Annotated in this window: 42 protein-coding genes (1 of these 42 cut by a window edge); 14 read left to right on the plus strand and 28 right to left on the minus strand. The window is 47.3% G+C overall.

Annotated features, from left to right (window positions below; genetic code table 11):
* The 3 genes from VB118_06415 to VB118_06425 all read left to right on the plus strand — a co-directional run.
* Window positions 1-2,339: the 3' portion of a DNA translocase FtsK gene (locus VB118_06415; protein MEA4832231.1), read on the plus strand. 268 nt of this gene lie to the left of the window's left edge; the window shows 2,339 of its 2,607 coding nt (coding positions 269-2,607); the start codon falls outside the window, past its left edge; the stop codon is at window positions 2,337-2,339.
* Window positions 2,299-4,752: an ATP-dependent RecD-like DNA helicase gene (locus tag VB118_06420; protein MEA4832232.1), complete on the plus strand. Its 2,454-nt coding sequence runs from the start codon at window positions 2,299-2,301 to the stop codon at window positions 4,750-4,752. The genes VB118_06415 and VB118_06420 overlap by 41 nt, the downstream gene beginning before the upstream one ends.
* 443 nt (window positions 4,753-5,195) lie before the next feature.
* Complete coding sequence (locus tag VB118_06425; protein ID MEA4832233.1) at window positions 5,196-7,547, plus strand: family 78 glycoside hydrolase catalytic domain; 2,352 nt, start codon at window positions 5,196-5,198, stop codon at window positions 7,545-7,547.
* 102 nt (window positions 7,548-7,649) lie between these two features.
* Here the strand turns inward: VB118_06425 and VB118_06430 are convergent, their stop codons facing one another.
* The 10 genes from VB118_06430 to VB118_06475 form a co-directional block, all read right to left on the minus strand.
* The gene (locus VB118_06430) at window positions 7,650-11,615 is read right to left on the minus strand and encodes a heparinase II/III family protein (protein ID MEA4832234.1); all 3,966 of its coding nucleotides are present in this window, start codon (window positions 11,613-11,615) and stop codon (window positions 7,650-7,652) included.
* 30 nt (window positions 11,616-11,645) lie between these two features.
* Window positions 11,646-12,917 carry a glutamate-5-semialdehyde dehydrogenase gene (locus VB118_06435; GenBank protein MEA4832235.1) on the minus strand — a complete coding sequence of 424 codons (1,272 nt, stop codon included), beginning with the start codon at window positions 12,915-12,917 and terminating at the stop codon, window positions 11,646-11,648.
* A 44-nt stretch (window positions 12,918-12,961) separates the two neighbouring features.
* A complete protein-coding gene (locus VB118_06440; protein MEA4832236.1) occupies window positions 12,962-13,789 on the minus strand; it encodes a hypothetical protein in 828 nt (275 codons plus the stop codon).
* A 30-nt stretch (window positions 13,790-13,819) separates the two neighbouring features.
* Window positions 13,820-14,407, minus strand: coding sequence for a hypothetical protein (locus tag VB118_06445; protein MEA4832237.1), 588 nt, complete (start codon window positions 14,405-14,407; stop codon window positions 13,820-13,822).
* A 164-nt stretch (window positions 14,408-14,571) separates the two neighbouring features.
* Window positions 14,572-15,849: a serine--tRNA ligase gene (gene serS / locus VB118_06450; protein MEA4832238.1), complete on the minus strand. Its 1,278-nt coding sequence runs from the start codon at window positions 15,847-15,849 to the stop codon at window positions 14,572-14,574.
* A gap of 42 nt (window positions 15,850-15,891) precedes the next feature.
* Window positions 15,892-16,788: a ParB/RepB/Spo0J family partition protein gene (locus VB118_06455; GenBank protein MEA4832239.1), complete on the minus strand. Its 897-nt coding sequence runs from the start codon at window positions 16,786-16,788 to the stop codon at window positions 15,892-15,894.
* Window positions 16,789-16,845: 57 nt separating this feature from the next.
* Complete coding sequence (locus VB118_06460) at window positions 16,846-17,628, minus strand: ParA family protein (protein MEA4832240.1); 783 nt, start codon at window positions 17,626-17,628, stop codon at window positions 16,846-16,848.
* A gap of 245 nt (window positions 17,629-17,873) precedes the next feature.
* Window positions 17,874-18,788, minus strand: coding sequence for a ParB/RepB/Spo0J family partition protein (locus tag VB118_06465; GenBank protein MEA4832241.1), 915 nt, complete (start codon window positions 18,786-18,788; stop codon window positions 17,874-17,876).
* A 388-nt stretch (window positions 18,789-19,176) separates the two neighbouring features.
* Window positions 19,177-19,773, minus strand: coding sequence for a hypothetical protein (locus tag VB118_06470; protein ID MEA4832242.1), 597 nt, complete (start codon window positions 19,771-19,773; stop codon window positions 19,177-19,179).
* Window positions 19,774-19,862: 89 nt separating this feature from the next.
* Entirely contained in the window at window positions 19,863-21,500 is a 1,638-nt protein-coding gene (locus VB118_06475) for an NAD(P)H-hydrate dehydratase (protein MEA4832243.1), read from the minus strand.
* A gap of 206 nt (window positions 21,501-21,706) precedes the next feature.
* Here VB118_06475 and dapF point away from each other — a divergent pair, with 206 nt between their 5' ends.
* From dapF to VB118_06490, 3 genes are all read left to right on the plus strand, one after another.
* Window positions 21,707-22,594, plus strand: a complete 888-nt coding sequence (dapF, locus tag VB118_06480) for a diaminopimelate epimerase (protein MEA4832244.1) — start codon at window positions 21,707-21,709, stop codon at window positions 22,592-22,594.
* Window positions 22,595-22,618: 24 nt separating this feature from the next.
* Window positions 22,619-23,803 carry an alanine racemase gene (alr, locus tag VB118_06485; protein MEA4832245.1) on the plus strand — a complete coding sequence of 395 codons (1,185 nt, stop codon included), beginning with the start codon at window positions 22,619-22,621 and terminating at the stop codon, window positions 23,801-23,803.
* 112 nt (window positions 23,804-23,915) lie between these two features.
* Complete coding sequence (locus VB118_06490; protein ID MEA4832246.1) at window positions 23,916-24,563, plus strand: acetyltransferase; 648 nt, start codon at window positions 23,916-23,918, stop codon at window positions 24,561-24,563.
* Window positions 24,564-24,724: 161 nt separating this feature from the next.
* Here the strand turns inward: VB118_06490 and VB118_06495 are convergent, their stop codons facing one another.
* The 15 genes from VB118_06495 to VB118_06565 form a co-directional block, all read right to left on the minus strand.
* Entirely contained in the window at window positions 24,725-26,008 is a 1,284-nt protein-coding gene (locus VB118_06495) for a metallophosphoesterase (GenBank protein ID MEA4832247.1), read from the minus strand.
* A gap of 68 nt (window positions 26,009-26,076) precedes the next feature.
* Window positions 26,077-26,832 (minus strand): polysaccharide deacetylase family protein, encoded by a 756-nt coding sequence (locus VB118_06500; GenBank protein MEA4832248.1) that lies wholly within the window; start codon window positions 26,830-26,832, stop codon window positions 26,077-26,079.
* Window positions 26,833-26,982: 150 nt separating this feature from the next.
* A complete protein-coding gene (locus VB118_06505; GenBank protein ID MEA4832249.1) occupies window positions 26,983-28,122 on the minus strand; it encodes a M56 family metallopeptidase in 1,140 nt (379 codons plus the stop codon).
* Between the two features lie 33 nt (window positions 28,123-28,155).
* Window positions 28,156-28,602, minus strand: a complete 447-nt coding sequence (locus VB118_06510) for a BlaI/MecI/CopY family transcriptional regulator (GenBank protein MEA4832250.1) — start codon at window positions 28,600-28,602, stop codon at window positions 28,156-28,158.
* Window positions 28,603-28,702: 100 nt separating this feature from the next.
* Window positions 28,703-29,077 carry a hypothetical protein gene (locus tag VB118_06515; protein MEA4832251.1) on the minus strand — a complete coding sequence of 125 codons (375 nt, stop codon included), beginning with the start codon at window positions 29,075-29,077 and terminating at the stop codon, window positions 28,703-28,705.
* Between the two features lie 41 nt (window positions 29,078-29,118).
* Entirely contained in the window at window positions 29,119-31,515 is a 2,397-nt protein-coding gene (locus tag VB118_06520) for a YfhO family protein (GenBank protein MEA4832252.1), read from the minus strand.
* A 2-nt stretch (window positions 31,516-31,517) separates the two neighbouring features.
* Entirely contained in the window at window positions 31,518-32,282 is a 765-nt protein-coding gene (locus tag VB118_06525; protein MEA4832253.1) for a TIM barrel protein, read from the minus strand.
* Window positions 32,283-32,323: 41 nt separating this feature from the next.
* Window positions 32,324-32,959 (minus strand): DUF4093 domain-containing protein, encoded by a 636-nt coding sequence (locus VB118_06530; protein ID MEA4832254.1) that lies wholly within the window; start codon window positions 32,957-32,959, stop codon window positions 32,324-32,326.
* Window positions 32,960-32,961: 2 nt separating this feature from the next.
* Window positions 32,962-34,026, minus strand: a complete 1,065-nt coding sequence (locus VB118_06535) for a hypothetical protein (GenBank protein MEA4832255.1) — start codon at window positions 34,024-34,026, stop codon at window positions 32,962-32,964.
* The gene (locus tag VB118_06540) at window positions 34,026-34,364 is read right to left on the minus strand and encodes a histidine triad nucleotide-binding protein (GenBank protein MEA4832256.1); all 339 of its coding nucleotides are present in this window, start codon (window positions 34,362-34,364) and stop codon (window positions 34,026-34,028) included. The genes VB118_06535 and VB118_06540 overlap by 1 nt, the downstream gene beginning before the upstream one ends.
* 385 nt (window positions 34,365-34,749) lie before the next feature.
* On the minus strand, window positions 34,750-37,377 hold the full coding sequence (alaS, locus tag VB118_06545; protein ID MEA4832257.1) for an alanine--tRNA ligase: 2,628 nt from the start codon (window positions 37,375-37,377) through the stop codon (window positions 34,750-34,752).
* A 68-nt stretch (window positions 37,378-37,445) separates the two neighbouring features.
* Window positions 37,446-38,072, minus strand: a complete 627-nt coding sequence (locus tag VB118_06550; GenBank protein MEA4832258.1) for an SOS response-associated peptidase family protein — start codon at window positions 38,070-38,072, stop codon at window positions 37,446-37,448.
* 1 nt (window position 38,073) lies between these two features.
* Window positions 38,074-42,093: a heparinase II/III family protein gene (locus tag VB118_06555; protein MEA4832259.1), complete on the minus strand. Its 4,020-nt coding sequence runs from the start codon at window positions 42,091-42,093 to the stop codon at window positions 38,074-38,076.
* A gap of 58 nt (window positions 42,094-42,151) precedes the next feature.
* Window positions 42,152-43,591: a hypothetical protein gene (locus VB118_06560; GenBank protein ID MEA4832260.1), complete on the minus strand. Its 1,440-nt coding sequence runs from the start codon at window positions 43,589-43,591 to the stop codon at window positions 42,152-42,154.
* A 4-nt stretch (window positions 43,592-43,595) separates the two neighbouring features.
* Window positions 43,596-44,999, minus strand: coding sequence for a hypothetical protein (locus tag VB118_06565; protein MEA4832261.1), 1,404 nt, complete (start codon window positions 44,997-44,999; stop codon window positions 43,596-43,598).
* A 179-nt stretch (window positions 45,000-45,178) separates the two neighbouring features.
* Here VB118_06565 and VB118_06570 point away from each other — a divergent pair, with 179 nt between their 5' ends.
* From VB118_06570 to VB118_06600, 7 genes are all read left to right on the plus strand, one after another.
* Complete coding sequence (locus tag VB118_06570) at window positions 45,179-46,024, plus strand: hypothetical protein (GenBank protein MEA4832262.1); 846 nt, start codon at window positions 45,179-45,181, stop codon at window positions 46,022-46,024.
* A gap of 91 nt (window positions 46,025-46,115) precedes the next feature.
* On the plus strand, window positions 46,116-46,958 hold the full coding sequence (locus VB118_06575) for an Mrp/NBP35 family ATP-binding protein (protein MEA4832263.1): 843 nt from the start codon (window positions 46,116-46,118) through the stop codon (window positions 46,956-46,958).
* Between the two features lie 126 nt (window positions 46,959-47,084).
* Entirely contained in the window at window positions 47,085-48,113 is a 1,029-nt protein-coding gene (locus VB118_06580; GenBank protein ID MEA4832264.1) for an NAD-dependent epimerase/dehydratase family protein, read from the plus strand.
* Between the two features lie 2 nt (window positions 48,114-48,115).
* Entirely contained in the window at window positions 48,116-49,174 is a 1,059-nt protein-coding gene (locus VB118_06585; GenBank protein ID MEA4832265.1) for a dihydrodipicolinate synthase family protein, read from the plus strand.
* A 428-nt stretch (window positions 49,175-49,602) separates the two neighbouring features.
* Window positions 49,603-51,003 (plus strand): UDP-N-acetylmuramoyl-L-alanine--D-glutamate ligase, encoded by a 1,401-nt coding sequence (murD, locus tag VB118_06590; protein MEA4832266.1) that lies wholly within the window; start codon window positions 49,603-49,605, stop codon window positions 51,001-51,003.
* A gap of 24 nt (window positions 51,004-51,027) precedes the next feature.
* Entirely contained in the window at window positions 51,028-52,638 is a 1,611-nt protein-coding gene (gene lnt / locus VB118_06595; protein ID MEA4832267.1) for an apolipoprotein N-acyltransferase, read from the plus strand.
* Window positions 52,613-53,425, plus strand: a complete 813-nt coding sequence (locus VB118_06600; protein MEA4832268.1) for an alpha/beta hydrolase — start codon at window positions 52,613-52,615, stop codon at window positions 53,423-53,425. The genes lnt and VB118_06600 overlap by 26 nt, the downstream gene beginning before the upstream one ends.
* 112 nt (window positions 53,426-53,537) lie before the next feature.
* Here the strand turns inward: VB118_06600 and VB118_06605 are convergent, their stop codons facing one another.
* On the minus strand, window positions 53,538-54,479 hold the full coding sequence (locus tag VB118_06605) for an AEC family transporter (GenBank protein ID MEA4832269.1): 942 nt from the start codon (window positions 54,477-54,479) through the stop codon (window positions 53,538-53,540).
* Window positions 54,480-54,859: 380 nt separating this feature from the next.
* Here VB118_06605 and VB118_06610 point away from each other — a divergent pair, with 380 nt between their 5' ends.
* Window positions 54,860-55,717, plus strand: a complete 858-nt coding sequence (locus tag VB118_06610; protein MEA4832270.1) for a hypothetical protein — start codon at window positions 54,860-54,862, stop codon at window positions 55,715-55,717.
* 146 nt (window positions 55,718-55,863) lie between these two features.
* Here the strand turns inward: VB118_06610 and VB118_06615 are convergent, their stop codons facing one another.
* The gene (locus VB118_06615) at window positions 55,864-56,409 is read right to left on the minus strand and encodes a DUF4332 domain-containing protein (GenBank protein ID MEA4832271.1); all 546 of its coding nucleotides are present in this window, start codon (window positions 56,407-56,409) and stop codon (window positions 55,864-55,866) included.
* A 130-nt stretch (window positions 56,410-56,539) separates the two neighbouring features.
* The coding region (locus VB118_06620) for a hypothetical protein (protein ID MEA4832272.1) at window positions 56,540-57,480 on the minus strand (941 nt) is incomplete at its 5' end.

The following is a 57,480-nucleotide window of genomic DNA, read 5'->3' on the forward strand; positions in this document are numbered from 1 at the left end:
TGCTATTAGTCAACCACGCGGTATTCTTTAAAAAAGATGTTGAAAACGGATCATACAGATATAAATGGCTGTTCTCTCTTATCTGCATTATTTTTGCCGATGTGGTATTCGCGCTTTTTTCCAATCAAAGCGGAGGACTTTCCGTCAAGGAGCTTTATGAAAGCGGCGTCGCACTGACCGGCGGCGGCTTTGTAGGCGGAGCGCTGCATAATCTGCTTGTTCCAGCCTTCGGAAAGGTGCTGACCGGTATGTTCGCGGTCGTCGCGCTGTTGTTGTTCGGCAGCTTTTTGTTCGGAATGACGCCGGCGGAAATGTTCCGCGCCGTTTTTCCGAAAAGAGAAAAAAATTGTGACGACGATATTGTTTTAGAAACGCCGGAAACGGCCGCGGCCCGTATAAAGGAAAAACAGGAATACGCCGCCCAACAGGCGGAGAAGAGCGCATCAAGCCGGAAGCGCAAGGAATATGAAGTAAATGTAGAGGTCGCCGATCCCGCCGCAAAACCGGAAGATAAAATTGAAGACGAGAAGATCACGGAAATCAACATAAAGGAAGTGCCGCAGGACGACGGCGACGATATCAGGAATTTAAATCCAAAGAAAGCTGTCGGAAAGCTCGCCCTGAAGCCGGAAAAGTCCGCGCTGAATTCAAAGGCGGTTCCTGAACCTGAAAAGACGATAACCCAGGAATTAAAAGACATATTTTATGAAAACGAGGATACGGCGGTTGCGGAGCGCTTTTCCGCCATTCCCGCGGCTGAATCCGCAGAGGCGGCAGAGGCAACGCTGATTATAGAAAAGTCTGATCTTGCGCAAAAAGTCGAGCCGCCGCAGGCATTGGCGGAGGATACATATCGCTTTCCGCCGATATCTCTGCTTCAGAAGGGTCCGGAAAAACAGCAGAGCGATTTCGACGAGCAGAACGAGACGGCAAAAAAGCTTGTCGATGCTCTTCAGAGTTTTGGGGTTATGACAAAGATAAGGGATATATCAAAAGGACCGACTGTAACCCGATACGAGCTTCAGCCGGATGTTGGTGTGCGTGTAAAATCAATCGAAAACCTTTCAAACGATATTGCCCGCGCGCTTGCGGCGAAGGGCATACGCATCGAGGCGCCAATCCCCGGAAAAGAAACCGTTGGCATTGAAATACCGAACAAAGCCGTTGCCATGGTATATGTGAGAGAGCTTATTGAAACAGAGCAGTTCAAAAAGAACAAGAATAAGGTATATACCTGCCTCGGAGAAGATGTGGCGGGCGCGCCTGTATTCTGTGATCTGTCAAAAATGCCGCATCTTCTGATAGCGGGCGCCACCGGTATGGGAAAATCGGTCTGTATCAACAGCATTATTGTCAGCATACTTTATAAATCCCGTCCCGATGAAGTAAAATTTATTATGATCGATCCAAAAAAGGTCGAGCTTAGCGTATACAACGGAATTCCGCATTTGCTGGTACCTGTTGTCAGCGATCCGAAAAAAGCGGCGGGTGCGCTCTGTTGGGCGGTAAACGAGATGGAGCGCCGCTTTACGCTTTTAGAAGGCGCCCGTGCGCGGAATATAACATATTACAACGAATCAGCAAATAACGATCCCGAAAGGGAAAAGCTGCCGCTCGTCATAATTATAATCGACGAGCTGGCCGATCTCATGATGACCGCACGCGAGGATGTCGAAACAAGCATTAATCGTCTTGCACAAAAGGCGCGGGCGGCCGGAATGCATCTTGTGATCGGAACTCAGCGTCCGTCCACTGATGTCATCACGGGTCTTATAAAAGCAAATATTCCTTCGAGAATAGCGTTCACGGTCGCTTCTATTGTCGACTCGCGCGTTATCCTCGACATGGCGGGAGCAGACAAGCTGTTAGGACGAGGCGATATGCTTTATGCCCCGGTAGGAGATATGAAAAAGATCAGGGTTCAGGGCGCATACGTTTCCGAGGAAGAGGTCGAATCGATAACAGAATTTTTAAAGAGCAATGTCGCCTCGGAATATTCAGAGGATATTATGGAATCGATTGAACGCGAAGCCGCACGCTGCGGAGAGAAGAAACGCGGCGCGGTTTCTGAGGAAGGAGAGGGCATCGCGATAGACGACGAAACAGATCTGTTGCTCTGGCCAGCAATAAAATGCGCTGTGGAAACCGGAGGGATCGCAACCTCGCTTTTACAGCGTAAATTTTCCGTAGGTTACGGACGCGCCGCGAAAATCATAGATATGATGGAAAAAATGGGCGTTATCGGAGGCCCGAACGGCAGCAAGCCACGCGAATTGAGAATAACCTCAGAGCAGTATCTTGAAATGCGCCAGCAGCGCGACGATCAATATAAGTCCTGAGGATGCGGCAAAGAAACGAAGCGAAGAAACGCGGCGAAGAAACGCGGCTTCTTTGAAAAGAAGCCTGGCAAGAAACTCAATTACAAAAATAAAACATAAAGGTTTCACAATGCAAAAAGAAAAAGCGGACCCCGCTTTTGATCCGGAGGGAAAAGAAAAGCTAAGCGGCGAAGTCGAGGAAATCATATATCAGAACGAAGAAAACGGATATACTGTTTGTGTGATTTCGTCTCCTGACGGCAATCATGAAACGCTTGTAGGCACAATGCCCATGCTTTCCGTAGGCGAAGAAATCGCCGCATATGGTGTTTGGACTACTCACCGCGAATACGGCGAGCAGTTCAAGGTCGAATATTTCGAAAAAAAGCTACCGGGTGACGCGGAATCCATCAAGCGTTATCTATCTTCACATGCCGTGCGAGGCGTCGGTCCGAAGCTCGCTGGGAAAATCGTGGATCGCTTTAAAGAAGCGACATTCGAGGTCATTGAAAATTCGCCCGAGCTCTTGTGTGACATTAAAGGAATATCGCCGAAGAGATCGCGTGAAATAAGCGATTCCTTCAGAATGCAGTTTGGCATGCGAAACATAATGATGTTTTTCGGCCGTTATTTCGGAGTAAGCACCTCGGTAAGAATTTATAAACGATGGGGCAGCGCGGCAATAGACCTCGTAAGATCAAATCCGTACATTCTGTGCGATGAAATTTACGGAATAGGCTTTGAGCGAGCGGACAGTATGGCCATATCACTCGGCCACAAGGCCGATTCGGAATTCAGGTTATGCGCGGGCATAAAATACCTGCTGAATTACAACGCCCAGTCAAACGGACACTGTTATCTTCCGAGGTATAAGCTCGCGGAGGCGGCCGCCAAAATGCTTGACATTCCTGAAAAGACGGTTTTCGGAGCTATCGACAATTTGATGGGCACAGGAGAACTTGTATACCGCGAATTCACGGAACAGGACGGTAAAAGGACAGACGCAATATATTTGCAGTCCACATATATGTGCGAAAAATATATCGCAAAAAAGCTGTGCGCGTTAAACCGCGTCAGCATGATAGGCGCGGTGGACGGCGTGCAGGCTCAGATAGAGCGGAGCGAGGCCGACTCAGGCATTAAATTTGCCGCCATGCAGAAAAAAGCCGTTACCAATGCGCTCGAGAGCCCGGTAACAGTAATCACAGGCGGTCCCGGAACCGGAAAAACGACGATAATCAAGTGCATACTCGGGATTTTTTCGCGTCTCGGAATAAAGGCGGCTTTATGCGCGCCGACCGGGCGCGCGGCAAAACGCATGTCAGAAGCGACGATGTGCGAAGCAAAAACAATTCACCGTCTTCTTGAAACGGAATTCTCCGAAAACGATGAATTGAACTTTTCAAAAAACGAAAATAATCTCCTGGAATTTGACGCGCTGATAGCTGACGAGATGTCAATGGTGGATGTATTCCTGTTTTCCTCGCTTTTAAAGGCGATTAAACCGGGTGCGAGGCTTATCCTCATCGGAGACGCAGATCAGCTGCCGAGTGTCGGAGCAGGGGATGTATTGAACGATATTATAAAAAGCAAGGTTTTTACGGTTTGCCGTCTTGACGAGATTTTCAGACAGGACAGTAATAGCCATATCGCAATCAACGCGCAGAGAATAAATCGCGGAGAATATCCGGCCGCGAGCGGAAAGGATGGAAATTTCTTTATCATCCGCCGCCGTTTACCCTCGGAGATCGTCTCAGAGCTGCGCGAGCTTGTAAAGTTCAGGCTTCCAAAAGCATACGGAGACCAGATTTCCGGTAAAATTCAGGTTATAACGCCTACCCGCAAGGGAGAGCTCGGAACCTCAGCTCTCAATGTTATGCTGCAGGAGGAGCTGAATCCTCCGTCTTCGGGAAAATGCGAGCACAAATATCGCGACACAGTTTTTCGCGAGGGCGACAAGGTGATGCAGATCAGGAATAATTACGACTTGAACTGGGAATCGGACGAGAGAACAGGGACAGGAACAGGAACAGGAAAAGTCAGCGGCTCCGGTGTTTTCAACGGAGATATCGGTTACATCGAGACGGTGGACGAAGAAGACCTTACCTTGACCGTCGATTACGACGGACGAAAATGCGAATACGATTTCAGCCTGCTTGACGAAATAGAGCACGCGTTCGCGGTGACAGTGCATAAAAGCCAGGGAAGCGAATATCCGGTTGTAATAATACCTCTTCTGACCGCCGGTTCGCTTTTGTCGACGCGAAATCTATTATATACCGCCATAACGCGCGCCAGGGAAATGGTGATTCTGATAGGAGAAGAGGCCTCGGTAAAGGCGATGGTTGACAATAACCGCCATGCGCTGAGGTATTCGGGTCTTTCCGAAATGCTCTCTGAGGAGAATGAAGGAAAAGAAAGAAGAAATTATTAAAGAACTTTTTGGGGTTTGCTAAAACCGTTTCCGACAATATTAAAAAGCCTTTAAATGAGCTTTTTGGTGATCTGGGGACTTTATTACAAAAAGCCATCAACCGTTTCCGACAATATTAAAATGTCTTAAATGAGCTTTTTGGGGGTTCGGGGACTTTTTCGCGAAAAAGCCACCAACCGTTTCAAACAATATTAAAAATTTCTTAAATGAGCTTTTTGGGGGTTCGGGGGACTTTATCGCAAAAAGCCATCAACCGTTTCCGACAATATTAAAATGTCTTAAATGAGCTTTTTGGTGATCTGGGGACTTTATCGCGAAAAAGCTTCCAACCATTTCAAACAATATTAAAAATTTCTTAAATGAGCTTTTTGGGGGTTCGGGGGACTTTTTCGCGAAAAAGCCCCCCGACGTTCTCCACATAAACAAATAAGAGGAAAAAGTCAATGCTGAGCACATCGTTTGTTTCCGCCACGGAAAAATACAGTGATTATAAGGAATATATACCCGCCCCGCTTATGAGGAAGAGCTTTATTCTCGAAGCGGAGGCGGAGAACGCGAAGATAACGATCTGTGCGCTCGGGTTTTACAGATTGTTTGTAAACGGCACGGAAATAACGCGCGGAATGCTTTCTCCGTATATTACAAATCCGGATGACGCGCTTTTTTATGATGAATATGAGATAACTTGCCTATTGAAAAAGGGCAAAAACGCGCTCGGAATTATTCTCGGAAACGGAATGCAGAATTCGCTTGGCGGCGACACATGGGATTTTGACAAGGCCGCTTGGCGAAGCGCGCCGATGACAGCTTTTTCACTGGAATATTCATATGCTTCATCCTTAAAACAGAATGAAATTATATCCGATTCATCAGTCCTGACACACCCGTCGGCGATTTTATTGGATGACCTGAGGATCGGAGAATATTACGACGCCCGGCTTGAAATCAACGGATGGAGCGAAGCGGATTTTGATGATTCCGGATGGAGCAGCGCAATTCCGGTAAGAGCGCCGCGCGGGATCAAAAACAGACGGATGAACGATGTGCCGCCTGTCATTATATCAAAAGAAATAACGCCTGTTTCTGTTTCAGAAGGAGCGGCGGATACCGGATACGGCGAAACGGAAAGAGCAAAAACGCTTTATTTCCCGCGTTGTGAACGGGAGGCGAAGGGATATTTATATGATTTCGGAGTAAATACGGCAGGCTCCGTAAAATTGAAAATAAACGGCGCAAGAGATCAGAAGATAGTGCTGTTATTCGGAGAAACGCTCGAAGCCGACGGTAAGTTAAACTTAAAAAGCATCAGCTTCATTCCCTATGCGCAGCAGCAGCGGATTGAATACACTTTAAAGGGCGGCGGAGAGGAAATATATGTTCCGTCGTTTACATATTTCGGCTTCAGATATTGCCTTGTGTGCGGAATAACCGCCGAGCAGGCCACGGATGAGCTTGTAACAATGCTGATCATGCACACAGACCTTATTCGCACGGGCGATTTCCGCTGTTCCGACAACGCCGCCGACAGACTTTACGAAATGACAATCAATTCCGATCTGTCGAATTTTTATCATTTTCCGACGGACTGTCCGCAAAGAGAAAAAAACGGATGGACCGGAGACGCGGCTCTGTCAGCGGAGCAGATAATGATGAGCTTTGACGCCGCAAAGAGCTATGAGCAATGGCTTGTGCTCATACGCGGAGCAATGGATACGCGCGGTGCGATTCCCGGAATAGTGCCGACGGCAGGATGGGGCTTTGATTGGGGAAACGGTCCTGCATGGGACTCGGTTCTGACATATCTGCCTTATTATGTATGGAAATATACCGGAGATATAAAGATAATCCGGGATAACGCACACGCGATATTAAGATACCTCGATTATGTTTATTCGAGGCGCGATGAAAACAATCTTATCGAAATCGGTCTGGGAGATTGGTGTCAGGCCGGGCATGAAAACAGCGCGATTTCCGCGCCGCTTGTCTTCACCGACACAGTCACCGTAATCAGCATAGCGCAAAAGGCGCGGGATATGTTCGACTGTATCGGAATGAAGCTTCAAAGGGATTTTGCCGCTAATATAGCCTCTGAGCTCAGGACCGCGGTCAGAGACTGTCTTATTGATTTCGGCACGTTTACAGCGGTCGGAAACTGTCAGACAACACAGGCAATGGCAATATTCCATGACATATTCGAACAGGCGGAAAAGCCGTTTGCAGTCAAAACGCTTATAGCTCAGATAGAATCAAAAAACGGTCATTTCGACGTTGGCATACTCGGAGCGCGCGCTATATTCAGAGTGCTCGGAGATTTCGGATATGCCGATCTTGCCTATGAAATGATCATGCACCCAGATTACCCGTCATACGGAAACTGGATAAGGCGCGGCGCAACTTCGCTTTGGGAGGATTTCAGGAGCGAAGGCGTGATTCCGAATTCCCGGAATCACCATTTCTTCGGAGATATTTCGGCGTGGTTTATATCTTATCCGGGAGGGATACGAGTGAATCCGCGGCTTGCTTCGGCAGATGAGGTTGACATAAAACCGTGCTTTATCGAAAAGCTCTCTCATGTTTATGCGCGTCATGATATCCCCTGCGGAAATGTTTCCGTCGAGTGGACTCGGACAGATGAAGGAGTAATAGAGCTTAAAATTTCCGCGCCGGACGGCGCGAAGGGCTTTATAACACTTCCCGCCGGATATAAATTCGACAATTCTGCCGCCTTCTGTAGGTTGAAGACCGGAGAATTCAGGGTGATAAAAGCGGAACAAAAGGACAGGAATACGGATTGAAAAGCGCCTGACCGATAGTAAATTGAAAAGCGCCTGCCCGATAGAAAAAGCTATAGCTGCAGCAAATTAATGAGCTTTGCTGCAGCTATCTGTTTTATTTTTTCAATCCCGGCGTTTCCTAAGAAAAAAGAAAGTCCCGAAAAGGATCGCCGCGGAGCAGAACGAAGCAAGCCCGACATAAAAGAAATTGATTCTTTCAGGAAGCTGCTGTGGATTTATCAGGATACATTGCTCAGAATTCTCATAGCTTTCGTAAAGCGTCAGACCTTCGGGCATAACGGTATAGGGCGAATCGTTGTCGGCTGTGAAAAGATAAATCTCGCGCCGGTATGTATTTCCCTTGTATTCGATGTTGAAAAGCACATTGTATGCGGAAAGCCCCGGCTTGAACTCATCGGAGGTATATAGCGTTTTACCGTTGAGCGTAAACATTCGTCCTTCCGAATAGCCGGGATCAATGGAAATCGAGTATTCGGGCGATTCGAAAAGGTTTTTGATCTGAGTGTTGACTATGTATATATTCGCGGCTTTTTCGCCTGGCGAGGCGGAGGCCCTGAGCTTGTTTGAGGGTATTACATACTCGACCGGATCGCATTCGCGCGAGCAAAGAAATTCGTAATTTCCTTTAAGCCCCGAAAGAGGGATCCAGGCGGTACGTCCGGCGGATATATCATAATAAAACCCTTTTGACAGATCTTTTAAATCATTATACTGCCTTATAAGAGTGATATCACCGATATCCAGAATATAATTCGCGCCGTTCTCGTCCTGAACGCGTTTTGCGGAGAGAATTTTATATGACGAGTTCCGGATGCTGTCGTTACCGATGCAGATATATTTTCCGGAAAGCTTGGCAGGATCGATATCGGAGTTGAGCGAAACCGTGATCGAATTGTCAAAGGACAGCTCCTTTGTAAAAGCCCTGACCGTTCCTGTAATTTTTAAAGGGCTGGTATCGGCATTGATTTTCGCCATGTTTGTATAAACAACGCTTTCGGTTCCTCTGACACTGTAGACGGCAAAAAAGCCCCTGAAGTAGAACAAGCCGTCTATTTGGTATGTATGAGCTTCGTCGGATGAGCAGACGATATAGTCCGTGCGGCCGTTTTTAAAGGTCAGCTTTATTGCCTTTATATCCTCGCCGGTCACAATTTTACCGAAAAGGCGTATCTCACATAGGGAAGAAGAAACAATATAAGCCGAATTTCTGTATGGCTGAATGATTGAAGTAAACATTGTATCGAGACCATCGTCTTTTTCGCGGTTCAGCAATACGTAATCGAGTCCGGACGGGTTGCCTGATTTATTGCGCGGCGGCGTGCCGTTGGCGAGTATGACAGAGGAAAAATCGCCGAAGGAGGTCAGCTTAAGGTGGATGTTTTTCAACATAGAGTAATTCCGCGTATCGATTATTGACCAGTCGAATTCGACCTTTTTTTCATCGGGGCTATCGTCTCTGCGCACCTTGTCAAGGTATTGGTATCCGCTTTCAGAATTACCGCTGCCCCATTTCACGTCGCGTCCGGCGAGCGTGCCTATATATTCACCTTTTTCGTCTGTCTGAGGAACAAGCTCGACGCCGGAAGTGACGACAGCGCTTGACTGTGCCGGGTGAAAGCTGTAGGTCTGTTTTGTGCCGCCGGTGACCTTGAAGAAATCGACGAGATAAGAAATATCGTCGTCATATCTTATCAGGGCGGTGGTACGCTTGTATTCGGAGGTGACGGGATAAACACGCGGAGCACCGACGCTTATCAGGTCGACAAAATCGTTTGAGTCAAAGCTGTATGGCTGCGCGACAATCTGCATTGTGCCTCTGCGGTCGTTGACGAGCACGGTATTGTGACTTACCGTATTCTCAACCCAATAAACCTGATGAGGCGTTCCGTCGCAGAATTCAGGATATCCCAGATCTGGCATTAAATCAATACCGTACGCGTAAAGCCCGATATTGAGCGTATCGGCGTGACCGTGACCGGTGTTGCGCCCGTAGTACATATATGACGCGGTTTCTGTGTTCTTTGCGGTTTGCTTTTTCTCGTCGGTATGCTTGCCGAAGCTCAGCGAGGTGATCGCAAGCTTTGAATCCTTTGCGCTCGCGCCGAAGGAGATTACATGATAACCGGTGCAGGTATATATTTTATCAGAAATAAGAGTGCTGTCCGTGAAGTTCATATTGTTTGCTATGAGCTGACCGTCGAAATATACGTCAAACACGCCGGACGAGTTTTCAGAGTCGGCTGAAAGCGTATATGGAGCTTCGGTATTGTTGAGATAAAAGCCGAAGGAGATGAGCTGATTAACGCGTTTCGGAACGAATACAAGCTGCGTTTCAGTACGGCTTAATCCCGTTTGTATCCTTGCGTTTATGACCGAAAACTTGTTTGAATATACCGTGGTATAAAGAGCTTCGGCGGTTTTTTCAAAGGCATTGTATATATTGCGCAATGAGGCGAAGCCGTATCCGGTAAGGTTCTGCTCTGAAAGCTGATATTCACCGTTTAGCCTGACGGCATTTTCGATCTCCGATCCGATCGCCTCGGGATTCTCGTCCCATATAGTAAGCTTTAATTTTTTGACGTCGCCGCCAAGCATATAGTACAGCTTTTGAGCGTATGACACGTCCGAATAACGCAGATATGCCTTTAAAAGAATGTCCGAGGATTGGGCGGTATAACGTATCCCGGTGGAGGCCGCGTCGCCGATGGCGGGAGTAAAGTATTTGGTCGTCTGAAGATTTAGCATGGAATCAAACATTTTGCGGAATTTTACGTTATCATATAGAGAATAGCTTTGCTGTGTGCCGTTTATAACATATCCGTCAAGGAGATCGGCAATACTTATAAAATTATTTATCCACCCGCCGTTGTATCCCGGAGAGGCCTCGTTCCCAAAGCCGTCGCGGTCGACATCGTTGACAAAAGTCACGCTGAGATTTCCGTAGCCGCCCGGAGCGAAGCAATAATCAAGCCATACCTTTGAAAGCGTTCTGTCGTCGAGGATCACCGCCGCGAGGGCAAGCGTATACTGGTGCATACCGTTGTTGCCGTGAATGTTTCCGGACTTTACCTCGGGGAAAACCTCTTTAAAAAGTCCGTTTTCAATGTTGACCATTATGTCTTTATAGGTTTGGATTTTTGTGCTTTTTGATTCAAGCAGGCTTAACGCCTTGTCTCCCATTGCGGGAAAGCCGTGAAAAAGACCGTCATAGGCCTTCAGGAAGTAATCGACAAGACCGGTTTCCCATATGCTGCCGATAATCTTGCCATGGTCTCCGCCGCTGTGCCGATAACCGTCGGCCCATTTCTGATCGGAGAGCGTGAAGGAAGGATAAAGGTCTCCAATGCGGCTTAGCATAACAATGCCCGCGTCGGCATAGACTTGCTTTCCGGTATAGAGGTAAGCAAGACTGAAGGTTTGAATAAGATTGGGAATAAGGCTCTCCCATAACGCCCAGTGAGTATAGTATGCGATAAAAAAGTATTTCTTTCCGTCCGGTGCGACATAGCCCGTGCCGTCGTCAACTCCCCAGGTTTCGCCTTTTTCAGGATAAAGTGTATTTTTAAGTAAGGAGCGGTCGGCTTTTGAAGGATCGAAAATGCCGTTTGCGTCAAGCCCTGATTTGTAATAAGCTCCGAAATCGTTTGTCGGGAATTTCATACCGCAGTTAGGGCAGGTGATCTTCCAGGGATCGTTCACAACGTCGTATTTATACGGATAATTGCCGAATTTATCGATTAAATTTCCGCAGTTTAAACACCCGTAGGTTTGATTTACCCCGTAGGATCTGAATACCTTCTGGCTTGGGATAAGAGCCCACAGGTCTTCCAGTGAATACTTCGAAAGATAATAATCCGCCGAATTTACCGTAGAATCCACGGCTGATTTTGCCCACGAATACTTTTTGGCATTTTCTCTTGCGTTTATAACCATTTCGTCTGTATAGAAGGTCGCGCGCGTTTTAAGCGGTTCATCGGAAGCTGCGCAAGACAAAAGAGGCCGCGGAATGCATAATGCCGCGGCCGATATCATCACGGCGAGAAGAAAAGAGACAGCTTTCTTCAGCATATCGCCAATACCTTTCGTTATTCAGAACTGTTATTTCCTTATTTGTCCGTTTCCGGTAATCACATATTTGACGCAGGTCAGTTCGTTCAAGCCCATAGGACCTCTCGCATGGAGTTTACCGGTGGATATTCCTATTTCCGCGCCGAAGCCGAATTCCTCGCCGTCGGTGAAACGCGTGCTTGCGTTTGTATACACGCATGCGGCGTCGATTTTTGCGGAAAATTCATCGGAAGCGGAGAGTGACTCGGTTATTATCGCTTCACTGTGCTTGGTATTGTGTTCGTTTATAAACCCGATTGCTTCTTGAAGGGAGTCAACGACCTTTACGGATATGATCAGGTCATCATATTCCGTATAAAAATCCTCTTCGGTCGCTTTTACGATTTTCGGATCGTTAATAAACGTACATGCGCGTCCGTCGGCGCGTATTTCCACGCCCTTTTGCTGTAAAGCTTCCGCTGCCTTTGGGAGGAAGGAAGCGGCAATCGAGGAATGAACGACGAGCCCCTCGGCTGAATTGCATACAGACGGGCGCTGGGTTTTGGCGTTGATCAGAATGTTGATTGCTTTTTCTTGATCAGCATCCTCATGAACATATATATGACAGTTTCCCGCTCCGGTCTCTATCACCGGAACACGCGAATTTTCTTTGACGAAATTAATAAGGCCTGCGCCTCCGCGCGGAATGGCGAGGTCAATCTGGCCGCTCATACGGAGAAGCTTTAACGTATATTCCCGGTCCGCGCTGTCAATAAGCTGAACGCAGCCGCGCGGAAAGCCGCACTGCTCCAGAGCGGTGCGGATAGTGGAAACAATCATGCGGTTTGTATTAAGGGCTTCCTTTCCTCCGCGCAGGATTACGGCGTCAGAAGCTTTAAGACAGAGGACCGAGGCGTCTGCGGTTACATTAGGGCGCGATTCGCAAATGATCGCCACAACTCCGAGCCCTACACGCCTGCGTTCTATTTTAAGCCCGTTGGGACGCGTCCAGCCGTCGGAAAGACCCGTCGGATCCGGCAGGGCGACGACCTTTTTTACAGAAGCGGAAATCGCTTCTATTCTTTCGCTCGTAAGCCTCAGCCGGTCGAGCATGGAAGGCTTTATATTTCCTTCGGCAAGCTCAAGATCTTTTTTATTTTCGGCAAGTATTGCTCCGGCGTTTGTTATCAAGGCCTCGGCGATTGAAACAAGAGCGCGGTTTTTCATTTCTCCGGAAACGGATGAAAGAAATCCGGCGGCAGAGCGCGCCTCTGAAGCCATTTTACAGAGTGATTTTTCTATTTGATCAATATTTCCGGTCATTTATATGAAAATACCCTTTCTGTTCAAATTATGTCACATGTGGGTTATTTATCTCCAAGCACGATTAATCCGTTTTCAAAATAACCGGTGTAAACGCGCTGATCGCTCGTTTCCGTCGCGGGCCATGTATAAGTACCGTATCCGTGCATTTTATTGTTTTGGAAATCCCCGGTATATGACTCGCCGTTTGCCCAGGTATATGTTCCCTTGCCCTGGCGCTTGTCGTCCTGAAAATCGCCCGTATAAATATCACCGTTGGCGAATACATAATTCCCCGTGCCCTGCTTGACATCATTTATATAATCGCCGTCATATTTGCTGTTGTCAGCCCAGGTATAAACGCCTTTGCCGTTCTTTTGGTTGGCATTGAAGCCGCCCTCATATCTGCTGCCGTCGGCCCAGGTATAAACCCCCGTACCCTGACGCTTTCCGGCGACGAGGTCTCCCTCGTATTTATCGCCGTTGGCATATGTAAAGGCGCCCTTTCCGGTCTGGATATCCTCGGCGAATTGTCCCTCGTATATATCGCCCAAGCCGGAATATGTCATTTTACCGGAACCATTACGCAAAAGATATTTAATATCGCCGACATAAACGTCGCCGTTTGAATATTTTATCGTATTTGTTTCCATGTCTACATTGGCTTTTGAATCATCGGGATAAAAAGCCGTCCCCTGATAGGGCGCGTTGTCTTTTACCTTGCCGACAAATTTAACGCCGTTATCAAGCTCTATATATCGGTATCCGAGTGAAAAATATACATATATTCCGGTGAAAATCACCGCGATAAGCGCGAGAGAAAATATTACTATTATCGGATTGGCTTTTTTTCTCCGCTTCATTATCCTTCTTCTTGCTGCTTGGCGTTCCATTCAGGAAGCTCCTTTCAGGTGGTACAAGTTTTATTTGTCTCCGGTTCCGTTTGTGGTTTCCGGAACCAATATATAATCAGTATCATTTGTGACGAGAACGGTGTTGCCCCCGGTTTTGTCGCTATAAAAGCTTTTTACCATCGAGCCGGAGAAGTCTACAACTAGCGGAACGATAAAATAGCACAACACAAGGACTATATAAAACACTATTGCGGTAAGTACGACCGAAAGAATGGTTGTTCCCTGACTGTCATAGGTACGTTCCGCCTTCGCCTGAAAATCAGACGGGATATAAAACCTTTCGGTTGCGAAATTACGTGCGGGCTTTAGCTCGCCGTATTTACGGGGCTGAGCTGAATCGCCTGTGTTCATATCTGCGGATATGACGACATTCGAAAGCGAGCTGTTGGGACGAAGAACAAATTTTATAAGTCCGCTTTTTTTAAAACCGAGTTCGTCAAGAGTCTTTGCTTTTGAGACACGGTCACAGCCGTCATCCAAAAGCTTTCTGACAAATTTGCCAAGAATGCGTTTGTTGTAATACGCATATAAAGCCGCGATTACAACCCCCGCAAACACAGCGTATAAATATACTGAAAAATCCACCTCTGAAAACACGGCCGTGTCCTCCTTCTCATAAATACATATATCAGCACGAAAAAATACGTGTATAGGAAGTATTATTTTATTCTTAATATAAAAAGCATTAAATTATATAAGAATTAAAAAGAATTACAGAATGATGTTCTATACGCCGCTTTCTTTTTTAGAAAGCGGTCGGTTTAATTTTTGACTATCTTATCGGTTCCCATATACCGGCGGAGAACTTCCGGAACAGTAACGGTACCGTCGGGATTCTGATAATTTTCAAGAATAGCGGCAACCGTGCGTCCGATGGCAAGTCCCGAACCATTGAGAGTGTGAACGAGCCTTGTTTTGTCCTTGATATCTTTTTTATATTTGATCTCAGCTCTTCTGGCTTGATAATCGACGAAATTAGAGCATGAGGAAATTTCCACATATCTGTTGTAGGATGGCATCCAAACCTCAAGATCATATGTTTTGGCGGATGAAAAGCCCATATCTCCCGTACTGAGCAGAGACACTCTGTAAGGCAATCCAAGCGCTTCAAGCAGAGCGGAAGCATCGCGGGTGAGGCTTTCAAGCTCGTCGTAAGAGCATTCGGGCTCACAGAATTTCACGAGCTCAACCTTGTTGAATTGATGCTGGCGGATAAGACCGCGCGTATCGCGTCCTGCGCTGCCGGCTTCCGCGCGGAAACAAGCGGTATAAGCACAATATTTGATGGGAAGCCTGTCTCCGGAGAGAATTTCCTTGCGGTGCATATTCGTAACGGGGACTTCGGCGGTCGGTATAAGGAAATAATCGGTGCCCGCGACCTTAAAGGCATCCTCCTCAAACTTTGGAAGCTGTCCTGTTCCGCGCATTGAGGCGCGATTAACCATATACGGAGGGAATATTTCAGTATAACCGTTGGCGGTGTGTGTATCAAGAAAGAAATTCACTATGCTGCGTTCAAGCCTGGCGCCCTGTCCCTTGTAAACATGGAATCTGGCGCCGGTTATCTTTGCGGCGGTATCAGGATCAAGAATGGAAAGCTCCGCGCCTATGTCCCAGTGCGCTTTCGGCTCGTAAGCAAATTTAGTAGGCTCTCCCCATGATCTGACAACAACATTGGCGCTGTCGTCCGGACCGACAGGAACGCTTTCATCGGGAAGATTAGGTATGAAGAGCAAGATATCTTCGATTTTTGCGTCTATTTCGGAAATCCTGTCAGTATCAGCCTTGCATTCGTCAGAGAGCTCCTTCATTTCGGCGAATATCCGGTCTGTATCTTCGCCAGCCTTTTTCAAAGCTGGTATCTGCTTTGAAATAGTGTTTTGTTTTGCCTTTTTTGTTTCGGTGTCAGATATAAGCGCACGCCGCTCAGTATCAAGCGAAAGTAAAAGATCAATTTCCGCTCCGTAATCCTTATTACGGGTAAGAAGGCGACGCTTCACATATTCCGCGTTTTCTTTAATAAATCTGATGTCTAACATGGTTTAATCTTCCTATTATATATTTATATGTAATTAGTATTGTTATTCGGAAAGCTCTTCGACGCCGAGAGAACCGAAAAGCTCTTCAAGGTCGTCGCTGTCAAAGAAATCGAGCACCAGTTTACCCGCGCCTTCGTTTCCGGGAATTATCTTAACCTTGCGTCCGAGAAATTCGGATGCTTTTTGCTCGGTAAATTTAAGATGTGAAAGATAAATCTCGTCAGGCTTTTTTGGTACGGGCTTGACGGTGATCCTGCCTTCTTTGATCCCTTCGGCCGCGAGCAGAGCTTTAACCGCGTTTTCGGTTTCGCGGACGCTCATTGAATTTTCAATTATTCTGTTAAGAAGTGAGCTTATCTTGTCCTCGTCCTTTAATGCCAGCAACGCTCTCGCGTGTCCTGCTGAAATAATGCCGTCGCGCAGCATGTTTTTAGCGGCATCGGGCAGCGACAAAAGACGGAGAGCATTAGTCACGGCGGTTCGGGATTTGCCAACTCGCTTTGCGGCTTCTTCCTGGGTGATACCAAAGTTCTCAATAAGCTTTTGAAAACCTCCGGCTTCATCAATCGGATTAAGATCTTCACGCTGTAAATTTTCAATAAGTGCTATTTCGGCGGCATCCTGCTCGCTGACTGATTTTATTATAACAGGAAGTTCGGTAAGCCCTGCCAGCTTTGAAGCCCGAAAGCGTCTTTCTCCCGCTATTATCATATAATTTCCGCCATCTACAGCCTTGACTATAAGGGGCGAAATTACACCGTGAGCCTTTATCGATTCGGAAAGTTCGGTAAGTGTGTCGTCCGAAAAAGTTTTTCTGTGCTGATTTATATCCGGAATTATCCTTTCGATAGGAACAGGAGTGATAACATCGGCATCATCATAGGTGTTCTGCCGCATGAGCTCATCTATGCCGGTGCCGAGAGCGTTTTTCTTGGCCATTTATTTTAAATACCTTTTCTTTTGCCTGATTATTTTGAATTGACTATATGTAACCGACTATATTTTAAATTTTGAAATCATCTCGCGTGCAATTTCAAGATACGCAGAAGACGGTTTACAATTCCTGTCGTAATACACAACAGGCTGTCCAAAGCTCGGTGCTTCACTCACTCTGACTCCACGGGGAATTGTCGACTTAAATACTTTCCCCGGAAAAAATCTCTGTACTTCCCTGGCGACCTGAATGGAAAGATTCAATCTTCCATCATACATAGTAAGAATAACTCCACCAAGAGACAAAGACGGATTGTATAGCTTTTGTACTTTGTTCAGAGTATAAGTAAGCTGTGAAAGCCCTTCAAGCGCAAAGTATTCACACTGCATGGGAACAATTATCATATCTGAACATACCATTGCGTTTAAAGTCAAAAGTCCAAGGGATGGCGGGCAATCAATTATAACAGCGTCATATTTTTCTTTTACCATAGCTTTATCGAGAGCATCAGAAAGAACAAATTCGCGCCTATTGCGGTCGGAAATTAAAAGCTCGGCGCCGGCAAGCTCCATTGTGGCGGGAATAATATCAACACCTTCAAATTTTGTGCCTCGTATAGCTTGCGAAGCTTCAGCGGCGCCGGAAACAATGTCAAACGATGAAACGCCTGAGTTCTTTTTCAAAACACCCATTCCGGTGGAGCAGTTACCCTGAGGATCAAAATCCAAAAGAAGAACACGTCTTTTGAGAATGCCGAGGGCGGCGGCAATATTAATTGCGCATGTGGTTTTGCCTACACCGCCCTTTTGATTGGCCATAGAAAATATTTTTGCCTTATCAGACATTTTGCCCCGCCCCATTATTTATAATTGGCTGAAAATACATTTATATATTCGGAACGAATGGAGAATCATAAGTATTTCTGCTTTAATATTATATACCCCCTGTATCAGAAAGTCAAGAAATATTGCCATATGGCTTTAAACCGAAAATGTTTCACGTGAAACATTTTCTCCCGTACAACAGAACAGAATGTCCGGTTGTGCTACTTTCGGTCGAAAAATGTTTCACGTGAAACATTGCGCTTTTACTAATTATGTGTGCAGCTTTTTATGTATATTTTCATCAGTGTTCCTTCTTCTGTTTCTTCCTTGTCGATATCAACATCGTATCCGGCCAGCTTTACTGTTTCGGCGGCTTTTTCAATTGTATTTGTAAATATCTTAATATCCTTTAATATGATTTTTCTGATGGGACGCTGTTCAACAGATTGTATCATTGTATCCGCCACGGTTTCTCTGTCAATAAAAGCTCGCCTTTTGAATATATCTTCTATAAATTCTTCTGTTTCCGCTACATTCAATCCCTTTGAAATAACTTCTCTCATGATTTTCCTGCGAAGATCAGGTTCGAAAATTTTAAGAAGCGCGCGTGCATGGCGTTCTGAAAGAGAATTTTTGATCATTTCATCTCTTTCATCAGCGTCGAAGCGAAGCAATCTCAACTTGTTCGCTATCGCGGATTGACTCATTGAAAGCTTTTGAGCAACCTGTTCCTGCGTAAGCTTGTGCATGGATACAAGAGCTTCTATCGCTTGAGCCTGTTCAAAAATGTTGAGATTTTCACGTTGAATGTTTTCAATAAGAGAAAGCTCTGCTTGACGCGATTCGCCGATTGAGTCAAATATTATACAAGGCACAGATTTAAAAGCGACAAGCTTTGCCGCTCTGAGCCTGCGTTCTCCGGCTATCAATTGAAATCTTGAGCCGGACTTTTTAACGAGCAGAGGCGATATTATTCCGTATTGTTTTATGCTGTCAGCAAGAGCGATAAGACTGTCATCTTCAAATATTTTTCGCGGTTGATAAGGATTTTGATCTATATCAGTGATATCTATGAGCGTTATTTCCGGTTTCCCGTCTTTTTGATCAAAAATATTACCCGCTTCGGCAAGTATGCGGTGCAAATTCGTTTTGTTCATCTGCTTTAATCCGGACTTGTTCATAATAATGCCGTTACCTTTCTCTTTCTCTCTCTCTCTCTCTCTTACTCTCGCACGTTTATACTCAAATTTTACCGTACTTTTATTGCCGATTATGTCATATCGTGCGACAAAAAACAATAATTACAATATTTTTAAGTTTGCCGAAAGTGATGGTACCGAATTATCATGATTGGCATATTATATTATCAGCGGAGGAGCTCCGCTTCAAGAGTTATTTGAGAGGAGAAAAATATGAACTGCGCTAAGAATTTTCTGTGCAACGATGATTGTTGGATTTGGATCCTTATAATCGCGCTTGTCGTTTGTCTTTTCTGCTGCTGCTGTGGCTAATTAATCTACATCAGTAAGAAAAAAGCGCCGCATTTGTTTGCGGCGCTTTTTGGTATGTTCAGGAAAAATTCAATTCAATTTTATCTTTTCCGTTTGTAGCTGAATATTTAAGCTTTACAGGGGTGCCGCCTTCGACATCCACAGAAAGATTAATTTCAGTGCCGGACGGTGGTGGTTCAAAGTTATATGTCCGCACGGATTTTCCATCAACAATTGTTGTATTTTCGCTTTCAGAGGATTGATATTTGGCTGTTCCCAAAAAGATAAATAGAGCTCTGAGATCTGAGAAAATATCTCCTTTGGCATCGGTTTCAAATTCGCAGCCTAAGAATTCAGTAGTGATTGTGTCTTCTCGAATGGTTTTTATTAATCCGCACAGATCGCTTTCTCCCTGGATCGTAATTTTCATTACATCCGTTCCGTCAAATTTAATATTCATCACGCCGTGCATTTCGTTGATGACAAAGCCGGCTGTATATTCACACGGAGAAGAAAATTTTACTGATATTTGCGGAGTACGGTCGTAAGCATCGCTGCATCCGGACATAAGAATCTGATTACAGCATAAAATAAATATAAATATGACGACTGTTGTTCTGATTCTGTCATTGAAGCTTTTCTCAATTGCGTCTTTAGCTTTTTTATTGTTTATCACTATTTTCCTCCCGAGCATGAGGTGTATACAAACATTGTTAGATACCATATAGATATTGTTGTATAACATCCTATGCACGGAATTTAATATTATTCCTTTAAATTTTTATCGGCAAGCATTAATATTTCGGAAAGGCATGATATCATATCAGTAGGCAACATAAATCGCTTGCCGAGCTTTTCGGCTGCCCTGTCTCCGCACATACCGTGAATATATACCCCCGTAACCGCCGAACGGACGAGCCCTGTTCCCTGTGCGGCAAGCCCTGCGATTATTCCGGCCAAAACATCGCCGCTGCCGCCCTTTGCCATACCATCATTTCCCGTCGGATTAATATAAACATCTCCTCCCGGTGCGGCCGTCACGGTACGGTATCCCTTCAGCACGGCGACGCCGCCGGTCATTTCAGACAGCCGCCTTGCGGAACCGATTCTGTCGGCGTTTACTTTCTCTGTATCGATGCCTAAAAGTCTTGCTGCCTCCCCTGGATGCGGAGTAATTATTGTTCTGTCTCCGTGCTTTGTGAAAAAAGCCTTTTTAATGTCCTTGTATTCATCCGCCGATAGAAGGTTTAATGCGTCGGCGTCGAGAATCATGGGAATATTTTTTTCTGTTTCATCACATAAGTTTGTTATTAAATCTATGATTCCGCCCTTCATGCCAATCCCGCAGCCGCATAATACGGCTGTAAGCTTTGTTTTGATTTTTATTAAAGCGTCCGAACAGAGCTTTGCTTCACGCTGATTTACGCACATATTCGGAAGTATTATAAAAACTGGCTCGGAAACACGTTGTTTTAAAATGCTTAAAGTGTACTTGTCTGCGGCGGCGCATACAAGCCCGACGCCTGTTCTGAGAGCTGCGTAGGCGGCCATATAAGAGGCTCCGGGCATATCCGGCGATCCGCAAAGCGACAGAAGAGTTCCGTATGTGCCTTTGTTTGCGTAAATATTGCGTGTCGGAAGCAGATTGAACGCTTCGTCGTCGACAAGATATGATCTGATGCCTGAAAGCGAAACCGCTTCGGGTGGAAAATCAAAATCAAGGATAGCTTGTTTTCCTGCATAAAGCATTCCCGGCGTTACCGCAAGACCTGCTTTTTGCAGAATAAACGAGCAGGTTTCGTCTGCTTTTACGCAAACCGCGCTGTTTACGTTTTCATCGGCGTTATAATTAATGTCGGTAAGTACGCTTCCATTGTCAGAAGAAACGCCGGTCGGCACATCGCACGATATTTTTAAAGCATCTGAGGAATTAATATCTGCAATAAGTTCTTTAAGCCGCTCGTCGATATGACGCGAGGTATCTGTTCCGGTGCCGAGTATGCAATCGACAATGATATCCGCTTCCGCAAGACGTTTGCCTTCCGAAGGTGAATATGCTCGTATTACGCATCCGGCAGCCTTCGCTTCGGCGGCCGTGATGATCGCGGCGCCAGAGCACGGATCATCAAGCGCAATTACATATGTTTCCGCCTGTCCCGTAAATCCCAGCTCGCGTTTTCTTTCGCATAGCAATCTTGAAAGCGCATATCCGTCCGCTCCGTTGTTGTATGAACCGCAGACGACAGCTATTTTTTTTGAACCGGTTTTAATAATTCTTTCGGCGACATATTTATATAATGCTTCCGCCGCGCGTTTTACAAGCTCTGTTTCTTTAAGTCCGCCAAGCTTCATTGCCATTGCGTCCGCTGCTTTTACCGAGGCGGAGTCAAACAGCTTTTTCACTTATGCATACATCCCTTCCATTATTATTGAGAGTACGAGGGTCCCAAAAAGCTCGTTCAAACAAGCCAAAATGAGTTAAAGGGTATTTTAATTGCTTTTTTCCAAAGAGCTTTAAGTCTTGCATTCCTGTTTGGTTTGTATTATAATAAACAATGAAGCAGTATTTATACCTGTATCCATATTAACACAACGAGGCGAAAAAATCAATGCTAAGACAGTTTTTTAAACTACATGGGGCCGGAAACGATTACATATATTTTGATTGCTTAGGCAGGCTCGGCAGCGTTGATGCAGAGCCGGATCCGTTATTGACATCGGTTGACATCAATTCTCTTGCGCAACGTCTCAGTGACCGCCATTTTTCCATCGGAGGCGACGGAATAATTCTCATATGCCCGTCGGAAATTGCCGATGCTCGTATGAGGATGTTCAACTCTGACGGAAGTGAAGGCGAAATGTGCGGCAACGCGATCCGCTGCGTTGGAAAACTCGTCTATGAAAAGCTTCTGCGAGAAACAGGTTTAAAAAAGCCGATTCTCACGATAGAAACAAAAGCTGGCGTAAAACGCCTGATGCTGGATATAAAAGGTTCTTTGGTAATCGGAGCTGTTGTGGGTATGGGAAAGGCGGATTTTACTCCGTCTGCCATTTCCGCGCTTTCGTCTGCTCCTATAATCGATTCGCCCATTGATGCGGCCGGCCGCTCATGGCGTGTGACTGCGCTTTCAATGGGAAATCCGCATTGCGTTGTATTTGTCAGCGACATAGAATCATTGGATTTACCCGTAATAGGGCCAAAATTTGAAAATATGCCGTTGTTCCCTCAAAAAATCAATACTGAATTTGCCCGCATTGTTTCTCCGTATGAAATAGAAATGCGTGTTTGGGAACGCGGCAGCGGCGAGACCCTTGCCTGCGGAACCGGAGCCTCCGCAACCGCGGCGGCCGCTGTAAAACTCGGATTTTGTGCGCATAACTTCCCCATAGCAATTAAGCTCAAAGGAGGCACTCTTTTTATTACGGTTAAAGATGATTTTGACATAATAATGAAGGGGCCGTGCGAATCCGCATTTTACGGATTCGTTGAAATTTAAAAGTATAATCAGAAAGGCATTCGCTTGAAGCTTTCAGAAAACATTTCTGATCTGCGCAATTTCGCGCAGATCGATCTCGGCGCACTAATACATAACTATAAATTAATCCGGTCGTTTCTTCCTGATGCGGCTTCCGGGATATGCGCGGTCGTAAAAGCCGACGCGTACGGTCACGGAGCCGCCGAATGTGCTCGTGCGCTTGAGCCATATGTCGATTATTTTGCCTGCGCCGACTTCTATGAAGCCGCGGCTTTGCGCGAAAACGGAATATATTCGCCGATTCTTCTTCTCGGAGTAACCCCCGTTTCCCATGCTCGCGCCATGGCGACGCTCGGTATTACCCAGACCGTTCCTTCGCTTGAATACGCCAGAGAGCTTTCGGAGGCTCTTTCCCAGGAAGATATTTTAAAGGTTCATCTTAAGCTCGACACCGGAATGTCCCGGCTTGGTTTTTTACCTTCTGCAGAAAATTTTATCTCGCTCGTCAGCAGCGCCGTTTCATTAAAAAACCTTGATTTTGAAGGCGTTTTCACGCATCTCGCGGATGCCGACGATCTTTTCAGTGAATTCACAGGTGTTCAGCTGTCAATGTTTTATTCCGCGCTTTCTTCTCTCTGGAAGGCCGGGATCAAATTCAAATACCGCCATTTTGCGAACAGCGCCGCCTGCTGCCGTCATTTATCGGAGATGTATGAACATAATTTCCCCGGGGCTTCATACGGCTCTCTGCTTTTCAGACCCGGTATAATGCTTTACGGTTCGTATCCTTCCGCCGATATAAAAGCGCTTGTGGAACGCGCGGACTGCTCGCTCAAGCCGGTAATGAGCTTGTGCGCGAGAGTTGTGAGGATACATGAAATAAAATCCGGAGAATCTGTCGGATACAACAGGACATTCTGCGCGCGGCGTGATTCAAGGATAGCGGTGATCGCCGCGGGATATGCCGATGGGATTCCCCGCGCCTTTTCAAACCGCGTATCGCTCATTTCACCTGAATGCCGCGTAACAGGAAACGTCTGCATGGATATGCTTTTTCTTGACATCACCGATATGAAATCTCCTCCGAATGAAGGCGATTTTGTGACGCTGTTCGGCCCGGGCTCGGATATTTCCGCCGACAGGCTCAGTTATGAATGCGGTACTATTTCATACGAGCTTTTCTGCCGTGTGTCCGCCAGAGTCAAGCGAATATATACGCCAGCGACCTGAATAATAATATTTTATTAACTCTTCAATTAAATATTTACCGCTAAAAGAGAGAAAAGGCTCTTGTATAGACTTTTCTCTCTTATAAAACAAGATCACTTTAATGGAGCATAACATGAAAAAAGAGCTTGTCATCTTTGGAGCCGGCGGCTTTGGCAGAGAAATGATGTGGCAGATCGGGCGCTGTCCGGAGCTTGCCGTCAAATATGATATTCTCGGTTTCACTGACGATGCCGCAAGTTTATACGGCAAAATCGTGGACGGCTTTCCCGTTATAGGAACTCGGGAAACACTTGCCTCTTTTGACCGTCCTGTTGATGTTTTTATCTGTATTGCGAATCCTGCCGCAAGGCGTGAAATCTTCGCTTATCTCTCCGAAAATCCTCTTATCTCGTTTCCTCCTTTTGTCGCCGACAACGCCGTTGTTGCCGAGCCCGCTCTCCTGGGGAGGGGTGCGATAATTTGCGTTTCCTGCGTCCTGACGGTAAACGTAACAATAGGCGAATTCGCCATAATTGACTGCCATTCCGTCATTGGGCATGACTCTGTCATAGGCGATTATTCAACGGTCTATCCGTCCGCGAGTATCGCCGGTCATGTTACGGTCGGCTTATCCTGTGAAATCGGCACCGGAGCCTGTATAATCCAAGGAATAACCGTGGGAAAGCGTGTGATCCTCGGCGCAGGAGCTGTTGCTATTTCGGATATACCGCCCGAATGCACCGCGGTTGGTGTCCCGGCAAAGCCGGTAAAATTCAGATAAAGCAAGATAAATACGCTGTTTATTTTTAAACAGTTCAGTTTTAATTTTAATTTTAATTTAAATTTTCAATCAGGCAGCTAAATTATAAATAAAAAACCGGAACAGGCATTGCTTTTGTCTGTTCCGGTATTGTTTTTAAAAATAGGAGAGCTCAAGCAAACTCAGTTTTTTATTTCCTCCTGCTGCAGAAGTTCGGATGCTCCGTTTCCCGAATATTTATACAGACAGACCTTGACTGCGCCGGAAGTGTCGCTTGAAGGAGTTATAATTATGTATGTGTTCAGTTGATAATCCGGTGCGTTATCTCTCCATGAACCGCTGTTGGCGTATATTACTTTTTTTCCGGCAAAATTTTCTGAAGCGACAAGCTTTGCGGCATGAGTATGGCTGAATACAACAATTCGTACAGAAGCATTGCAATCAAAATACTCTTTTTGAGCTAAAGAGTCGGTGAAATCGTTTGAACCTGCTTTCATAATTGCGGTAGCTGTATCAATCGGGACGGCTACATTATTAAGCGTCTGTCTTTCGGCCCAGCTTTCTACTATGCCATTGTATAGATTGACGCTGATTTTTCCGTCATCGCCCTGATAAGGAATAAGATCATTGATCGAATAAGCATTAGTATAACCGTTAATATTTGTTTTTATCGCATAATCGGTTATACTTTCAGATAATGGCAGCTGAGATAGTATAGCCGCCAATCCCATATTGTAATAATAATAACCGGTATATGTTTCGTCCGCGGTGTTCTGCGGGATAACGGGAACACTGTTTGCCGGTCCTGATACTTTTTCAATAGCTGACGATACCGCGATTCTGGAGAGGAAGAAACCGCTTGGAAGTATCGAGGAGTCGTTTCCGGTGATATTCCGGTTTGAAATAGGATCCGGGGCGCAGATGAAATTGTATCTGTGTCCGTGCTCTATTGCTACTTCACCGTCCATTGCTGTGTATGTACCGAGGCCTTCGGCGTCCCGCGCTTGATTGATTCCCGGGAATATACGTTCGGCCTCTTCTTTGCTGAATGTCATATCATGATTTCCGGGTATATAAGTTACTTTAATGTCGCCGTCATTGATGATAGAGTTTATCGTGTCAATTATTTCCCGGTTGTTTTCAACGATTTTATCATTAAAGTCCGATAAAGAGGTTATAACATAATCCATCGGGATAACCCACTCATCTATCAGATCTCCGTTAATTACAAGTTCGGAAACTGACTTGGATTGCTTAATCATCGACAGGAAGCTTACTATGTTTTGCTTGTCATAATCTGTTCTCGAATATGAATCATCCACATAAAGATGCAAATCGCTAATTACAACGATCTCGGTTCTGTTGGTTGCTTCTTTCGCAGCTTCGCAGCTTGAAAAGCAGGGAAGAAGTATCAGCGCAATCAAGCATATTGCGATAAATATATGTTTGTTAAAATGCTTGTTCATTTATATAAATTCCGTTTCTTAATAATTTTTAACACAAATATCCAAAGCTTTCGCAGCTAAGAGCATTGTTATTTATTTCCCAGTATTCTTTTAAAATCGTCAATATCCATATCCCTGACTACATATGAGCGCGGGAAAGCGAAAACATCAAGCTTATAACCGCTTTCGTCAGAGGGAGGCTCGGTCGTGAACGCGGCGGTGTAATAACGTGCGGCGGCAGCTTTGACTGAGTCGTCATATGCTCCGTATGGATAGCATAACGCGGTGACTGGCATGCAGGTGATCGATTCGATTAGTTCTTTTGATTCGGAAAGCTCATATTCAAGCTTTTCCCGAGACAGCCCCACAAGCGAGCTGTGCGTCAAACCGTGGCTTTGAATACTGACGAGCCCACTGGAGGACATTTCATAAAGCTGCGCGTCAGTGAGGTGACGCTCGGTTCCGATCGTTTTAGGAACAACAAAAATTGTCGCCTTGATATTGTATTTTTTTAAAAGCGGAAAGGCGTTTGTGTAGTTGTCCTCATATCCGTCGTCAAAGGTTATGCAGACAGGTTTTACCGAAGAACGAGAAAATTTTCCGCTTGTAAGCTCGGACGCGAAAACTGTTTCGGCGCCGGATTCTGAAATATACTTAAGCTGAGCTTCAAAATCCGCAGGCTTCACAAAAAGATAGTGATATTCGGTATACGGCTCGTCGAGTATCAGGTGATATGTAAGAACAGAGGCGGAAGAATAATTATACCCTGTGCCGCATGAGGTATGAAAAACCATTATTAAAGCGGCAAGCATTGCTATTAAATAAAGCTTTTTTGTTTTTTTCATTTGTATGGACACAGGTTACGGTAGCTTTATAAGCTCCGCAAACAGTGATTTAAAGAATTATGTATTAATTAAATTTTTTCCTGTTCTTTATTATTAACGCGGATATTAAATATTACTGCAATTTTTAAATGCATTTTAATAGTTACCGCATTAATCAGTATCCTGACGGCCGTTTTTATCTGTGATTCCGTGCGAAACAGAGTGTGCTTCTGCTTCTGAGCTGTATATGGAGAATGCGGGAATAAAATATCCGGGCAGACATACGTAATCAACATCGGCAATATCATAGGAGTATGTGTCAGGCAAAGCCTCAGACAGCTGTGCGGGCTCATTAACCTCCGATAACTTATATGAAAATATCATTCCCGCGGACATGGTAAACATAATTGCGACTACAATGATCCATGTGCCCTGTTTTTTACGTGATTTTTGAGAAACAATCAGCTCAATGCGTTCCCTTAAGGCGCGTTGCGCGCTGGAAAGCGCGGTAACAAGCTTGTCGGTATGCGTAGAGATCTGTCTCATCGCTTCAAGTATACTGCGTCCGTATTCGACCTTTTGCAGAGGAGATAAATCAATTGTCACCGCTTCGTCACATGAAAGCTCAGCGAGCCGCTCCAGCCGCTTAATCATCAGCGAGACGAAGGGATTGAACCAATGCAGAGAAAAAGAAACGGCGCAGATAAGCTTTACCAGCGTGTCTTTTCTTTTGTAATGCGTAAGCTCATGAAAAATCACGGCTTCTTCGGCATCATCGGGAAGGATTATAAATTGCGATATAAAACCGCACAGCATCGGTACGAAAACGCCTGGGCAACTGTAAAAAGCAGGCTCACGCACGATCCCGGCTTTACGGCACAAAAGACTGAGCTTTTCCCTCCGCTCGTCTTCTATCGGCAAACGGTTTTTCTTTATATAAAAGAAAAAATGAAGATAAGGAATCACTAAAAGGAGAAAGTGAAGCAGTGCGCCCGCGGCCCAGACAACAGAGATGATATAAAGCGTTTTTTCGACATCCGACGAGAATACCGTGACATTGTCGGCGGCTGTACCGATGAAAGCTCCTGCCTCTGAAGACGACATTACCGGAATATTGATTTTAAAAATAGTCGGCAAAATCGGAAAGACCTTGACAGGAACGGCAAGTCTCAGCGAGAGCAAGGTGAGGGCTATGTATTTGCAGCTCTGGGTATAACGATTTCCGAACAAGATGTTCGCTGCGGCGAAAAGCACGATTAAAAGAGTCACGGAGCAGGAAACAGATAGTATTTCCAAAAATATTTTAATCATTTAGACGACTGTCCTTTCCTGTTTTGATGGCAATTACTTATGGTTATCTTTTTCGGATTTTGCCGAAGCATTTTTTTCGAGCCTTTTCTGAGCTTTATCAAGTATAGAGGAAAGCTCGGAAATGTCCTTTTCGGTAATGCTTTCGTCTCCGATGAGCGACGCGACAAGGCGTTTTCTGGAACCGTGATATATCTTGTCGAGAAAATTCACGGTTTCGGCGGCGCGGTATTCTTCCTCGCTGACAAGCGTGTAGAAAGCCTTGTATATAAGAGTAGAGCCGTGATATTCTGTTTTGATAAAGCCTCTTGAATCAAGTCGCGCAAGCAAAGTGTGAAGCGTGGCTTTGGTAACCGGATGAGATTTGCTCATCTCGACATATATCTGTGAGATTCTGGCGGGACTTTCAAGACGCCAAATAATCATCATTATATCAAGCTCTGCTTCAGGAAGCCGCTGTATGACACCGCTTTTTGTTTTCATGGCTGTTCCTTTCGTATATATTTATAACAATATTTATTTTATACCATTCTATCATTATCATAAATATATGTCAATAACAAACAGAAAATAATTTACATTTTTAAAGATTATTCTTAAAAGCGTTGCAAAGGTATACAGCCGCGGAAGCCAGTATCATCGCAAGCCCTGCCCAAAGAAATATAACTGCGTAAGGCGAGTCCGTCCCGGCTATTTCGAATATTCCGAACAGCATGCTCCATAGGGTAATACTGGCGATGCCGGAGTTGAAAAGATTGAACGATAACCTCGGAGAACGGGGAGCGCGCAGAACCGCCGATATTAAAAAATACACTGCGGCAGCGAGAGTATACGAGAACATATACGTCATATAAACCGAACTGACGTTATGGGAAAACCGTGAATATATAAGATTAAATATTACGCAGAACACGGATAAAGAGGCGTGGACTAAAGAGGCTTTGAAATTTCTGTTCATTGTGAAAATCCTCAGATACTTGATAACTTATTTGGAAACAATCATTTTAAACTTTTTAAATGACGTTTCTTGCCTGACTTAAAAGCTATGATCAGATAGATCGCATATATTATAACTGCGCTCGCCGAAACCGCCGCTCCGGGCAAAAGCCCCGGCGTCATATATCTGAATTCGACAGTGTTCGGTCCTTTGGCGCATCTGACGGCACAAAGACCGATAGAATTGATCGGCTCTGTTTTATTACCGTTAATGTAAATGTCGAAGCCTTTGGCGCATGGCATAGAAAAGAATAAAAAACCGTCCGATTTCGCGTCTATAGTACATACAAAGCCGTTATGCCTGCGTTCGAAGTTATTTTTGCTTTCCGCTTTGAGCCTTTCAATATCGCTAAGATACGTTTTGTCACCCGTATCGGACACAAGCTGATACGAAAGCGGTTCATACCCACGTTCTTCTATGAGCTCGTCCGGGAGAACGACGCCCTTGAGCATAACGCGCGTTCTCATTGCGTCGGGAATGGTTTCAAAATCGCTTCTTTTGATTGCGTAAGGATAGAAAAAGCCCATCGGAATAAAATCCGCTCTTTCGTAAACATATACGGTTTCCGCTCCGTTGTTATATTCGGTTACCTCAGAGTCAGAGCGCGAATCGTCTTTTTGAACGGTAAAATCGTATTTTGTCGAGGTAAGTACGTAATGAGCTTCGTCGCCGTATGTCATTGACGCGACGTTGCGCCATTTGCCGATGGCTGCGCAGAATTCAAAAATATGTCCATCCACAGTGCTGATCCAGCAGTCAGCGGAAGGATAGCCGGCGGCCATATTGGAATTAAGATATGGTGTCTTTACCCTGAAGTTACCGGCATCGTCAGTAAGCGTGCAATTCAGTCCGGTCCCTACTATCTTTTCATAATAATTTACGCTTTGACCGGCTGAAATCGAATCGTATATATGGAACGCGCCGGAGCAGGCGGAAAACAAGGCGGCTGCGGCGATAAGCGCCGCGGCATATTGTTTTTTACCGGCGCAGAATTTTATTATCAGATAAAGCGTGATAAGCCCGGCAAGAGCTATGATCAGCCTTGCGGAGTATCCTCCCGCGTCGATAATCAATCCGTTCGGACGACTGTCAGAGCGAAAAAGAGCGAGCGCGCATGTAAAGCCGAGCGCAAGAAAGCCGAATGCGGCGATATAACGGTAAAGTGCTGTGTTTTCGCATACAAATCCGCCGCAATCAGGTATTGAACCGATATTTGTCGCCGTTTCGTGAGAGGATGAGGCTACGCTCATTCTTGATTCGGCGGTGAGCGCGGAGCACAGAGCGAGGATCAGAACGGGCATGTAGAACCAGCGCGCGTAATAAATTCCGGACAAACCGGAAAACAGACTGTTCGCGGCGGGAATAAGCATGATCAAGCCGCAAACGCAAATGAGAAGTGAAAGACGTCCTCGCTTTTTAAAAACATAGGCGGCCGCGAGCGACGATCCGCACATAGGCAGCCATAGATTGACAGATGCAAAATCCGCAGCTTTAACCGATGAGCAAAACGACGGGTTTTCCGCCGGAAAGAGGATGGCGCGAAACAGCCTTAAATAAATGGTATTGTCCTTATAAATAACGGCATCCGCTCCCGTAAGCCTTTCAGACACGGACGGAACACCAAGAGTGAATATCGCCGCAGGCAGCACGATGAACATCGCCATGCAAAAGCCCATAACCGCTTCAAGCGCGATAAAGCCGAGCAAAGCAAGATTTTTCTTTATATCCCGGAAATAATCCTTTCCTACAAAGCGGATCAGATAATAAACGACTGTAAAAACGACCTCGCCGGTGAAGAACACGTAATTAGTAATGGCGCATATAAATACCGCCGCCGCGAAAACGCCTTTACGTTTTTCGGTTACAAGCACCTCAAGCCCGTACAGTAAAAGCGGGAAAAAGCATATGACATCGTGAAAATGATTGAAAAATAAGTTTATGGTCGAAAATCCGGAAAAGGCATAAAGCACGGCTCCGAAAATCGCGCCTTCATCCGTTTTTGTGAAACGGCGTATATAAAGACAAGCGAAAAATCCGGTAAAGGAATATTTCAATATCAGAAGAGGCGCGACGATAAACGGAAACCACGACGGCGGGAACAAAAGCGAGATCCAGAAAAACGGGCTTCCTAGAAGATAAAACGCGTAAGAACCGATAAAATCGCCGCCCAGGTCTGTTATACCGCTCCACAGAACATCACCGGATTTAACGGAGGCGTTTGCGGTAATATTGAATATGAGCTGCTGATGAGTAAAATCGGCGCATATGTTGAAAATTCCGCTCTGGAATATAACAAACGGCAGAATCATCAGCGCGGATGTGCATAAGCATATTACAAATGCTTTTTTCGCTCCGGACGGGCGAAAAACCGCCGATGCCGACGGAGCGAAATTTTTCATAGTTATTCTCCGTAGACCCCGCGGCATATACCTTTAAGCACTGCGGCGTCGTGAATAAAGCTGTCGGTTAAACCGTCTTTTGAAAACTCCGTCAGGAAATTATGATTCTTTCCGTCGCCTTTTATCAAGCTCATATATTTGCTCCAGCTGTCCGCTCCGTCCGCTTCATCGAGAAGAACCTGTTTTCCCTGACTATAATTGAAAACATGAATGTTAATAAGATATGGCAGCACGGCCTTCAGCGCTTCCATATTTTTTTCCGTGTCAAAAGTCACCTCTGTCTGCCAGTAAAGCCGAATATTGTCGCGTCCGATATCGTTTATCAGTTCAACCGCGTCGCATGCGTTTGAGGTAAGGGAATTGTTGTGATATTCAAAGGCGACCGAAACGCCATCCGCGGACGCCGCCATCGATATGCGCCGCGCTTCGTCAATGCATTCCGCGTATTGTTCCTTGGTCATCCTTGCTTTTTCCGAGTTTCCGGCCCAGATTCTTATCACAGGCGCGCCAAGCTCGCGTGCCGTTTCGAGAATGTCCCTGAAGGATGCACCGGAACCGAGAGAATAATAAGAGCCGTAAGAAAGAACCTCAAGCCCTCGTGATTCGGTTTCCCTTCGTACTGTTTTTGCCTTTGCGGTATCTCCGGCGGGGACATGCACGTCTCCGCCCCATTCTATCCCGTCCACACCTGACGTTTTTGCGAGATTTATTATATCAAGATCTGCCAGCCCACGAAAGCTGACAGAAGCGATGCCGGTTTTATACATTATAACCGTTCCTTTCCTTTGGGTGACAATAACTATTTATATTATTCGATATTATTCGACAGAAAACTATTATATTCGGCTTCGCCGGCAAGAATATTGAGCGCGTCGATCAAAGCGGAAACACCGAGATTTTCCGGAAGGGAAAATTCCTCAAGCAGCTTTTTCCTCTTTCGGGCGCTGTCTTTTCCTCCGAAGAAGCCGTCCTCATAAAGCCGCGACCGCGTCAGCCATTGTCTGTTTGCGTTTCCTTCTGTGACTGTGCAGGTTTTTACTCTGTCTGCGGCGATCAACAGACGCCGCAAAAGATCGGAATCAATTCCCTCTACTCCGACAAGCCCGGCCTTCCCCGGTGTTCTTTTACGCTTTTCCTTGCCGGAAACTGTCGGGACATATATGTTAACTATATCATATTCGCTTTCAGGCACGGCACCCTTGATGTATCCTCTGATAAGCCGCCCCGCGTCATCGCTGTCGGTCAGGATGATTATGCCTGTCCTGCGCGCGTATGATCGTATCAGCTCAAGCTTTTCCGCGTTTTTAAAAACTCCGAAGCCTTCTGTAGTGATAATTACAGCGTCGGCCAGAGATTCAAGCTTTATTTTGTCGTATTTTCCTTCAACTACAACGGCGCGCCTGAGCTTTATTCTTTCCGCTCCGCCGTCTTTTTTTGCAGACATATTCATTTCTTTTGAATAAGACGCAGAACCATCGTGTCTATAAGAGAATACCCGTCGATTGATTCCGATTTAAGCCGTCTGTCCGTTTCAAGACAGAGAGCGGCCGCATATGAGGCAAAGCTTTTAGGGTTTGACTCCGCATAGTCGCGATAATTTCTCAATTGCCATTCCTGCATGCCGGTGATATGCGCGGCCTGCGATGGAGAAGCGGCGGAACAAGCGGCAACGGCCCGTACCGAGCGGCTGAACGAGGCGTTTATCACGATGGGATCGATCTTTTTTCTCCTTAGCGAGCAAAGCGCCCGAAACGATTTTTCCCTGTCCCGGCGAAGCACCGCGTCTGTAAGATTATATATCTCATACTCCTCGCTGTCCTCGGTGAAGAGCTCAATATCTTCTCTTTTTATTTCGTGTCTCGTTCCGGACGGCTCGTCAACATCGAAATCCGGTCCCTTTGCGTATGCGCAAAGCACTTTTATAATGTTTTCAATTTTCAGCATTTCACCGCCGCAGCGTGAAATAATCAGCCTCAAATTTTCGTCAGAGCAATGTACCCTTTCGGACATGAACGCGTCGTCCGCCCATTTCAACAGTCTCTGAGGTGAAAGACGCGTGAAATCGACTATATATATCAACGAGGAAAGCGATTTCATGATTTTTCTCGCGGTGGTCTTTTTATCCGGCACAAGCGTCTGTCCGCCGAAGATAAGCATGACGATTTGTTCTTTTGACAGCTCCGAAAGCATTTTTATAAGTGACTTTTCATCGCGGTCGGAAAGCTTCAGAAGAGGCAGGCCGAAAACCTCAATAAGGCGGTATTTCCCCATAAAGGAAACGCCGCTCAGTTCGTTTTCAAGCTCCCGCAAGGAAGCGCCGTCGTCAAAATCAAGCCTGACGCGGTTAAAGTCCGGCATCGGTTCCGACGCAATGAGTTTTCTGAAATTATCAAGCCATTTTCCGATAAGATAATCCTCCGTGCCGCAGAACAGGTATCCGCCGGCCGGATCGGTTTTAAATTTCGTTTTAAGCTCGTCCGCTGAATTATAAAAGCTTACGGAATCTGCCATCAGTCCATTCTCTCTGAAAGCTTTTTGCCGCCGAGGATGTGGAAGTGAATATGCTTCACCGACTGACATCCGTCCTCGCCGACATTTGATATTATTCTGTATCCGTTTTTAAGCCCGGTTAGCTTCGCGATTTCCGGAATTGCACGGAAAACCTCTGCTATGACATTGCTGTTCCCGACGTTTATCGCGTCGGCGGAGGCGATGTGCGTCTTCGGGACGACAAGAACATGCACAGGCGCCTGCGGATTAATGTCACGGAACGCATATACATATTCGTTTTCGTAAACCTTTTTTGACGGGATCTCTCCCGCGATGATTTTACAGAAAATACAGTCCATATTTTTGCTCCTTTGTGTGGAAATTATCGGCAGTGGCTTTGCCCCTGACCCCACTTAAGGACCCTTTTGGAAAAGGGTCCTTAAGAATCCCCTAAAACTCATATTCGAGTGAATATAGCTCACCCATACAGATATTCATATGGAAAAGGGTCCTTAAGAATCCTAAAACTCAAATTCGGGTGAATAAAGTTCGCCCATACAGATATTCATATGGAAAAGGATCCTTAAGAATCCTCTAAAACTCATATTCGGGTGAATAAAGTTCGCCCTTACAGATATTCATATGGAAAAGAGAATCCCCCCTCATTTATGAAATCCCCAAATGAGCTTTTTGAGGAGTCCAGAGGGACTTTTTCGCTAAAAAAGTCTCTCTGGCGTCTCCCTATTATCCAAGTATTGAAAAGAATTCTTTTTTAGCGTCCGGAAGCTTTTCCGGGAGTTTTCCTCCGGAGGCCGCGCTGTCCGGGCGTCCGCCGCCGCCTCCGCCTACGATCGGCGAGAGCTTTTTGAGGATGTTTCCTGCATGCGCTCCGTTTTTGACCGCATCCTTGCCGCATCCGGCGACAAATTGTATCTTGCTTTCTTCCGGTGAAACGCTGTAAAGCACGGCGACAAGCGAAGAATGCCTGTCCTTGAGCATATCGAGAGAGGAACGCATTCTGTCTGTCGAGTCGTTTCCTGCGTCGGCGAAAAGGAGCGCGAATTTGCCGTTATCGGAAAGCTGCGCTTCGTATGCGCTGACTGAGACGGCGGCGAGCTTTACAGAAAGAGCTTCGATCTCTTTTTTTGCCTCGGAGAGCTCGGCGGCTACGGATTGGGCGCGCTTGACAAGCTCTGCGGAACTGTTTGCTTTCAGTATTTTAGCGGCTTCTGCGATTTCGGACTTTTCTTCAGCGATCAGTCTGAGCACGTTTTCGCCGGTGACGGCTTCTATTCTTCTTATACCGGCCGCAATGCCGGCTTCTGATACTATCTTGAAAAGTCCGGCCTTTGCCGTGTTGTCGAGATGCGTTCCGCCGCAAAGCTCGGCGGAAACGTCTCCCATTTTTACCATTCTGACCACCTTGCCGTATTTTTCACCGAAAAGCGCCATGGCTCCGTGCTTTTTGGCCGTTTCCGGATCTGTTTCCATGGTGGTGATCGCAAGTCCGGCGAGAATATTTTTGTTTACGATATTTTCTGTCTTTTCTATTTCATCGGGCGTCATGGCGGTAAAGTGCTTAAAGTCGAATCTGAGCCTGTGCTCATCGACCAGTGAGCCGGCCTGCTCTACATGCGTGCCGAGGACAGAACGGAGAGCCGCGTGCAGCAGATGCACGGCCGAATGGTTGCGCCTTATCGCGTCGCGTCTTTCCGTGCAAACCGCGGCGAGCGCCTCGTCTCCGACGGAGACGACGCCTTTTTCGATTGTGACATGATGAATTATAACGCCGTTCTTTGTCTTTTTTGTGTCTGTCACCAAAAGCTTTGCCGTGGGTGTCGTGATTGTGCCTGTGTCGCCGACTTGTCCGCCGCTTTCTCCGTAAAACGGAGTGGCTTCGAGAATTACCGCGCCTTCTCCTTCGCTGATGGCTTCCGCGGGCTCTCCGTCGGAGAGGATAGCGGCAACGCGTGTTTTATAAGACAGCTTTAACGCGTCGTAACCGACAAAATCGGTCTTTTCCATTCCGGCAGTAAAGGTCGCGTTCGTGCCCTCCCATCCTGCCGCGCCGCCGCGGGCGGCTCTCGCGCGTTCCTTCTGTTCCTTCATCAACAGAACAAAACCGTTTTCGTCGATATCAATTCCGCTTTCGCGGCAAAGCTCTTTTGTCAGATCGATCGGGAAGCCGTATGTGTCATAAAGCTTGAAGGCGTTTTCACCGGAGAGCTTTTTTTCCGCGCCTATGCCATCGAGCATTGATTTGAGTATTATCAGACCTCCGTCGAGCGTCTGTTCAAATCTTTCCTCCTCTGCCTTGAGGACGCGTTTGATATAATCGCGCTTTTCCGCAAGCTCGGGATATGCGCGTTTGTTTTCGTTTATAACAAGGTCGCACAGCTCATAAAGAAAGCGCCCCTTGATTTCGATGAGCTTTCCAAAGCGGGCGGCGCGCCGGATGATGCGGCGAAGTACATAGCCTCTGCCCTCGTTGGACGGAATGACGCCGTCGCTGATTAGAAACACAGAGCTTCTGATGTGATCGGTGATGACGCGGATGGCGACGTCGTTCTCATGAGCGGATCCGTATTTTTTTCCGGAAATTTCGCATACATGATCGAGGATACGGCGAACCGTGTCCACCTCGAAAAGGTTGTCGACGCCCTGCATAACGCACGCGAGACGCTCAAGTCCCATGCCGGTATCTATGTTTTTCTGCTTCAGTTCGGTATAATTGCCCGCGCCGTCGTTGTTGAACTGCGAGAAAACAACGTTCCAGATTTCCATGAATCTGTCACAGTCGCAGCCGGGGCGGCAATCAGGGCTGCCGCAGCCGTATTTAGGTCCGCGGTCGAAATATATTTCGCTGCACGGTCCGCAGGGACCGCTGCCATGCTCCCAAAAGTTGTCTTCTTTTCCGAGCCGGACGATCCTTTCCTCAGGGACGCCGCATTTGTCGCGCCAGATTGCGTATGCCTCGTCGTCATCCTTGTAAACGCTCGGCCACAGCAGGTTTTCCGGAATTCCCAGCACTTTTGTGAGGAATTCCCATGCCCACGCTATGGCGTCGTCTTTAAAATAATCTCCGAAGGAAAAATTACCGAGCATTTCGAAATATGTGCCGTGACGCGCCGTCTTTCCGACGCGGTCGATATCCGGCGTGCGAATGCACTTCTGGCAGGTAGTGACGCGGCTTCTCGGCGGCTCCTCCGCTCCGGTGAAATATGACTTCAGCGGAGACATACCTGCGTTTATCAGCAAAAGGGATTTGTCGTTTTCGGGAATAAGTGAAAAGCTTTTCAGCCTGAGATGTCCTTTGGATTCAAAAAACGAAAGAAACATCTCTCTGAGCTCGTTAAGTCCTGTATACTGCATACGGTTAAATCTGCGATGACAGTCGCAATTCTTTCTATATTTTTTTTTGATGATATCGAATGATTTTATCACTGTAAGCTTGTTTTGTCAACATCCGCACCCTGCCCGAACGCATATAGCTTAACCGTGCCTAAGTCGTCCGCGCCTGTTTCGCACCCCAGCCAGGCCGGAAGGCGGTCGGGCTCGATAAGGCAGGTCGTGCGCGGATGGATTTGGGCGAATTCTCCCGCCGGCTTTGTGAGCACGGCGAATTCTCCCCCGCACTCACCGCGGCGATATATTCCCGCCATATATATTTCGTTTATGTCGGAGCGAAAGCCGTATTTGACAGCGGATGTATTCTCGCCTTCGGGTTTTGACCATTCGTAAAAGCATCTCGCGGGCACGGCGCAGTGATATTTCTCGGCGCTTTCGGCAAAAAACCTGCTTGTATAAACCGTCTCGCTCCGCGCGTTCGCGACAACGCCCTTTCCATCCCACTTTTTAAAGCCCCAGAGCGCGGGAAGGAGCCGCAAGACTCCTTTGTGAAGAAGGATAACGCTGCAGATCTGCGCCGGAAACCGTTCCTGTGGGGAATCGGGGAAGGCGTCAGGAGCGTCAAAATCGCCGCTTTCAATGCGTACGAATTTATGCTCGAGCATGCGCCTTATTTCCGCTAAGTCATCGCGCGGATTTTGAAGATAGCGGCAGCACATATCAGTTCTCTTTCTTTTTTCTTTTCTTGGAAAGTATCGCGGCTGTGGCTCCGAGTATCGCGGCGGATGCGGCGACAGCCGCGCCCACGGCGATAAAGTTGATATCTGAGGGCTCCTTCTGCTTTTCCGGCGGAAATTCCGCGTTTACCGCAAGCTCGCTCAGCTTTAAAGAAGGATAAAGCTGTTTTCCCGATTGGGATTTGCTGAGCGTGCGGATCGTGATATCGAATTTCTGCGTGATGCCGTCGTATGAAACCAGAAGCCGAACCGGATAACTGTTTTGTCCGGTAATATATTTATCGGACAGGAGCAAGTCGGTTCCGTTTAAATCGAACATATCGCCGTTTCCGAACGTTTTATCCAACGAAACGATATATTCCGGCTGTTCATATAGATTTTTAATATCGCTGTTGACGATAAAGCAGCTTCCGACGGTGTCTCCCGGCTTTGCGTCGGCACGTATTTCATTTGACAACGTAATGCCGGACAGCGAGCTTTTTATGCCCTCCAGCATAGTTTCCTGATCTCCGGAAAGGCACGAAAGCGGTATGTAGAACGCCCTTCCCTCCGAAATGTCATAGGTGTATCCTTTTGTGACATCGGTCAGAACTTTGTAGGAGCGAATGAGCGTGATATCGCCTATATTAAGAGAATACTCGCCGTCTCCTTCTGTTTTTTCGGCGGAAATAATCTTATACGAAGCGTTCCTTGTTCCGTCGTTGCCGATATAGATGAATCTGCCGGCAAGCTTCGACGCGTCCACGTTTCCGTCGAATTTAACGTTTATGAAATTGCTTTCCGAAAGCTCCTTTGCGAATCCGGTGACAGTGCCTGTATACTGTCCTTCACAGGATTTTTCGCTCTCCGTTGTTCCTGTCACCGAGGCGTTATTTAAATATAAAGAGACCTTTTGATCCTTAAGGCTGTATACAGCGAAGAATCCGCAGAAATCGAACAGGCCGTCGATCCTGTAGGTTGATTTTGTATCCGTGGAATAGACTATATAGTCCACTCTTCCGCTTGCGAAGGTGACTTTCACGGCCTTTACCGAGTTGTCCGTCACAGCCGCGGAATCCTTTTTGACCTTGACAAGCTCGCTCTTTTCAATTTTTGATTCCCCTGCGTACGGCTCTATAACCGATACGAACAGACTGTCAAGAGCGCCGGTTCCCTCGCGGTTCACAAGCAGATAATCAAGCCCCGCCGGATTGCCGTCTTTATTTCTGGGCGGCGTGCCGTTTGCCAGAACCGCGCTTGTGAAATCACCGAGCATAGTGAGCTTTAAATGCACATTGTCAACGTCCGAATAATTTCTCGTGTCGACTATCGACCAGTCGACGGATATAGTGCTGTCCGGAGACGAACAGGTCTGTACCTTGTCAAGGTATTGATATCCGCTTTCGTAATTGCCTTCGCCCCATGCGACATTCTTTCCGGCCAGCGTGCCGATAAAGTTTCCGTCCGCGTCTGTTTGAGGAACGAATTGCATTCCGGTGATCTCGCGCGAATCAGATTCCGCCGGATGGAAGCTGTACGTATGCTTTTTGCCGCCCTCGACATCGAACAGATCTATCGCGTATGAGGTTTCGCCGTCGATGCGAATCAGCGCGGTCGTTCGGCGGTATTCGTTCGCGACCGCGTAAACGGAATTCGCTTCAACGCTTACGAGTTTGACGAAATCGGTGACATCGTAATTTTTTGGCTGTGATACGATCTGTGAGGCCATTCTGCGGTCATTGACCAGCACGGTGTTATGGCTGACCGTGTTCGAAACCCAATAAACCTCATTCGGAGTGCCGTCGCAGAACTCCGGATATCCGAGATCAGGCATCATATCAAGCCCGAAGGCGTACAGGCCGATATTGAGAGTGTCCGAATGCCCGTGCCCGCTGTTGCGTCCGTAATACATCGTGAGGACTGTTTCGGAATTGGCGAGAGACGCTTTTTCGCCTGATTGTTTGATGAATTTCAAGCCGGAAAGCTTCACGCTGCCGACCCGTTTATCGGCGGCTTCAAGGGATAAAACATGATAACCCTTTACGAAGCTGAAGGTTCGTTTATAATACATGGTCGACGTCTGACCCTCGTCAAGCGCAAAGTCGACATCCGCCTCAATCAGCTTTCCGTCGACATAAACGTTGAACACGCCGCCGTTTTTTGTTCCGGCGTAAAAGGTCAGCATATCGTAAACCGCTTCGCTGTTGTCGAGATAAAAGCCTAAGGACGCTGAATCCCCGGCGGAAACGGGCGTGAATTCTATCGTATCGCCGTCCCGAATAATATTATTGTAAAGCTTTTGGCTTATTATGCTCATGTCAGAGCATTTGATTTCGGTGGATTTCGCGTATACAGCCGCGTCGGAGGCCTTGTTTATGTTCATCAGAGACGCGAAGCCGTATCCGGTAAGGTTCTGCGACGTGAGCGAATATTTGCCGTGTTCATCGATGACGGCCTTTACCTTTCCTGCTATGCCTTCGGGATCGTCGTCAAAAATTGTAAGGCGCAGCCCGGACAGATCGCCGTTATACAGGAAATCGAGAAGCTGAGCGTATTTTGGCTCGTTATATACGCAGAAAGCCTTGAGCACATTGGAGGCGTAAAGCTCAGTCGTGTGCGATCCGGTGGAGCCGACGTCGCCGATATTTGGCGTGAAAGAACGCGTGGCCATGATATTTGCCATGGAATCAAACATTTTTTTGAATTTAATGTTTTCGTATATATCATAGCTTATATTCGTGCCGTTTATTTTATAGCCGCGCAGAAAATCCGCGAACAAAAGGTAATTTCCGAGCCAACCGCTGTTGTAGCCGGGGGATGCTTCGTTGCCCATGGCGTCTCGGTCGACATCATTGATAAACGTCGCGGACACGTTTCCTCCGTCGGCATTGCCTGATGCCGGCTTGAACAGAAAATCGAGCCACTGCTTCGTCAACGTCGGGTCGTCGAGGCATACCGCGGCGCAGGCGAGCGTTGTTTGGTGCATACCGTTGTTTCCGTGTATGTTGTTCTTTTTATATTCGACTATTATCTGTTTAAACAGGCCGTTTTCTATATTGATCATGATATCCTGGTATGACGTGATCTTTGAGCTCTTTGATTTCAGCAGAGCCATCGCGTCGTCCCCGAGCGTTTCAAAACCGTAAAAGAACGCATCGTAGGATTGTAAAAACGGCATTATCATCGTACATTCCCAGATACTGCCGATGATATGCCCGTTGTCATAGCCGCTGTGCCTGTAACCGTCGGCCCATTTCTGATCCGCGAGCGTATATGTGGGATAAAGGTCGGCGAGCCGATTTAAAAGCACAATGCCCGCGTCGGCGTATTTCTGCTCGCCCGTGTAAAGATAGGCATAATAGAAGTCGTTGATCATCTGTGTGAGTATGCCGTACCAGTTACCGTATTCGTTATAATAGGCGACAAAGAAATACTTCTTTCCGTCGGGCGCGACATAGCCGGTGCCGTCGTCGACGCCCCATTTTTCGCCCTTTTCGGGATAAAGCGTGTTCACGAGAAGGCTTCTGTCGGCCTTTGAGGGCTGAAAGATCCCGTTTTCGTCAAGCCCGGACTTGTAATAAGCGTAATAATCGTTCGTCGGGAATTTCATCCCGCAGCTCGGGCAGGTGACTTTCCACGGGTCGTTTATGTAGTCGATTATATATGGATAGTTCCCGTATGCGTCTATGTCGTTTCCGCAGTTTAGACAACCATAGGTCTGGTTGACGCCGTATGAACGGAAGACCTTTTGGCTCGGAATCATCGCCCATATATCTTCGAGCGAATACCGCCCGAGAAGCTGATCGGCATCTGCGATTTTGCTGTTCGCCTCTGATTTTGCCCACGAATATTTTTTTATGTTATCCCTGGCGGCGGCTATTTTTGCGTCCGTGTATATCGTCGCACGCTTTTTAAGCGGCTGCGACGAGGCGGCCAACGACGGAACCGCCCACATTGCGCACATCGGAGCCAGCAGCAGCGATGAAATAAACAGCGCCGCCGCTCTTTTCAGTTTGTTTTTCATCTGAGATTCTCCTTAATATCTGTTAAATTTAAAGCTGGTTATACCATGTGTCCGGCTTTTATTTTACAAGAGTCATTTTATCAATTCCGAATATGTTATCGTAGAATTTTGCCTTTGAGTTGGTAAGGCGCGATTTGTCGTAGAACGAAACGGGATTGAACACTATGTTTTGATAAAAAGTCTGATGATCCTCCGGAACGCCCCTGAGCCAGTATGGATAAGTGTCCACGAGGAATGTATTGTTGTACATTTCGCAGTATGTTCCGGCTATGTTCGTGCCGTCGCCTCTGTCAGAGCCGCCGTGCATATCGAAGCAGTGCTCGAGAGAAGCGCCCATTTCGATGTTGAATCTCGCGATATATCCTGTGGTCGGCTTACCTGTCGCGGCGATCGAATGGCGGTTGTAATTGAACAGGTTATATTCGATGACGGAGGTCGCTCCGTTTCCGTGGACGACGCCGTATCCGAGTCCATTGCCCTGATTGTGGTGGATATAACAGTGGTGGACATGCGCGTCCTTTACATCAATTGCAAGAGAGACGCCCGCGTAGGCATATCCGCCTATTTCGCAGTTGTCGACTTCTATATTGTCTCCGTCACAGCTTATCCCGTATATGGAAATAGAGCTCAGGGAGTAATAATAATTGTTTCCTCTCGGAGGGTTTGCCGAAAAGCTGCGGAAATGATGCGCCAGGTGATTGTCCGGATCGCCGCCCTTCAGCGTGATGCCGGTCACGCGGCCTCCCTCTCCGACATTCATCGTATAGCTTTTTAGCGTTGTGGAATATATAAGCGCGCCCGTGGAAACCGTGCCGTCGTCGCGGATTCTTCCCCTGTCGGAGGCGAGCGTGACGCCCGCACCGACGGATAGATGTCCGCCGTTTTCAATAATAGAGGAAATGTTGATTTCCGCGTCGCCGTATATAAATACAGTTTCACCGGATTTCGCCTTTGAAAGCGCGTCGGTAAGCTCGGAGAGCGTGCGTACGTTGTAATCCCCGCGGGTTTTGATATCCTTATATCCGAGGCCTCCGCCGATAGGCGAATCTCCGTCCTCGACATATGCTCCGTATTTTTTGCCGTTTGTTTCATAGGACAGCTTATCAATATATTCGAAATAACGTGAAAAGGAACCCAGCTCGGTGATGGCGCCTGTCAGGGCATCGGAAACATCGGAGTAATCTCCGCCGGCCGTCCCGGCCTTTTGCTTTGCGGACAGGAGATATTCGTGAGCTTTCGCGGCTTCGCCATACCATATGTTGGAGGTGATTTGCGGCTTTATGACCATGTCGTATTCTACCTTTTCTGACGGGTGTTCGGCAATCGCCGGCGCATGAAGAACCGTTTTGCCGCCGTTCGTTTTATCCGACGGGAAGCTCACTCCGCCGGAAACAAGCCCGGCACACAGAATTCCTCCGACAAGACCGCCCGCCGCCGCGAGCGCGATAAGCAGGATCTGCTTTTTGTTCATAGCTTTTGTGTTCTCTTTCTTCGTCATGATATCACCCTTTGTCCGATTCCGCTCCGGCGGCAGGCCGCGCGCCGGGATCCGCCGTGCAGTAGGTATATGCCGCCGGAGAGAGAATGTCAAAAACATTCGAGCGGATTGTATAATACGGCTTCAATGTCTGCATGAGTTCGGAGGTTCCATACAGCAAGCCGGTGGGATAAGAAGCCTCGGGAAGAGAAAAAATGTTGTTTTCAACAGTCAGTTCATTCTCAGGAATTGAGGATATCGTGTAAGGCAGGCTTTTGCCGAGGATCGTGTTGTTCCTGATTACGACCGTTGACGCCGTCTGCTTTACCGAGGAATCAAGAGCGCTTGATATGCTTCCTGATTTAATGCAAATCACTTCCTCAAGGCTGTTTCCGGCCTCGACATTGTTTTCGGCGACAAGAGAACCGGCTGGAGCGCCGGAAAGCTTTATCGCGTTGCGGCAGTTTGAAAACAGATTGTATTCCGCTCTGACGGCGGCCTTTGTGATTTGTATGCCCGCGCCCTGGTTTTCTCCGCGGCAGTGGTGTATGTAGCAATGATGAATATATATGTCTCCGACCGTGGCGCTTATCGCGGCGCCGTTGAAGCCGGAAATTTCGCAGTTGTCAATTTCTACGCCCGCGCCCTGAGCGATAATGCCGAGTGTTGACACATAGCTTTCTTCTCCTTCGTGCGTCGCGGCATCGCTGCCCTGAAGGACAAGCCCGGTGATCCTCACGTTGTTATGCGTTTTGAACATCGTTGAGAGGTGAAGCGAAAAAATAAGCTTGCCTCCGGCCGCGCCGTTCTGCCCGCGGTTTGAGGCGATGGTCACGCCCGGTTTGAGCTGAAGGGTGGGATAATCCGTGATCTTCATATCGGAAAGGTCTATGACCGCGTCGCCGCGGATGAATATTACGTCACCCTCCTTGGCCTTGCCGGCGGCGTCATAAAACGTATTGTCGTCATAACAGGTGTATGTGCCTTTGGTTATGATATCCTTATATCCGTCGCCGCCTCCGATCGGACCGCGTTCGTCGGCCTTCGCTCCGTATACCGCGCCGTTGTTCTCTATGAATGTTTTGTTTATATAGTCATAATAGTATCCGAGCTGTTCAAGCTCCCTTATCGCGGCTTCAAGCTCGCTTGTAAGGCTTTTATCGGAAAATATACCCTTTCCGATTCCGTATTGGATCAGATTGAGCTTATTAAATAACGAGTTGTTGTCCGGGTAAAAGCTGGACGAGGTGACAGCTATCCCTTCCGTCATGTTTTTCAAAGAGAGCACTCCGTTTTCTTCTGTGCCTTCGGTTGCCGAAGCCCCGGAGGACGGCGCATTGTCATGTCTGCCGATCAGCATGACGGAGCCATATCCGACACCGAATGCCAAAATAACGGCAAGACAGGAAATCAAAACGCTTTTGTTCATTATTATTCACCGATTCCTTATTATTTTAGCTATAAACAGTATACCTTTCAGCGGCGTCTGTGTCAATATTTACGCGAATATTATTGCATTTTTATTATGATTGAGGTAATATATGATATATTACGATGTTTGCTCTGCCCGTTTGGGGTAAAAATCCATTATAAGGCTATTAAACGGCAATGCCGCAGAGAGCAAACGCGGACGCAATCCGGAGAAAAAGCGTGAAAATAATAGACAACGAAAGCCTTGAGCGCGCGTCTCTTTCCGCCTCATCCGGGACCGGACCGCGCGGGATCGGCAGATATAAAGAAAAAACTCTTCATTCAGTCATCAAATACTGCTTCGATCCGGACGAAACGCACCACGAAGTAAAATTCTGCGGCTATGTCGCGGATGTTTTCGACGGGACACGGGTCACAGAAATTCAGACGCGCGACCTGTACCGCCTGAAAAGCAAGCTTTCGGTCTTTTCGGCATCTGCCGATGTAACCGTGGTCTTTCCCGTCGCCGCGAAAAAACGGCTTCTCTGGATCGATCCAGGCTCCGGAGAGATTTCGTCCGTACGCCGGTCGCCGAAGCGCGGCACGGCGCTGGATATTCTTCCGGAGCTGTACGGACTTAAAGCTTTTATTCCGGACAGCCGTGTATGCTTCTGCGCGCTGCTGCTTGAAATTGACGAATACAGGGTTTCCGACGGATGGGCGCGCGGCGGTCATGCCGGAAGCCACCGGGACAACCGGGTGCCGCTCGGAGTGTGCGGCTGTGTCTATCTTTGCGGCCCGTGCGATTATGCAAAGCTGATCCCCGAGGGTCTTCCCGCCGAATTCACGTCAAAGGAATTCGCGAAAGCCGCCGGGATGGCGTCCGGCGCGGCATACCGTTCGGTTTCGTCGCTGGTTACCGCGCGCGCCGCCGAAAAATGCGGAAAGCGCGGACATGCCGACCTTTACCGCCGGATATATGAAAACGGGCGCGCGGCGAATGACAAAATCAAAGAAACCGTAGATATTTATACAGCTTTATAACGATTGTTTTTCACAGGCGAATTTATTAAAATACCAAGTTAATAATAATATCATCGGTTTAAATATTAATAAAACAGAAAAGGAATAATCAATGAGCGAAAACTGCACGCATGATTGCTCGACATGCAAGGAAGACTGTTCCTCAAGGGAAAAAAAGAGCCTTATCGAGCCTTGCCATGAGCTTGCGAGCGTAAAAAGAGTTATCGGTGTCGTAAGCGGAAAGGGTGGCGTCGGAAAATCCGCCGTCTGCGCGAGGCTTGCCGTCGAAATGCGCGAGCGCGGATATAATATTGCGATCCTTGACGCCGATGTAACCGGTCCTTCCATCCCGAAGATGTTCGGGCTTAGAGGAAATGCCGACGGAGAAGACGGAATGATCTTCCCGGTCGTGACCTCCTCCGGGATACAGGTTATGAGCACAAACCTGCTTTTGCGGGACGTGACCGATCCCGTTGTATGGCGCGGACCGGTCATCGCCGGCACCGTAAAGCAATTCTGGACGGACGTAGTATGGAAGGATGTCGATTATATGTTTGTCGATATGCCGCCGGGCACAGGAGACGTGCCGTTGACGATTTTCCAGTCCGTGCCTGTAGACGGCATCGTAATTGTCACGACGCCTCAGGAGCTTGTCTCACTTATCGTAACAAAAGCTGTTAAAATGGCAAAAATGATGAACATTCCGGTCATCGCGCTCGTCGAAAACATGAGCTATATAGAATGCCCTGACTGCGGGAAGAAAATATTTCCGTTCGGGCAGAGCCGCGCGGAGGAGGAAGCCGCAAAATTCGGAATACCTCTTGCCGCACGAATCCCGATCGACCCGCGCGCCGCGAAAGCGTTTGACAACGGGCTTGCCGATAATTTTTACGACGGGGCCTTAAAAGGCTGCGGAGATATCATAGAAAAATCGTTCCCCGCAAAGAATCAGTAAAACCGCAATCAAATAATTATTGTTTTATGGAGAGAAAAGCCAATATCAATATATAAAAGCTTTTATTTCTTAAAGCGGTAATTATAGAATTTTGCGTTATTAATAACAAACCCGAAAGGGAAAGGATTGGATAAAAACATGTGGACAGAAAAAAAGCTGGATGAGCTTCTCACGACTCCGTCGCAGGGGCTTGTTGACGATATGAAGAATATCAAGGGCGATATAATAATCCTCGGCGCCGGAGGGAAAATGGGTCCGACGCTTGCGATCCTCGCCAAGAACGCCGCCGCCGCGGCCGGCATAGACAAAAAAATCATTGCGGTGTCCCGCTTTTCAGACCCCATCGCCGTAAAGCTCCTTAATGACAACGGCGTCGAGACGATATCGGCCGACCTGATGCGCCATGGCGCGCTCGACGAGCTTCCGGACTGCGATAACGTGATATTCATGGCAGGACGCAAATTCGGCACGGAGGGAGACGCATGCCGCACCTGGGCTATGAACGCCTGGCTGCCCTCCATCACAGCGGAAAGATATAAAAACTCAAGTATAACCGTCTTTTCCTCCGGCAACCTTTATCCGATTGTAAAGCTTGCTTCCGGCGGATCCTCTGAAAAGGATCCTGTCGGTCCTATCGGAGAATATCCGATGAGCGTTCTCGCAAGAGAAAGGGTGTTTGAATACGCCGCCGCCGAATACGGCACGCGCGTATTATTATTCAGACTAAGCTACGCGATTGATCTCAGATACGGCGTGCTTTTCGATATCGCGAACAGGGTAATCAACGACCAGCCCGTATCTCTCTCCGCGACCTGCTTTAACTGCATCTGGCAGGGCGACGCAAACGAGGCCGCCATCCGCAGCCTGACGCTCGCCGACGCCCCCGCGGCAAAGCTCAATGTTTCCGGCCCGGAGACGCTCTCCGTCAGAGCCGCCGCCAACCGATTCGGCGAAATATTCGGCAAGGAAGTCAAATTCACCGGAGAGGAATCTGACAGCGCGTACATATCCAACTGTCAGAAAGCGCATAAGCTGTTCGGATATCCGCATGTCAGCGCCGAAACCCTCATCGACTGGCAGGCCGAATATATTTTATCCGGCGGGCGTACGCTTGACAAGCCGACACATTTTGAAGAAAGAAAGGGCAAATATTGATCATGTCAAGACAGGAAAAAATCATCGAAATATTAAAGGCCGGAACCGTCATCCCGGCCACCCCGCTTGCGCTTCACTCCGACCGAAGCTTTAATCCGGACGGACAGCGCACGCTTTACAGATATTATCTCGACGCCGGCGTCGGCGGGCTTGCCGTCGGCGTTCACACGACTCAGTTTGAAATAAGAAAACCTGAAATAGGACTTTTTGAGCCGGTGCTGCGCCTCGCCGCCGAGGAGACCGACGCCTTTGAAAAAAGGACCGGAAAAACGATAGTCAAATGCGCCGGCATATGCGGACCCACTGAACAAGCGGTAAAAGAGGCAAAGCTCGCCAAATCACTTGGCTTTGACGCCGCGCTCCTCAGCCCGGGCGGACTTCCGTCATATACAGAGGACGATTTTATAAAGCGCACGGAGGCCGTCGCCGCGATATTACCGGTCATCGGCTTTTATCTCCAGCCGTCTGTCGGCGGACGCCTCTTCACCTATGATTACTGGCGCCGCCTCTGTGAAATCGACGGAGTAATCGCAATAAAGTGCGCGTCGTTTAACCGTTATCAGACGCTTGATGTCGCGCGCGCCGCCGCGATGAGCAGCCGCAGCGATAAAATCGCGCTGTTCACCGGAAACGACGACAACATCGTCATCGATCTTCTCACAACATATAAGTTTGAAGAAAACGGAAAAACATATACAGCTCATTTTGTCGGGGGGCTCCTCGGGCACTGGTGCGTATGGACGAATACGGTTTGCAGGATGTTCGAGATGTTGCGCGAATTCTCTAAGCAGGATTACATCCCGCGCAATCTTTTGACGCTTGCCGAGCAGGTGACCGACGCGAATTCCGCGTTTTTCGACTCCGCCAACGGCTTTGCCGGCTGTATCGCGGGGGTTCACGAGGTTCTCCGCCGTCAGGGCATCATGGAGGGCATCTGGTGCCTGAATCCCAAAGAGACGCTTTCAAAAGGACAGAGCGAAGAAATCGACCGCGTATACCGTATGTATCCCGACCTGAACGACGATGAGTTTGTCCGCGAAAATATTCTAAAGTGGAAATAATCCGGCATATATCATAACACAATTAAATAATCATTGCTATAAGAGAGAAAAGCGCATATATCAGAGTCTTTTCTCTTATAAAGCGGTAATTTTTCAATGGCACCTCTGATAAATGCCGTTTTCGAACGGTATAGGTTATGGCGGTTCTTTCCTTATTGCCGTAAATATTTTATGATTGCTCAGCGGATATTATTAAAACGGCATTTAAATAAGCCTTGTTTTATAAGAGAGAAAAGCCCATATGCCAGAGCCTTTTCTCTCTTATAGCGGTAGTTATTTAAATGCCGAGTTAATAAGTAAAACTTACGACAAAACGGAAAGCGGCTGTTGCTTTTTCTGCCGTATAACAGATTTTCAAATATGTTGCTGAGAAATATCAGAGGCTGCCTTTATTCTCGTGATAATCATTTGATCAGAGGTGAGTTATATTGTCCGTTGAAAAAGGCTTTGACGACTTTCGTAAATTCGTAAAGGGAAAGACCTTTTCGGTCATCGGAATCGGTGTTTCAAACGCACCGCTTGTTTCGCTTCTCGCGGAATGCGGCGCCTCGGCAATCGTCGCGCGCGACCGTTTGCCGGAGGAAAAGCTCTCCTGCCGGAATGAGCTTTCGGGCGCGGGCGCTCGCTTTGTCTGCGGAGACGGATATCTTTCCGGAATAAAAGAGGATGTAATAATAAAATCGCCGGGCATCCGCCCGGATATACCTGAATTTGTTTCCGCCATACGGGAAGGTGCGTTCCTGACGAGCGAAATGGAGTTGTTTTTCGAATACTGCCCGGCAAAAATTTTTGCCGTCACCGGAAGCGACGGAAAAACGACGACCACGACGCTTATTTCAAAGCTGCTTGAGGCCGCCGGACACCGCGTGTTTCTAGGCGGGAATATCGGAGAGCCGCTGCTTCCCAGGCTCGGCATGATTACTCCGGGCGATTTTGTCGTCTGCGAGCTGTCAAGCTTTCAACTCATGACAATGCGCCGGTCTCCCGATATCGCTGTAATAACAAACCTTTCCGAAAATCATCTCGACTGGCACCGCGGCATGGAGGAATATATCGACGCAAAATCAAATATTCTCCGTTATCAGCCCGTTCGCTCGATCGCCATTCTGAATTACGACAACGAATATACGCGCTCGCTTGCTTCGTCCGCTCGCGGAGAGGTCCGCTTTTTCTCGTCGAAATCGACGCTGAAGGGATGCCGCGAAGGAGCGTATCTGAGCGACGGCAATTTCTATTCCGTAAAAGACTCAGCCGCTTCGTTTCTCTTTGAACGCAAAGAGCTTTTGCTTCCCGCCGTACATAACGCCGAAAACCTGATGGCCGCATATCTTTCCGTCCGCGATTATGTCGGCGTTCCGGAGCTTGTGAAGGTCGCCTCCTCCTTTGGGGGAGTGGAGCACAGGCTTGAATTAGTACGCGAATTGGATGGCGTCAGGTATTATAACGGCTCGATGGATTCGAGTCCCGCGCGGACGGCCGCCGCTCTGCAGGCTTTTCCGGAAAAAGTAATCGTAATCTGCGGCGGATATGACAAGCATTTAAACTATGCTCCGCTCGCAAAGCCGCTCTGCGACCACGCGAAGGTGTGTGTGCTCTGTGGGCAAACCTCGGATAAGATATTCAACGCGCTTAAAGGGTTTCCGGGATTCGATCCCGAATCGCTCAAAGTATACCGCGAAGACACCTTTGAAGGCGCGGTTGCCCGCGCCCGCGCTTCATCCGCGCCGGGAGACACCGTCCTGCTTTCTCCCGCCAGCGCGAGCTTTGACATGTTTAAAAACTTCGACGAAAGAGGCAAACGGTTCAAACAGCTCGTCAATTCGTTTTAACCTTCTGCCGTAAAGACCGCGGAGATGAATAAAAAGCAGATAACAAAGCAAATACTTATGATTTTCGCGTCGGCTGTCGCCGGCGCGATTCCTCATGCCGTGCCGTCTCTCTGGTGGCTCGAATGGATCGCCTTTATACCTTTCTGTTATATCTGTTTCACTCTTGCGGAGCATCCGCGCAGGACGCCTCCGTTCGCGGCCGGATTCCTGTTTGCTTTCGTATATCATTTCTGTACATATTTCTGGTTCATATGGCTTTATCCGTTTGACAGCGTCGGGTTTTCGCGTCCGGTTGCCGCGGCTGTATGCGCTCTCGCGTGGCTCGGTGCAAGCGCTATCCACGGTATTATTTACGGTCTTTCTCTTCCGGTATATGCGCTGCTTTCGCGTCCGCTGCGAAGCAGAGGATGGCGGGCTTCGTTTTTGATAAAGCCGTTTTTCTTTTCCGCCGCGTGGCTTCTTTCCGAGTCGATCACGTTCTGCGGGACGCTTGCTTTTCCGTGGTCGCGGCTTTCCGTCACGCAGGCGTTTTTTACCCCGGCAATTCAAAGCGTGTCGCTATTCGGTTCATATTTTCTGAGCTTTCTCATAATTTTTACAAATTCGCTCGCCGCGAGCGCGATAGAATGCATACGCAAAAAGGAACGCGCTTCACGCCGTCGCGCCGCCGTCTGTATATCGCTCGGTCTTTCACTATTTATTGCCAACACGGCGTTCGGAGTTATACGTATGGCGTCCGGAAAGCCTGACGGAAACGCGGTTTCCGCGGCGGTTATACAGGGAAACATCGTATCCGGCGATAAATGGCAGGAAGGACGGCTTACTCAGATACTAGATACATATATGTCAATGACCGAAGAAGCGGCCTCGTCTTCGCCGGAATGGATCATATGGCCGGAAAGCGCGGTGCCCGTCAATGCCGCCCTTGCTCCGAAGATCCTCGATGCATACAAAGCTCTTTCCGTTTCAACGGGAGCGGAGCTTTACATCGGTTCGTTTATGACAAACGATTACTGCGACACCAATTCCATCATTCAAATTCAAAACGGAGAGCTTTCCGGTACATATTCAAAGCGGCATCTTGTCCCGTTCGGCGAATACCTGCCGTGGAAAACGTTTATTTCCTTTGCCATGCCGTCTCTTGCGCAGATCAATCAATATTCAGACGTTTTAACACCAGGCGCCGACAGCGGAACGCTTTGCTACGGCACTCACAGGCTCGGAGGAGCTGTATGCTTTGATTCGATATTTCCGTCGCTCATTCGCGACGCGGTCAACGACGGCGCGGAGGCGATCATACTCGTGACAAACGATTCATGGTATAAGGATTCGCCTGCGGTGCGTCAGCATCTGGCTCAGGCCGCGCTCCGCGCCGCCGAAAACGGACGGTATATCGTCCGCGCCGCGAATTCCGGAATTTCCGCTTTTATTTCAGACAAGGGTGAAATAACATCCGAAATCGGAGCGCTTAAACGCGGCATTCTTGAGGGGAAAGTTGAGCTTATTTCAGAAAAAACGCTTTATTCCGTCATCGGAGACGCGTTTTTATATATTGTGTTTTTATCCGCCGCGCTCATTTGGGCGGCACTAATAATCAGGGAGAGAATATATGAAAAGCGAAAGAAAAACATTTGAAGGAACCCGCGCATATCTGGATTGTTATATACTTGAAAGCTCCGAAGAATATTCCGTGAAGGATCGCCCAGGGATGCTCATCTGTCCCGGCGGCGCTTATTACATGACATCGGACAGGGAGGCCGAGCCCATTGCACGTTACTTTATGATGCTCGGTTATCACGCCTTCGTCCTCCGCTATACTGTGGCGGAGCACGGCCCGGTAGGAGGTGAATATGTCCCTCTGCTTGACGCTTCCCGTGCGATGGCATATATACGTTCACGCGCGGCCGAATGGAATATGTATACGGATAAAATCGGAGTTATCGGCTTCTCTGCGGGTGGGCATCTTGCCGCCTCTCTGGGTACAATGTGGCAGGATGAATATGTAAACAGGACGCTTTCGCTCGAATACGGAGCAAACCGCCCGAACGCGATGATTCTCGCTTATCCGGTTATCAGCGGAGGCACGTTCGCCCACCGCGGCTCATTCTGCAATCTGCTCGGCGAAGCCGATAACGATCCCGAAAGAATAAAATTCTGGTCGCTCGAAAATCACGTCACGCCGCTCTGCCCGCCGTCATTTGTATGGCATACCGCGTCCGACGATTGTGTTCCCGTAGTCAACTCGCTTTGCTTCTGCACGGCGCTTTCCGAGAATAATATCCCATTTGAGCTTCATGTGTTTCCCGAAGGCGATCACGGTCTGTCCACCGCGCTTCGCGAGGTGCGTCCTGTCGGTGAACCGCTTATTTCGCGCTGGCTGGAATTGTGCGCTGTCTGGCTTAAAGGGATATTCGGAGTTTGATAAACTCGCGTTTTCTCGATTTTTATTTGTACATATGTAAAAATATCACCGCAGCAGGCAAACGTGACGCCTGCTGCGGTGATATTTGTTATGTTTTTCTTAAAATTCAACTTTATATCACGATTCCGGTCAGCCAGATCATGGCGGGAAGCGTGATCATCGAGAAGACCGTTGAAATTCCGACGCACTGCGCGGCGAGGCGCGCGTCGCAGTCATAAAGCTCGGCGAAAATCGCCGAGTTCGTCGCGGACGGCACCGCGGTCATTGTGACCAGCATATATGTGATCACGAGCGGCGCGTCGATAAGCTTAAGCACGCCGAGCGTTATAAGCGGAAGGACGATAAGCTTGAACAGGCAGAATATATATACCCTGTAATTTCCGAGCACCTCTTTAAAGTCAAGAGTGGAAACGAGGCTGCCGATTATCAGCATCGCAAGAGGAAACGTCATGTCTCCGACAAGGCCAACCGCGCCGCCCAACACGGCGGGAAGCTTTATTTTCGCGGCAAACAGAATAACGCCGATAACCGACGCAACCGTTCCCGCGTTTATGATAACATTCCAGGGCTTCGGTCTGACGGCGTTTTCTTTGCCCTTCTGGAGCATCGAAATGCCGTATGTCCATATGTACACATTAAACATCAGGGTATAGAACGCACCGTAAAACACGCCGATACCATCTCCGAAAACCGCGTTCAGAACCGGATATCCGAGAAACGCGCAGTTTCCGAAAATAAGAGTGAATCTCAATATCTTGTTCTTTTCCCGGGTTTTTTCCCATTTGAAAAAGATCATTCCGAGAAAGGTGACCGCAATATGGATAATCACGGAGGCGGCGAGGATTATAAGTCCGTCCGACAGCTTTTCCGCATCGAAATCAAGCTGAAAGGAGTCGATGATCAAAAGCGGTGAGGTGATGTTGACGAGTATCTTCGAGAGCGTTTTTGTGCCCTTCTCGTCGACGAAGCCTCTTTTTCGCGCGTATATGCCGCACAGCATGGTTAAAAACAGTATCGCAACCTGTGAGACGACCTGAGAATTGTCTATCTGCATATTATAATCATATGCCGCTGATCATAAAGAAAATTATTTTATATTTCAGAGACATTTATGCCTTTCCGCAAAGCCTTGTCATGCGGCGTGACCGCTTGTATTTTACTTCTGCTTTTTTGCATTTGCTTATGTTTACGGATGTCTGTTTCCATTCCTGAGGTATTATATCATGCGGTTTTCTGTATTGCAACAGAAATTTCCCGACAACAGGTCTGCGGTCCGGCAGCAAAGGGAAATATTATGTAAAATATCTCGTGACAGATGTATATAATAACCATAAGAAATATAATTTTAAATATATATTGACATTCAGAACCATTGTGATATACTTCATATAGAATTGCTCGTATAACTATTTACTTGAAAGGAAGTATTGCATTTTGAAAAGAATCATTGCGTTTGTCCTTGTTGCCGTGATGGCCGCTTCTCTCATGATTATGGCGGATGCCGCGTATCCGACCGAAATCACCGTTCCCAAAACCGCCGCTGCTATTACGATCGATGGCGTCAAAGACGAAGCCTACGGAGCGGGGTTTGATTTCTCCGCAACCGATATGCTGTCTAAAACGCCCGACGATGTCGATTATGCTTATCCCGCAGGCGATGCGCGCACTTCCGAATACACCGCCCAATTTGCGAAGCTTTCATCCAAAGGATATTTCGCGTGGGATGAAAAGTATTTATACGCGTTTATCAGCGTCAAGGATCCCAACCAAGTCAAAATGACCGGCGCGTCAAACCATGACTCCGCAAGCCGTATAGAATTCATTCTTTATCCCGCGGGCGCCACTTCCTTTGAGAAGTTCTACGTCGCGCTGAATTCCGAGGGAAAGAGCTTTCAACTCAGCAATCCCACTGCTACGCTCAGCGAAGAAAAGATGAAATCCGCCCTCACAGTTGACGGCGATACTATCAACTATGAATTTTGCATCGAATGGGCCGCGTGGGGCATCGACGCGAAGGTCGGAGCCGAGACGCTCATGGGCTTTGCTCAAGCCGGAATGTATCCCGGATACATAACCTATGCTTTCGGCGGATGCTTTAAACGCAGCGCCGAACATGGCGTAAAGACCGTTCTCGCAGACGTTCCTGTAAAGGAAGTACCCAAGGAAGACCCCAAGGAAGAACCCAAAGAAGAAACACCGGTTGAGACCGGCGACGAAGCCGGCTTCGTGGTTCTCGCTCTCGCGCTTTCTCTTGGAGGCGCTCTCGTTGTGAGAAAAGCAAAACAAAAATAAGGAGCTTTGCTCCAAAAAAAGAGTCCTTTGAATGCCACGTGCTCTAAAGGACAGAAGACCCGCCGAAAGATGAATCCTTTCGGTGGGTTTTGATTTATGCAAGCGTATATTTTTATCTGCATGATAAACTGGAATTTATTAAGGCTTTAATAGTTCACGGAATATTCCGTAAACACTTTTGCCACAGTAATTTGTGTCCGAAGTTCTTTTTGCAAAGGTGGCGAGAATTGTAGCGATTCTTGTATAATCGTATTGGCGATTCTACCTCTCAGCTGTTCTGCATCGGCAGCAGCAAAATCTTTCAGCGACCTAATTCCGCAGTGAAAATATAGTTCCGCTCGGATTGCTTTCACGCCAGGCAGACGCATCAATTCCATAAGAGAAGCTATTTCTTCTTCATTTCTGCACTCTGCGTTCGGAATATCTTTTATTCCTTTTCCTTTGTAATCATAAAGACACAGAAATCGTCTAAACAATGCTACCATATCAGAATCGGGTAAACCGGCTTCTATCAAAGCTTTATCGGGCAAGATCGAGCAATCATTTTTAGTTACACAGCCTATGTTAAGGAGATTTCTTATTAACTGATTCTTATATTGAATCAACGGATAATATCGTTGCAAAATACAATCCTCATTGAGAAGAAGCCCTATGCCTTTAATTTGATAATCCGAATTAATGTTATACTTCATTAATTGATACCTCCGCTAATTCCGATTTATCGTTCTGTCACATCATATAACTATTATATCCTGTTGGTAAAAACCTCCATGTTGCCTGTGGTGGCTAAGATTATAAATAGTACAATAGCTTTAAAACATGTTATTCAGAAACAAGCTCATAATTATCCGAATAATTACTCTTGACGTATTTATTTGTTACTCCGTCTTTGGTTTTCACTGATATATCTTTTTCATCTGAAGAAACTATGATTTCGGTTATCGGTACAGGAAACGAATCGATATCATAACACGGATCGATATCAAAAAGCTTTATTCCGTTTTGATCGAAAACACTGGATTCAACCGCGTAATAGATTTTTCCGCTTTCAGCTTTGCAATATGCGGTAACACGCTGACCGGTCGTACTGCAAACATAGCCGTCTTTTTCGAAATCATATATTGATATGTCTTTGAATCCGCGAGCTGACCTTGTAACAAACAGGAATTGGTTTTCATTTATAAAACCAAATTCGATATGACCCATAAAATTGATAAGCCGTCTTGAAAACGCCTGGACCTTTCCGGTTTCAAGGTCCGTCACATAGACAAGAAATTTGCCTGTGATATCGTTGTATATAAGACGAACGCGGCATCCGTTCATTTCGCATGTGAATCTTTCAAAGAGCTTGGTGTTATAATATTCCGGAAAGTCTTTTTCATCCATTATCGGGATATCGACAATCATATGGTTTTCAATCTTGTAGGTTCCAGGTACGAGCTTTGCCGCCATGGCTTCAAGCGCGGCGCTGACCTGCGTATCAGGCTCTTTTTCCTCCGAACTTACGCCACTTTCAGAGATAGTATTTGTTTCCTCTTCTGTACTTGTCGGCACCACAGCTTCCTTTGTATTTGTCGGCGTCACATCCTCCGCCGTACTTGATGGCGAGACAATTTCCTCTGATCCTGACAGCGAAACATCTTCCGTTATACTTGTCTGTGTTAAATCATCTTCCGTATTTGTCAATGTCACATTTTCGCCCGTACTGCATGACGGTATAAACAGACATATTGTCAGGATAATTAAAATCAGATATAAAAGCT

Source organism: Oscillospiraceae bacterium (assembly GCA_034925865.1).
Classification (GTDB): Bacteria; Bacillota; Clostridia; order Oscillospirales; family SIG627; genus SIG704.

Bases quoted from the DNA above. Each gene is read 5' to 3' on its own strand.
- VB118_06530 (MEA4832254.1), bottom strand. From the start codon at position 32,959: ATGTCTGCAAAAAAAGACGGCGGAGCGGAAAGAATAAAGCTCAGGCGC.
- dapF (MEA4832244.1), top strand. From the start codon at position 21,707: ATGCTAAGACAGTTTTTTAAACTACATGGGGCCGGAAACGATTACATA.
- VB118_06560 (MEA4832260.1), bottom strand. From the start codon at position 43,591: ATGACGAAGAAAGAGAACACAAAAGCTATGAACAAAAAGCAGATCCTG.
- lnt (MEA4832267.1), top strand. From the start codon at position 51,028: ATGAATAAAAAGCAGATAACAAAGCAAATACTTATGATTTTCGCGTCG.
- VB118_06430 (MEA4832234.1), bottom strand. From the start codon at position 11,615: ATGCTGAAGAAAGCTGTCTCTTTTCTTCTCGCCGTGATGATATCGGCC.
- VB118_06555 (MEA4832259.1), bottom strand. From the start codon at position 42,093: ATGAAAAACAAACTGAAAAGAGCGGCGGCGCTGTTTATTTCATCGCTG.
- alaS (MEA4832257.1), bottom strand. From the start codon at position 37,377: ATGCAGTATACAGGACTTAACGAGCTCAGAGAGATGTTTCTTTCGTTT.
- VB118_06425 (MEA4832233.1), top strand. From the start codon at position 5,196: ATGCTGAGCACATCGTTTGTTTCCGCCACGGAAAAATACAGTGATTAT.
- VB118_06520 (MEA4832252.1), bottom strand. From the start codon at position 31,515: ATGAAAAATTTCGCTCCGTCGGCATCGGCGGTTTTTCGCCCGTCCGGA.
- VB118_06540 (MEA4832256.1), bottom strand. From the start codon at position 34,364: ATGGACTGTATTTTCTGTAAAATCATCGCGGGAGAGATCCCGTCAAAA.
- VB118_06465 (MEA4832241.1), bottom strand. From the start codon at position 18,788: ATGAACAAGTCCGGATTAAAGCAGATGAACAAAACGAATTTGCACCGC.
- VB118_06585 (MEA4832265.1), top strand. From the start codon at position 48,116: ATGTCAAGACAGGAAAAAATCATCGAAATATTAAAGGCCGGAACCGTC.
- VB118_06460 (MEA4832240.1), bottom strand. From the start codon at position 17,628: ATGTCTGATAAGGCAAAAATATTTTCTATGGCCAATCAAAAGGGCGGT.
- VB118_06440 (MEA4832236.1), bottom strand. From the start codon at position 13,789: ATGGAACGCCAAGCAGCAAGAAGAAGGATAATGAAGCGGAGAAAAAAA.
- VB118_06500 (MEA4832248.1), bottom strand. From the start codon at position 26,832: ATGAAAAAAACAAAAAAGCTTTATTTAATAGCAATGCTTGCCGCTTTA.
- VB118_06495 (MEA4832247.1), bottom strand. From the start codon at position 26,008: ATGAACAAGCATTTTAACAAACATATATTTATCGCAATATGCTTGATT.
- VB118_06550 (MEA4832258.1), bottom strand. From the start codon at position 38,072: ATGTGCTGCCGCTATCTTCAAAATCCGCGCGATGACTTAGCGGAAATA.
- VB118_06600 (MEA4832268.1), top strand. From the start codon at position 52,613: ATGAAAAGCGAAAGAAAAACATTTGAAGGAACCCGCGCATATCTGGAT.
- VB118_06490 (MEA4832246.1), top strand. From the start codon at position 23,916: ATGAAAAAAGAGCTTGTCATCTTTGGAGCCGGCGGCTTTGGCAGAGAA.
- serS (MEA4832238.1), bottom strand. From the start codon at position 15,849: ATGTTAGACATCAGATTTATTAAAGAAAACGCGGAATATGTGAAGCGT.
- VB118_06570 (MEA4832262.1), top strand. From the start codon at position 45,179: ATGCCGCAGAGAGCAAACGCGGACGCAATCCGGAGAAAAAGCGTGAAA.
- VB118_06505 (MEA4832249.1), bottom strand. From the start codon at position 28,122: ATGATTAAAATATTTTTGGAAATACTATCTGTTTCCTGCTCCGTGACT.
- VB118_06565 (MEA4832261.1), bottom strand. From the start codon at position 44,999: ATGAACAAAAGCGTTTTGATTTCCTGTCTTGCCGTTATTTTGGCATTC.
- VB118_06455 (MEA4832239.1), bottom strand. From the start codon at position 16,788: ATGGCCAAGAAAAACGCTCTCGGCACCGGCATAGATGAGCTCATGCGG.
- VB118_06575 (MEA4832263.1), top strand. From the start codon at position 46,116: ATGAGCGAAAACTGCACGCATGATTGCTCGACATGCAAGGAAGACTGT.
- VB118_06525 (MEA4832253.1), bottom strand. From the start codon at position 32,282: ATGTATAAAACCGGCATCGCTTCTGTCAGCTTTCGTGGGCTGGCAGAT.
- VB118_06615 (MEA4832271.1), bottom strand. From the start codon at position 56,409: ATGAAGTATAACATTAATTCGGATTATCAAATTAAAGGCATAGGGCTT.
- VB118_06510 (MEA4832250.1), bottom strand. From the start codon at position 28,602: ATGAAAACAAAAAGCGGTGTCATACAGCGGCTTCCTGAAGCAGAGCTT.
- VB118_06605 (MEA4832269.1), bottom strand. From the start codon at position 54,479: ATGCAGATAGACAATTCTCAGGTCGTCTCACAGGTTGCGATACTGTTT.
- VB118_06535 (MEA4832255.1), bottom strand. From the start codon at position 34,026: ATGGCAGATTCCGTAAGCTTTTATAATTCAGCGGACGAGCTTAAAACG.
- VB118_06515 (MEA4832251.1), bottom strand. From the start codon at position 29,077: ATGAACAGAAATTTCAAAGCCTCTTTAGTCCACGCCTCTTTATCCGTG.
- VB118_06435 (MEA4832235.1), bottom strand. From the start codon at position 12,917: ATGACCGGAAATATTGATCAAATAGAAAAATCACTCTGTAAAATGGCT.